Origin of the sequence: Nocardia nepalensis (assembly GCF_048910785.1) — a bacterium.
Taxonomy (GTDB): Bacteria; Actinomycetota; Actinomycetes; order Mycobacteriales; family Mycobacteriaceae; genus Nocardia; species Nocardia nepalensis.
The window spans coordinates 57402-110228 of sequence record NZ_JBKBET010000009.1 but is presented as its reverse complement, the minus strand read 5'-3'; the positions used below and the strand labels follow the sequence as shown (position 1 = coordinate 110228).

39 protein-coding genes, 9 pseudogenes and 1 CRISPR repeat array (1 of these 49 cut by a window edge) are annotated in these 52827 nt (G+C 63.7%); of the genes and pseudogenes, 15 read left to right on the top strand and 33 right to left on the bottom strand.

Features of this window, described 5'->3' with window-relative positions; all coding sequences use genetic code 11:
- The 15 genes and pseudogenes from cas1e to ACHQ4I_RS08835 all read right to left on the bottom strand — a co-directional run.
- Window positions 1–827 (bottom strand): type I-E CRISPR-associated endonuclease Cas1e (cas1e, locus tag ACHQ4I_RS08905; RefSeq protein WP_420771211.1); only part of this gene is annotated, 827 nt, incomplete at its 3' end.
- Between the two features lie 2 nt (window positions 828–829).
- On the bottom strand, window positions 830–1513 hold the full coding sequence (gene cas6e, locus ACHQ4I_RS08900; RefSeq protein ID WP_420770344.1) for a type I-E CRISPR-associated protein Cas6/Cse3/CasE: 684 nt from the start codon (window positions 1511–1513) through the stop codon (window positions 830–832).
- A 1-nt stretch (window position 1514) separates the two neighbouring features.
- The gene (cas5e, locus tag ACHQ4I_RS08895; protein WP_420770345.1) at window positions 1515–2240 is read right to left on the bottom strand and encodes a type I-E CRISPR-associated protein Cas5/CasD; all 726 of its coding nucleotides are present in this window, start codon (window positions 2238–2240) and stop codon (window positions 1515–1517) included.
- Window positions 2237–3358 carry a type I-E CRISPR-associated protein Cas7/Cse4/CasC gene (gene cas7e, locus ACHQ4I_RS08890; protein WP_420771210.1) on the bottom strand — a complete coding sequence of 374 codons (1122 nt, stop codon included), beginning with the start codon at window positions 3356–3358 and terminating at the stop codon, window positions 2237–2239. The genes cas5e and cas7e overlap by 4 nt, the downstream gene beginning before the upstream one ends.
- Window positions 3359–3380: 22 nt before the next feature.
- Window positions 3381–4022, bottom strand: coding sequence for a type I-E CRISPR-associated protein Cse2/CasB (gene casB / locus ACHQ4I_RS08885; RefSeq protein WP_420771209.1), 642 nt, complete (start codon window positions 4020–4022; stop codon window positions 3381–3383).
- On the bottom strand, window positions 4019–5677 hold the full coding sequence (gene casA / locus ACHQ4I_RS08880; RefSeq protein ID WP_420771208.1) for a type I-E CRISPR-associated protein Cse1/CasA: 1659 nt from the start codon (window positions 5675–5677) through the stop codon (window positions 4019–4021). Before casA ends, casB begins: the two co-directional genes overlap by 4 nt.
- 47 nt (window positions 5678–5724) lie before the next feature.
- A complete protein-coding gene (locus ACHQ4I_RS08875) occupies window positions 5725–5928 on the bottom strand; it encodes a hypothetical protein (RefSeq protein ID WP_420771207.1) in 204 nt (67 codons plus the stop codon).
- Between the two features lie 727 nt (window positions 5929–6655).
- The gene (gene cas3, locus ACHQ4I_RS08870) at window positions 6656–9547 is read right to left on the bottom strand and encodes a CRISPR-associated helicase Cas3' (RefSeq protein WP_420771206.1); all 2892 of its coding nucleotides are present in this window, start codon (window positions 9545–9547) and stop codon (window positions 6656–6658) included.
- A gap of 498 nt (window positions 9548–10045) precedes the next feature.
- Window positions 10046–10330: direct repeats of the CRISPR family, unit length 28 nt; unit sequence GGATCATCCCCGCGTGCGCGGGGAGCAC.
- Between the two features lie 494 nt (window positions 10331–10824).
- Window positions 10825–11871: pseudogene (locus ACHQ4I_RS08865) on the bottom strand (IS110 family RNA-guided transposase).
- A 2120-nt stretch (window positions 11872–13991) separates the two neighbouring features.
- Window positions 13992–14612 carry a nucleoside hydrolase gene (locus ACHQ4I_RS08860; protein ID WP_420771205.1) on the bottom strand — a complete coding sequence of 207 codons (621 nt, stop codon included), beginning with the start codon at window positions 14610–14612 and terminating at the stop codon, window positions 13992–13994.
- The gene (locus tag ACHQ4I_RS08855) at window positions 14519–15331 is read right to left on the bottom strand and encodes a hypothetical protein (RefSeq protein WP_420771204.1); all 813 of its coding nucleotides are present in this window, start codon (window positions 15329–15331) and stop codon (window positions 14519–14521) included. Before ACHQ4I_RS08855 ends, ACHQ4I_RS08860 begins: the two co-directional genes overlap by 94 nt.
- Window positions 15328–15693: a hypothetical protein gene (locus ACHQ4I_RS08850; RefSeq protein ID WP_420771203.1), complete on the bottom strand. Its 366-nt coding sequence runs from the start codon at window positions 15691–15693 to the stop codon at window positions 15328–15330. The genes ACHQ4I_RS08855 and ACHQ4I_RS08850 overlap by 4 nt, the downstream gene beginning before the upstream one ends.
- 176 nt (window positions 15694–15869) lie before the next feature.
- The gene (locus tag ACHQ4I_RS08845; RefSeq protein ID WP_420771202.1) at window positions 15870–16208 is read right to left on the bottom strand and encodes a hypothetical protein; all 339 of its coding nucleotides are present in this window, start codon (window positions 16206–16208) and stop codon (window positions 15870–15872) included.
- 155 nt (window positions 16209–16363) lie between these two features.
- Complete coding sequence (locus ACHQ4I_RS08840; protein WP_420771201.1) at window positions 16364–16813, bottom strand: hypothetical protein; 450 nt, start codon at window positions 16811–16813, stop codon at window positions 16364–16366.
- 181 nt (window positions 16814–16994) lie between these two features.
- Window positions 16995–17180, bottom strand: a complete 186-nt coding sequence (locus tag ACHQ4I_RS08835) for a hypothetical protein (protein WP_420771200.1) — start codon at window positions 17178–17180, stop codon at window positions 16995–16997.
- 276 nt (window positions 17181–17456) lie between these two features.
- On the opposite strand from ACHQ4I_RS08835, the gene ACHQ4I_RS08830 reads away from it, so the two are divergent.
- Both ACHQ4I_RS08830 and ACHQ4I_RS08825 read left to right on the top strand, forming a co-directional pair.
- Entirely contained in the window at window positions 17457–18830 is a 1374-nt protein-coding gene (locus tag ACHQ4I_RS08830) for a helix-turn-helix transcriptional regulator (protein WP_420771199.1), read from the top strand.
- Window positions 18827–19744, top strand: coding sequence for a phosphotransferase (locus ACHQ4I_RS08825; protein WP_420771198.1), 918 nt, complete (start codon window positions 18827–18829; stop codon window positions 19742–19744). The genes ACHQ4I_RS08830 and ACHQ4I_RS08825 overlap by 4 nt, the downstream gene beginning before the upstream one ends.
- 447 nt (window positions 19745–20191) lie before the next feature.
- On the opposite strand, the gene ACHQ4I_RS08820 is transcribed toward ACHQ4I_RS08825, so the two are convergent.
- Together ACHQ4I_RS08820 and ACHQ4I_RS08815 are read right to left on the bottom strand one after the other, a co-directional pair.
- Entirely contained in the window at window positions 20192–20572 is a 381-nt protein-coding gene (locus ACHQ4I_RS08820) for a hypothetical protein (RefSeq protein WP_420771197.1), read from the bottom strand.
- Window positions 20556–21935 carry an NsdA family TPR-like regulatory protein gene (locus tag ACHQ4I_RS08815; protein WP_420771196.1) on the bottom strand — a complete coding sequence of 460 codons (1380 nt, stop codon included), beginning with the start codon at window positions 21933–21935 and terminating at the stop codon, window positions 20556–20558. The genes ACHQ4I_RS08820 and ACHQ4I_RS08815 overlap by 17 nt, the downstream gene beginning before the upstream one ends.
- A gap of 257 nt (window positions 21936–22192) precedes the next feature.
- Here ACHQ4I_RS08815 and ACHQ4I_RS08810 point away from each other — a divergent pair, with 257 nt between their 5' ends.
- The 5 genes and pseudogenes from ACHQ4I_RS08810 to ACHQ4I_RS08790 form a co-directional block, all read left to right on the top strand.
- The gene (locus ACHQ4I_RS08810; protein WP_420771195.1) at window positions 22193–23548 is read left to right on the top strand and encodes a Gfo/Idh/MocA family oxidoreductase; all 1356 of its coding nucleotides are present in this window, start codon (window positions 22193–22195) and stop codon (window positions 23546–23548) included.
- 10 nt (window positions 23549–23558) lie between these two features.
- The gene (locus ACHQ4I_RS08805) at window positions 23559–24248 is read left to right on the top strand and encodes a class I SAM-dependent methyltransferase (protein ID WP_420771194.1); all 690 of its coding nucleotides are present in this window, start codon (window positions 23559–23561) and stop codon (window positions 24246–24248) included.
- Window positions 24245–25171: a glycosyltransferase family 2 protein gene (locus ACHQ4I_RS08800; RefSeq protein WP_420771193.1), complete on the top strand. Its 927-nt coding sequence runs from the start codon at window positions 24245–24247 to the stop codon at window positions 25169–25171. Before ACHQ4I_RS08805 ends, ACHQ4I_RS08800 begins: the two co-directional genes overlap by 4 nt.
- Window positions 25172–25245: 74 nt before the next feature.
- Window positions 25246–27852, top strand: a complete 2607-nt coding sequence (locus ACHQ4I_RS08795; RefSeq protein WP_420771192.1) for a valine--tRNA ligase — start codon at window positions 25246–25248, stop codon at window positions 27850–27852.
- A gap of 202 nt (window positions 27853–28054) precedes the next feature.
- Window positions 28055–28390 (top strand): annotated as a pseudogene (locus tag ACHQ4I_RS08790) (IS1634 family transposase); the annotation flags it as partial.
- Between the two features lie 188 nt (window positions 28391–28578).
- On the opposite strand, the gene ACHQ4I_RS08785 reads toward ACHQ4I_RS08790, so the two are convergent.
- Together ACHQ4I_RS08785 and ACHQ4I_RS08780 are read right to left on the bottom strand one after the other, a co-directional pair.
- The gene (locus tag ACHQ4I_RS08785; RefSeq protein ID WP_420771191.1) at window positions 28579–28833 is read right to left on the bottom strand and encodes a hypothetical protein; all 255 of its coding nucleotides are present in this window, start codon (window positions 28831–28833) and stop codon (window positions 28579–28581) included.
- 39 nt (window positions 28834–28872) lie between these two features.
- A complete protein-coding gene (locus tag ACHQ4I_RS08780; protein ID WP_420771216.1) occupies window positions 28873–29238 on the bottom strand; it encodes an NUDIX hydrolase in 366 nt (121 codons plus the stop codon).
- Between the two features lie 464 nt (window positions 29239–29702).
- On the opposite strand from ACHQ4I_RS08780, the gene ACHQ4I_RS08775 reads away from it, so the two are divergent.
- The 4 genes and pseudogenes from ACHQ4I_RS08775 to ACHQ4I_RS08760 all read left to right on the top strand — a co-directional run.
- Complete coding sequence (locus tag ACHQ4I_RS08775; protein ID WP_420771190.1) at window positions 29703–30392, top strand: DUF4352 domain-containing protein; 690 nt, start codon at window positions 29703–29705, stop codon at window positions 30390–30392.
- Between the two features lie 148 nt (window positions 30393–30540).
- Window positions 30541–30918 carry an MmyB family transcriptional regulator gene (locus ACHQ4I_RS08770; RefSeq protein WP_420771189.1) on the top strand — a complete coding sequence of 126 codons (378 nt, stop codon included), beginning with the start codon at window positions 30541–30543 and terminating at the stop codon, window positions 30916–30918.
- Between the two features lie 535 nt (window positions 30919–31453).
- Window positions 31454–32331 (top strand): annotated as a pseudogene (locus ACHQ4I_RS08765) (IS110 family RNA-guided transposase); the annotation flags it as partial.
- 367 nt (window positions 32332–32698) lie between these two features.
- Window positions 32699–32881 (top strand): annotated as a pseudogene (locus tag ACHQ4I_RS08760) (transposase); the annotation flags it as partial.
- Window positions 32882–33013: 132 nt separating this feature from the next.
- On the opposite strand, the gene ltrA reads toward ACHQ4I_RS08760, so the two are convergent.
- Window positions 33014–34576 carry a group II intron reverse transcriptase/maturase gene (ltrA, locus tag ACHQ4I_RS08755; RefSeq protein WP_476445387.1) on the bottom strand — a complete coding sequence of 521 codons (1563 nt, stop codon included), beginning with the start codon at window positions 34574–34576 and terminating at the stop codon, window positions 33014–33016.
- 928 nt (window positions 34577–35504) lie between these two features.
- Between ltrA and ACHQ4I_RS08750 the strand changes: the two genes are divergently transcribed.
- The 3 genes and pseudogenes from ACHQ4I_RS08750 to ACHQ4I_RS08740 all read left to right on the top strand — a co-directional run bounded on the left by ACHQ4I_RS08750 (window position 35505) and on the right by ACHQ4I_RS08740 (window position 39850).
- Window positions 35505–35969 carry a hypothetical protein gene (locus tag ACHQ4I_RS08750; protein ID WP_420771188.1) on the top strand — a complete coding sequence of 155 codons (465 nt, stop codon included), beginning with the start codon at window positions 35505–35507 and terminating at the stop codon, window positions 35967–35969.
- Entirely contained in the window at window positions 35966–37798 is a 1833-nt protein-coding gene (locus ACHQ4I_RS08745; protein WP_420771187.1) for an acyl-CoA dehydrogenase, read from the top strand. Before ACHQ4I_RS08750 ends, ACHQ4I_RS08745 begins: the two co-directional genes overlap by 4 nt.
- Window positions 37782–39850: pseudogene (locus tag ACHQ4I_RS08740) on the top strand (oxidoreductase). Before ACHQ4I_RS08745 ends, ACHQ4I_RS08740 begins: the two are co-directional and overlap by 17 nt.
- A 270-nt stretch (window positions 39851–40120) precedes the next feature.
- Here the strand turns inward: ACHQ4I_RS08740 and ACHQ4I_RS08735 are convergent.
- The 3 genes from ACHQ4I_RS08735 to ACHQ4I_RS08725 all read right to left on the bottom strand — a co-directional run bounded on the left by ACHQ4I_RS08735 (window position 40121) and on the right by ACHQ4I_RS08725 (window position 42638).
- Window positions 40121–40570 carry an O-methyltransferase gene (locus ACHQ4I_RS08735; RefSeq protein ID WP_420771214.1) on the bottom strand — a complete coding sequence of 150 codons (450 nt, stop codon included), beginning with the start codon at window positions 40568–40570 and terminating at the stop codon, window positions 40121–40123.
- A complete protein-coding gene (locus ACHQ4I_RS08730; protein WP_420771186.1) occupies window positions 40563–41462 on the bottom strand; it encodes an alpha/beta fold hydrolase in 900 nt (299 codons plus the stop codon). Before ACHQ4I_RS08730 ends, ACHQ4I_RS08735 begins: the two co-directional genes overlap by 8 nt.
- 441 nt (window positions 41463–41903) lie before the next feature.
- The gene (locus ACHQ4I_RS08725) at window positions 41904–42638 is read right to left on the bottom strand and encodes a thiamine pyrophosphate-binding protein (protein WP_420771185.1); all 735 of its coding nucleotides are present in this window, start codon (window positions 42636–42638) and stop codon (window positions 41904–41906) included.
- 343 nt (window positions 42639–42981) lie between these two features.
- On the opposite strand from ACHQ4I_RS08725, the pseudogene ACHQ4I_RS08720 reads away from it, so the two are divergent.
- Window positions 42982–43544: pseudogene (locus tag ACHQ4I_RS08720) on the top strand (PadR family transcriptional regulator).
- Between the two features lie 958 nt (window positions 43545–44502).
- On the opposite strand, the gene ACHQ4I_RS08715 reads toward ACHQ4I_RS08720, so the two are convergent.
- From ACHQ4I_RS08715 to ACHQ4I_RS08670, 10 genes and pseudogenes are all read right to left on the bottom strand, one after another.
- Window positions 44503–44826 (bottom strand): hypothetical protein, encoded by a 324-nt coding sequence (locus tag ACHQ4I_RS08715; RefSeq protein ID WP_420771184.1) that lies wholly within the window; start codon window positions 44824–44826, stop codon window positions 44503–44505.
- A 35-nt stretch (window positions 44827–44861) separates the two neighbouring features.
- Complete coding sequence (locus ACHQ4I_RS08710) at window positions 44862–45131, bottom strand: FAD-dependent oxidoreductase (RefSeq protein WP_420771183.1); 270 nt, start codon at window positions 45129–45131, stop codon at window positions 44862–44864.
- Window positions 45124–45540, bottom strand: a complete 417-nt coding sequence (locus tag ACHQ4I_RS08705; RefSeq protein ID WP_420771182.1) for a nuclear transport factor 2 family protein — start codon at window positions 45538–45540, stop codon at window positions 45124–45126. The genes ACHQ4I_RS08710 and ACHQ4I_RS08705 overlap by 8 nt, the downstream gene beginning before the upstream one ends.
- Before the next feature lie 210 nt (window positions 45541–45750).
- Window positions 45751–46533, bottom strand: a pseudogene (locus ACHQ4I_RS08700) (AMP-binding protein); the annotation flags it as partial.
- 744 nt (window positions 46534–47277) lie between these two features.
- The gene (locus ACHQ4I_RS08695; RefSeq protein ID WP_420771181.1) at window positions 47278–47649 is read right to left on the bottom strand and encodes a hypothetical protein; all 372 of its coding nucleotides are present in this window, start codon (window positions 47647–47649) and stop codon (window positions 47278–47280) included.
- Between the two features lie 45 nt (window positions 47650–47694).
- Window positions 47695–48117 carry a hypothetical protein gene (locus tag ACHQ4I_RS08690; RefSeq protein ID WP_420771180.1) on the bottom strand — a complete coding sequence of 141 codons (423 nt, stop codon included), beginning with the start codon at window positions 48115–48117 and terminating at the stop codon, window positions 47695–47697.
- A 538-nt stretch (window positions 48118–48655) separates the two neighbouring features.
- Window positions 48656–49058 (bottom strand): annotated as a pseudogene (locus tag ACHQ4I_RS08685) (nitroreductase/quinone reductase family protein); the annotation flags it as partial.
- A gap of 46 nt (window positions 49059–49104) precedes the next feature.
- Window positions 49105–49932, bottom strand: coding sequence for an alpha/beta fold hydrolase (locus ACHQ4I_RS08680; protein WP_420771179.1), 828 nt, complete (start codon window positions 49930–49932; stop codon window positions 49105–49107).
- A gap of 119 nt (window positions 49933–50051) precedes the next feature.
- A pseudogene (locus ACHQ4I_RS08675) lies at window positions 50052–51757 on the bottom strand (aldehyde dehydrogenase family protein).
- A 796-nt stretch (window positions 51758–52553) separates the two neighbouring features.
- On the bottom strand, window positions 52554–52827 hold the end of the coding sequence (locus tag ACHQ4I_RS08670; protein WP_420771178.1) for an aldehyde dehydrogenase family protein. It continues 1109 nt past the right edge of the window; the window shows 274 of its 1383 coding nt (coding positions 1110–1383); its start codon lies off the right edge, out of view — the gene reads right to left on this strand; it ends in the stop codon at window positions 52554–52556.

Here is a 52827-nt window from a genome sequence, read left to right as displayed (position 1 = left end):
AGATGCTGGATGTCGCGGGCGCATCGTTCGAGGATCTTCCCGTCGTGCAGGGCATCTCGGACTCGTCTTCGGGTAACGGCTCCGATGTCTTCGACGTCTTCGGTTGCGATATCGAATGCGATCGGTATGGTCACCTCGGCTTTGTACAGGTCGGCGATGTCGTAGACGAACGATCGGTGATGGCCTGTGTGCACGAAACCGAGGGCGGGCGAGCATCCCAGCGCGACTATGACCGAGTGCACAACGCCGTACAGTGCCGAATTCGCTGCTGAGAGAGCCTGATTGACCGGCTCACCGGCATCCCAGTCCTCGACGTCGTAAGTGCGCCGGTTCCATTCGACTCCGGTCCGCTGCGAGTGCTCGCGGTAGACCGCGCGCACGCGGGCGCCCTCGCGCCCGCGTAACTGTTGCATCGATAGTTCTGAGATATTTTCGCCCGGAAAGCGCATGGCATACATCGCCCGCGCGACCCGCAACCGCGACCGCGTGTTGGTCACGGCCTCTGCTTGTGCCTCCAGCAGACGGGAGGATCGCGATAGCCCCACGCCGTGGGCGTAATACCGGACGCCGCGTTCTCCTACCCACACCACCGTTGATCCACTGTCGGACATCAGTGAAATCGCTTGATGGGTGATCGTGGTTCCCGGGCCGAGCAGCAGCACGCCGATTGAGGCGGCCGGTACGTGAACGGTGCCGCGCTCATCGGTCGCGGTGATGGCGTTGCTGTCGCGGTTGACGACGCATCGATCCAGGTACAGGAACGAGACGCGGTCCGATATGCGTACCAGCTCTTTGGATTCCGAGGGTCTGCGCCCGATCGTGCCCACAGCTATTTGTCCGTCTGCGTTGGGTAGGCCAGTGTCAGCAGGCCGCATCCATATGATTTCGCTCGTCCGATTCCGAAGCTGAGTGAATGTCGTAGTGCGGCAACGTCGGTTACCTCGAGGATGCCTTCGAAGGTGGCGGTGGAGATGGTGACGCGTGTGTTGCCGCGAGTGAACCGTCGTACTGAGCGGTCGGTGATGGCGAGTTCGAATTCATTGTCGGTCGCGTCGGGTGCCTGTCGTGGCAGTATTCGGATTCCGATGCGGTCGGCTCGGTCGAGTAGCCATTGTTCTTGTTGGCGGGCGGTGACGTGGGCCAGGGGTTTGGTATCGGCCCAGCCGTCGCGTCTGCCGGAGTGGACGGGGTTGGCGGTGAGGCGGAATTGCCAAAGCTGGCCGACCGTGAGCCGGTCCAGGAGACGGTCGTAGGGTTTGGTGTCCCATGCTTGGGTGGTTGGCCATCCGGCTTGTTCGACGATGTGGGTGAGATCGGGTTTGTCCGGGCTGGCGATGTAGAGCAGGACGCGGTGGGGTCCGTAGTTGTCGAGGCGCCACAGGATTCGTCCCTCCTCGGTTGCCGCGGCCTCGGCGAATCCGCTGCACACCGCGGCGTGTAGTGCTTGTGGGGAGGACAGCAGTATTCGGGCGCCGCGGCGGCGGGGGTTGATCGGCATTCTGGTCAAAAACATCTCACACCTCCAGCACCGACATGGCGTCATGTTCGTCGCCGGGTTCGGTTGTGCCATGGGGATTGGGCACGGTGACGTTGCCGCGCACGACCGAGCGCCATTCGTACTGGCGGTGGTTGGGGTCGAAACTCACCGGTGTGTCTCGGATCATTTCGCCGTCGTCTTCGCCTTCGGCGGCGTCGCGGACGGTTGCCAACCGGACCATAAGGTCGCGGGTGCGGCGCTGGGTCCCGGTGCTGGCAAGCCAGGGGCGTTGTGCCAGCGCGGTCTGCAGGTCCTCGTCGAAGACTCCGAGCGCGATGGGTCCGGCGGGTGGGCAGGATCGGCGTCCGAGGTAGAGCGGGAACTCGGGACTTCGCACGGCGGCGTCGATCGCGCTGATGAGTCCGTGCTCGCCTTCGAGGACTGCGAGATAGACCGCGTCGGAGATGTAGTAGCGATACGACAACGGTAGCGAGGTCCAGGTGGTGGATCCGTCGCGTTCGCGTTTGGGCCGCTGCGCGGTCTGGAAGTCTCGAACCAGCTGCCCGGGTTGGTCGATGCGGACACCGAATCGCAAGCCCAGCAACGTTTCCAAGGGGTCGGTGCGGCGCAGGCCCTTCGCTGCCGCGATGAGCCCGAGCACCCCACTTTTGGTTGGCGCGATCTCGGTGCCTCGTCGCACGAATCGGCTACTGGCTCCCCACGATTGCAGCGGCCCGGCCAAGCGCAGGGCCACCACGGTCATTGATGGTCCCCGAGCCTGGTCCCGACCAGCGCACCTACTTCGGCGACGAGGTCGGCGAATGCGACGTTGGCGCCCAGATCGTCCAAACCGGCGGTATCCGAACCGAGTCGGGTCACCCAGCTCGCGACCGGTGTTTCGGAGTAGGCGCGTTGCACCTCGTGTGCCTCCTCACGCAACAGGTCCGCGGCCCTTTTGACTCGACCACCGGTATTCGATTCCCGCACCGGGCTTTCGAACGCGCCCACGAGGTTGATGGGTTGGGTGTCGCGCACCAGAACCACCACGGCCTCGGGCAGGGTGCGGTTGGCGAAGGTGTTCTGTTTGCCGGTGGGCATGGATCGCACGAAGGACATCAGGAACGCTTCGACCGCGCGGCGGGTCGCTTCCTCGTCGCCGAGGTTGTCGTTGAGCCGATTCACGTCGATGGTCGCGTACCGGTACAGGGTGGAGGAATTGAACTCGATGGTGCCGATCATCCCGGCCCCGGTCTCGTGGTCATCGATATGATCGTCGACGGCGGTGAAGTAATCGAACTCGGTCTCCACCGGATGCACACTGATGGCGTGGGCGACCTGGACAGCGGCGTCGACATTCAGGTCGGCTTGGTCGGCGACCATGCGACCGAACAAGGCGATATCCACCGAATGGTCACGATCGGCCAAGTCCTTGACCTTGGCTTCCCGCAATGCTTTTGCCACGTCCTCGGCCTCGGCCGCGGCGACCGCCGCCTCGGCCAAGGCCCGGATTTGATGGCGGCTGAGGAAGACCAGATATCCGGCTTCGTCGATGGCGTCTTTTTTCGGTGGTTTGACCGTGATTCCGATCGCCTTCATCACCTCCGACGCCAACGCAAGGCTGCGATCCGCCAAATCCTGTGACTGCGTAGTGATCTCAGCTGCCAGCAGGTCGACGACTCGTCGGGTGCGCACGCCGAGTTCGGAGCGATCCAGGTGCTCGTCGAAGGCGGCGCGGGTGGCGCGTTTCCACGCTTGGCTCGACACTCGCGCACGCCGCACACCGCCGTAGATAGCGGTCTTGGGGCTGCCGGTGTCGTCGCGGTTGAGGTTGCTCGGCGGCACGGTCTGCAGGATGTGGAGGTCGATCAGGGTACGGGTCATCGGAGGTTGCCTTCCGTGGGTGTCATTCGGCGGGTTCGGGATCGGTGCTGTTCGGGGTGCGATAGAAATCGCGGCCCCAGACCAGCCGCACGCGTTGGGCGCGGCCGGGAGTGAGTAGAGCGCTCACGTCGTCGGCCAACCGTGCGTAGTCGAATCCCTTCTTGGCGGTGCGTAATTGGGTGACCAGTCCGCGGATATGCACGAGCACCTCATCGATCGACTGCGCGGTGGCCACCGCCATGAACCTGCGCGCCACCGCGTCGGCGCTGCGGCCCTCGGTCTGTGCGAGCAACCCGATCGCCCGGCCGAAAGACACCTCGGGTACATGCGCGCGGCCGCTCATCGACTGCTGGTGCAGGGCGAACAAAGTGAGCACCGAGTGCGCGGCTTCCTCAGCGGCACTGGGCTTCCCGTCGTCGAATCGGTCATCGGCATACAGGGACGCGGGCACCGCGGCGATGGTGAGATCCCAGATCTCAGGGACACTGCCCGCGGGTTTGCCCAGCCCGCGACGTAGTTTCGCCAGTTCCGCACGCGCCGACGACGATCCCCGCAGGTACTCGTCCTGCAGCCGGTTCAACCGCCATTCCAGGGCAGCTCCCAGACGCCCCAAACGCCGCATCGGCGCGGCCGCAACGGTCGGTTGCTCCTCGACGGTGCTCACGCCACCACCTCCTTCGATATCGAGCTATCCGATCGTGGGTAGGCCAGCGGCAGCGACTTACGCAGGGCGGCATTCAGCCACATTTCCGCTCGCGGGACGTTGAGTAGCTGACCGCGAACCTCTCTGCCCACCCACGCCGACGGCGGTGCCGCCGAAATCAGTTCCGCGGTAACCGGATATGTCGCATCCCGAACGTGACACTGCCACTGCCTGCGGGCCTGGTCGAGGTCACATCCAGGCGCCAGCGAGGTCAGCCATTCCCGGTAAGGGGCGTCCAATGCCGCGTACAGGCGCTCGCGGGCCCGGTCACCGGCACCGGATTTCGGCTCGGCGCCACCGGCCGCAGCGAGGTTCTCCGCGAAGCTCCACACCGAGAACGCGGTGCGCTCGGCGTCGTCCACCGCATTGGTCGCGGTCTGCCCGGCGGCGGGGCGATCCTCCCTCAGCAAAGTCACCGACATCGGCAACACGTCATCGACAATTTCGGCGAATGTCGCACTCTGCGAACCATATTCGGCACCGATGATTCGAATCCGAGGCGTATAGCGTGGCGGCAGCACACCGGCCGAACCCAACTCGCCGATCCACTGCAATATCCCCGGCGCCAACCGCGGTTGCGGGTCCCCGCCGCTGTGGTTTGCGCGGCGACCGGAAGTCGCTGGCAGCATCGCGCTGATCCCCCGCCACACCGAACGCTCCGGATCATGGACCAACGGCATATAGACATCGGTCTTGTGCTTTTTCGTCTGTGGCTCGCTGTAGCGCCAACAGGTGTGCGGGTCCATCCCGTGGCGATTCTGCGGCACGATCCTGTCCCCGTTGGCCAGCACCACCCCGCTCACCCCGCCGCGACCCCCCACCAACCGGATCCGTCGGGTCTGCCACGTATACAGGTCGATGGCCCCGTTCGGTGGGCGCTCAGTCCACACCGCGGTGTCAGGATCGCGCTCCCATGGCGGAATATCAGCGACGCCGCCGATACGCACGTACGGGTTGTCCTCGTAGGCGACGAGATTCAATAGCAGCGTCTCCCGCAGGTCCTTGCCCTGCGGCAGCACTCCCCCGATCTGCCCCGACCACCCCGTACCGATCGGATACCCCTTGCCGCTCTTGACCGTCGCATCGCCCACGGCACCAGACTTGATCCCGGACGGATCAAACGCGTGCGCATGCACCAACCACCGCGCTGCCTCCGCAGCATCGATGCGGCGCAGATCAACTGCGGAACGAGTAGTGAACAGAGGTTGCCCGTTGGGCACGTCGGCGACGAGCTTCTCCAGCCCCGACACCTCGTCCTTCGCTGTCCGCAAATCCACGACCTGGAAGAATGGCGCCTGGGCGTCGAAGAGATCGAACCGGTGCCGCAGCGGCCTGACATACGCTCGAATACGATCCACCGGCAGCTGACCAGCGGCCCACAACTGCTCCCAGGCATCCACATCGGTCGGACCGTCGATCGCCCGATGCAGCACCGCCAGCAACATCCGCGTGATCGCGAAACCCTGCGTGGGGACCTCCCCACCAATCTTCGTCAAATCCTTTGCCTGCTCGAACAATTCAAGAATCGACAACTCGCGTTCGCGGCCGTCGACGCCGAGCGCGATGATCCATGGTTGGTCGAGCAGGTTGAAGCCGTGTTCGTTTCGAGCACTCATAGGCGAGTCTCAATTCTGTGTGTCGATGCCTCGAAGTGGCAGCTGGATCAGTCGACTAAGCGGTCGAGGCCGCCGGCGAATACAGGTGTGGCCAGTAGCTTTGCGACGATTCCAGTACTGATGGTTGCCAGAATCGCGGGCGTTGTGTGTGGTGCCGGTTGCACGGTCCATGTCCGAAGTCCGGCGGCCACAGCGGCGCCGATACCTGTGGTCTCGGCGAGCGCGAAGATCAACAATGTGCGCGCGGTCATCAGTCGAGGTTTCGCCCCGCAGTCCTGCCTTGGGCGCAATATCGGTAAGGTCATGGTGTTCTTCCCTGTCGCTACGATTCGATCGTGTGGGAAGAAGGTCGGCTCCCGTTGCAGCGGGAGCCGACCACTTTCTGTGGTCGGCGGGCCGTCCTTCTCCTGGCCCACCTGTTCTTACGTCGGCGTGCCATCCCCTCATGCCGAGGGGACCACCTGTTACCTGACCTCGATCGGTTCTGACGACCTGGATCATCCCGACAACCTCGGGAGGTCTGTGGCTTCGGCAACACCGAGGTACGGTACTCGCCCCCGCCTGCGATGCGCAAGGGTCGACAGAACCGATCTGGGCCGAAACCCGGTGTGTTGCAAACTGTTCGGTCGCATCGCTTGCGGGCGGCGTCCCAGTGATGTCGCCGACTGCGCCTCTGTGGCAGAGTGGCGATGGCTTCTTCTGCCCACACGAAAGTGTCGGCGACAGTTAGCGTTTGACTTCCCCGCAGCTGATCTCGGACAGGTGCAACCCAATCGGACAGACCGTCGATCGACCGGTACAGCACAGCCGCAGCCGTTGGCGTCGTCACGAACATCTCCCAGCCGCGGCTTATCGTCGTGAAAACCTTTGCCTGCTCAAGTAATTCAAGGATCGATAGCCGGCATCGACGCCCCTCGATGTCGGACCGCATCCTCTCGGGTTCGACGAGACGGTCGAGCCCGTGTTCGTTTGTTGCACTCATGAGCGAGTTCTCACTTCTGTTGCCCGATCGCCAGTTTCGGGCGGCATCTGCTCGCTGGTCGGCAACACCTCAAGTCCTCGGTCCGAGGTGTAGCGGATTGCGCGTCCAGCGATTTCGCCGTGACCTTCGCTGTCGATGACCAACACGGGCAGGCGATAAATGAGTGGGGAGAACTCCCAAGCCTCTGGAGTACCGGCCCACAACGCGCTCTCGGCGTCCTCGTTGCTGAATTCCAGCGGTAGCCGCAATGAACAAGCTGCGACGATCTCGGCCACATCGTTCGACGGGGTCACATCCCTCGGCACGGTGCGGCCGCCATCTCCGTCCGCCAGCCACGCCGGGGTGAACCACTCGCCGGTCGCCGATTGCTGGACCACCACGACCTCCAGACTGGGGGCGCCATCACGGACCTGCCCCTGACCGTGCGAATCATCCTCGGTGTCACCGACATTCGCCGCGACCCAGCCGAGGATCGCCTTACCTGGCCGTGACGGCTGCTTGAGCTGGAACGTCTCGGCTTTCGCGATCCGGGTGGCGGACTTGTCCAGCCAACGTTGCCGCGCGTGCTCCATAGCCTGCTGCCACTGCGCGGGCCCCAGCTCCCCCGCCCCGTAGGCATCCTGCACCAACGGGGCGATGTCACCCGGCAGGTTGATCGTGGCGCCCAGCTTCGGTAACAACACCGCCGCCGCCCGCAGCAATACGTGCTCACCGTAGATGTAGCGCGCCGCAGCGGATTCCAGCTCGGGCACACCGTCGGTGAACTCGACACCACTGATAAACGCCTGAGCCGTACGCACTTTCCGCGGCCGGTCGACCTGTTCCTCGCCTCGTTGATGGCGATGCAGCCTGCCCATGCGTTGCAGAAGCAGATCGATCGGCGCCAGATCGGTGATCAACAGATCGAAGTCGACATCCAGGCACTGCTCGACCACCTGCGAGGCGACAACGATATGCCGCCCAGGCCGCGCGAGCGCGCGGGTCGGGGATCCGAATCGGTCGAGCAGATCGATGTCCTTGCGCATCCGGTCAGCCGCGATGAACCGCGAGTGCGCGATGCTCACCTCACCGGGGAAGTGTCGCTCGAGGTCGGCGGCTGTTTCCAGCACCCGGCGCACGGTGTTACGGACAATCAGCGCGCACCCACCCTCGGATAGTTTGTCCAGCAAAAGAGTCGACAGTGCTTCTCGATCGTCATCGACTTCGCCGCCGAGCGCCCCGACGTGCACGCTCGTGCACCGAGCTGATGGTTCGACCGCTCGCGTGCGCACATCGTTGCCGCTGGTCCACGACACCATCGGATAGCCCACCGCGTCGACGGCTTCGCCGACCCCGTCACGATCGAAACCCTGCTGATAGGCCTCGAGCAGCGCTTGCCGACGATCGGCCGGCAGAGTCGCCGACAACGCGATCACCGGAACCTGGTATGCGCCAAGCCACGTCAGAACCATCGTGAGGTAGGAATTCATGTAGGCGTCATAGGCGTGGACCTCATCGAGCAACACGACCTTTCCGGCGAGCCCGAGATGCCGCAACATCAGATGCCGCGATTTGAGGCCCGCGAACAACAGCTGATCAATGGTGCCGATCGAGAAGTTCGCCAGCTGAGCCTTCTTACGACCGGACAACCACGAATGGGCCACGACCGCGTGAGACGCGGACGCCGCGACGCCCGCCGCTCGATGGCCGTGGGATTCATCGCAGCCGATCTCGGCGTCCCGCATCCGACCCGCGCGCACCAAACCCTGGAACAACCGATTGAACCGGGCCTTGCCATGACCGAGCACGATCGAACCACCGACTTGTTGACCATCGGCGCCCAAAGCGTCGAGCCACTCGACTACCCGATGAAACATCGCATCGCTGGTCGCCTGCGTCGGAAGCGCCACCATCAAACCACCAGCGCCCCAACGCTCGGCCAAGATCTCCGCCGCCGCCAACGCAGCCTCGGTCTTGCCCTCCCCCATCGGTGCTTCGATGATCAACAATCCGGGGGTGGCCATCGACCGCGCAACCTCGCACGCCGCGATCTGAACCGGCCGCGGCTGCGCTCCCGCTTGCAACGAAAACCTCGATGCGAACAACTCCGGCACAGCGATAGGAATCCGCGACGGCGACCACGGACGCGGCAACGACAACGCGGCCAGCGCCCGAACAGACCGCGCGGAATCGACAACCTCCTCTGGCAATCGAGCAGTGTGAAACGGGAAAAGCTCCTCGTTGCTGGCGATCCAGTCCGAAACGACCACGATCCCCGTCACCAGCACCTGGAACCGCGCGGTCAACTTCAGCTCACGCCAACCACCCAGATACCTCAACACACCGGTGCGTTCCGCAATGCGGCTCAATAACTCTCGCTGCACCTGAACCCACACGCCCGCGCCGAACAGATCCGGATACTTATCCGGAAACAACGGGTCATCCTCATCCGGCGGCGCCCCATGATGACCGCCTAACACAACACCCCACGGCGCTGCCCACCGACGAGTCCACCCCTGATCCACCAGCCACCGAATCAGCAGATGATGCCCCGCGACCGTGTGGTGCGCCAAGTGCCGGTCCACCAATTCCTGCCGCACCATCGGCATATACAGGCCATGCTCACGCATCCGCTGAGCAAGACCCACATCCTGAATCGCGAACGCCGGCGTCGCTTTCCCGAGATCATGCACACCGGCCAAGAACCGCACCGCACACCGGGCCGCCTCACGATCACCACCGAACTCCGCCGCCAGCAACCCCACAACATTCGGCGCGAGCCACTCATCGAACAAGTACCCGGCAACATCAGCCGAATCGTCCATGTGCTGCCACAACGGAAGCCATCCCCCCGAACCGTTGGGCGACTTCGCCCACACCGCACGCGAAGCCTCGCTCAGCTCCAACATCCACCCCTAAACGATGGTCATAAACTCTCGCCACGGGAGATGCAACCCAGCCTTACACCCCCCACCGACAAGCTCTCCGGCCACAAATCCAATACCGTGACCGCCGAGGAACTTTCGGCCACGCTACGCGTGACCCCAAGCCCACACACGCATTTCGACCAATTGATCTCAACAACCCTGGCGTGCCTGAACCTGAACCCCGTACACCGATCGTCGCCCATATCTCGGAAGGACAATCCGCCGAGCCCGCTATGTTGTTGGCTTAGCTGTAGATTCATCCCCCCGTACGCGGGGAGCACGTATCCGGCCATGTCTCGCGCGCTGCCACACGGATCATCCCCGCCTGCGCGGGGCGCACGCCGATTCACAGTCCATCGGTGTACATCCCCGCGTACGCGGGGAGCACCTGATCGGCTTGGTTGCGTTGCGATTCGTGTTCGGATCACCCCGCGTGCGCGGGGAGCACGCGGCAGAGTATGGCCGATGCGCGCTACCTCCCGGATCATCCCCGCATGCGCGGTGAGCACCCAGCCTGCACTACGACCTGGGTTGCATCGTGCGCGAACTCAAACGGATCATCCCCGCGTGCGCGGGGAGCACGTCCTACCGCTGCTCCAGAGCGACGACCGCGAAGGATCATCCCCGCGTGCGCGGGGAGCACTGGGTAGATGCCTGGCCGTGGCGAGCCAACGGCGGATCATCCCCGCGTGCGCGGGGAGCACGTCCTGATCGCCCTCGCCCCATGGGTTGGCCACGGATCATCCCCGCGTGCGCGGGGAGCACACTTCTTGACCTGGCTTTTCCTCGCACGATTCGAAGAATTTCAATCGGTTTGTCCACGTTGTCATTGCATCGGTTAGCTCCTCCAACGAGGCAGGGACAGCCGGGCACTCCAACGACGATACGTTGCTCGATGCGCACATGTCCGATCTCTCGGCTTATCGTCGGCTCGACGGCCCACATCCGAAAGCTGTCAGGATGGCATTCGGACTCTGGTGACTGTGCAGGCCATCCGTATTCGCACTCTCAGAGTTACAACGTGTCACTCCGCCCGAGCACTGAGTCGATCGCACCGGAACCGACAGTCAGTATCCACTCGATGCGAAAGCTCACGGAGTGCTGGAGTCCCTCCGTCTGCGTGCGCCTGCGGGCATCGCAAGAATATGATCATCCGGCGGACACGAGACAGTATTCCTGGACTGGGAATTGGCCGTCTACGGCGACCCGGCTGCGATGTCGCGATCCACCTCCACAAAATGACTCTTCTATGCCCGGTGTCAAGCCGGAGCGGCGCTGGCTTGGAGTTGTCGGAACACGACGCGACAGACGTAGCGTTTGAGGATCCGGCGGATTTCCCGGGGTGATTTGCCGCGGGCGCGGTTTCGGTCGGCATAGGCGCGGGTTTCGGGGTCGCGGCTGAGCCGGGTGCGGACGATGACGTCGAAGGCGCGGTTGAGTTGGCGATCTCCGGACCGGTTGAGTCGGTGACGAACGGTGTTGCCGGAAGATGCTGACAGCGGTACGACTCCGGCGAGTGCGGCGAACGCGGCTTCTGAACGGATGCGCCCGTGGTGGGAGTAGGCGCAGACGATGATCGCGGCGGTGACAGGACCGATCCCAGGTGTAGCTTGCAGCCCCGGCGCAAGGTGTTCGGCCAACTGCGCGAGCTGAGTGTGGTTGTGCCTCAACAAGGTTGTGAATTCCGTGACTGCATGGGCGAGTCGCCGTGCTTCGGTGCGGGCGATCGTGATGGCCGGGTCGTGACCAGTTGCGGTGCGCCAGGCCGCGACCGAGGCAACTTGCGCGTCCGGGACAGGTTTGCGGACATCGATCCCAACATCGATGGTGCGCAACAACGCGGTCAAGGCGTTGCGGCTGGCGGTGCGCTGCTGGTCGAGAAGACGGCGCTGGGCCAGAAGGATCCGAAGAGCGGTGCGGTCTCCCCCGATCGTGGTGTGGCAAAGCGGGTTTCGTCTCGCCCGAGCACCGTTCGGGCCGCGGCTTCAGCGTCGATCGCATCGGATTTCCCGTCGCCCGCGGCGGGCTGATCGCGCCGGCGGGCGGACCTCACCCACACGGATCCCAGCGTCGGTCAGGGCCGCAGTGAGCCGAGCTCCGTAGGATGACGTGCCTTCCACCGCTGCGAACACCGAGCCGTGGGTGCGTCGGTGGATCCATGCCAGCGCGCGGTCCATGGCGGCGCGGGTCGCGGGAACTCGCGTGAATTCACGACGCCGCCGGTGCGGCTTTTGATGATCGCGAAGGTATGGGGCGTGGGTGTCGACCCCGACCACGTAGTCGAATCGGGAAGCGATGAGCGCCATAGAGTTTGGGATTCCTTTCGCTGGGCTGCGGGTGGGCGGCGCCGGATTGGTTCACCCGGAGGCAGCTCTGTAATGGGTCACGCCGGAGCGGAAAATCTTCTGATCAAGCCATTCGGGTGGGCAAACCGACGTCCGGCCAGTCCTGTGGACAAGTCATTTCAGGACACCCATCGAGAGGTCGGATTTACCCTGAGTCACACCTAACGAGCCGAAACGTCAGCCTGCCAGCCGATCTCGGATCAGCCACCCTCATTACAGAGTTACCTCTCCGATGAGCAGCAGCGATTCATCACCGCCTGGATAGCAGCCGAACCGGAAGCCGCCGAAGGAGACTGGGAAAACGACCTGCGTATCTACGTGGTTCACGAGCAGATAAAGTCCGCGGCCCTCGACGCTGTTCGCTACGCCAAGGTCATCGCCGAAGGTAGTCGCATACCCGAGAACGAGCCGGTCCTGGTGACAAGCCTGACGAAAAAGCCTCAAGACACGGCGCCACTGTGGAACTTGGACGCACCGCAGATCGAAGCCCCCCTCCGTCATGAGCGCTGAAATCTGCCCACCGGTGACGCCTTCCCACACTTGCGGATCCGCTGGAAACGTTGACGGCGATCACCGCAGACTCTCTGCAACCGGAGCCACGACAAAGTGCATCACTTTCCAAATTGATAGCGGAACAACATGTTTCAGCTCACGATCGAAGATGTAGAAATAGTTGTGGGTGAATCGAATTCATCGGAAAAGCGACCGAGCGAGCCACGTCCGTCGGCGTATCCACGGACGAAACCATCGAATGAGGTCCCTGCGCTGGTACCCGTCGAACGTGTCCTCGTACGTACCGATGACATCGCTGCCTCGCTAATCGCGGCCCGTGCCTACAGCTCAGGCGTGGAAAGGACGATCCACGTTCACGTCAGGCAAGGGTGCAACCGTTCCGCCATCTGCCCTTTCGGTGGAGGCTATCCCGGCGGCACAAAGGACCAGGTTGTCGTCGGTGTCGAGTTCGCCTGTGGCGAACCCGTTTGCCAAGCCGCGCTTCAAATCACCGCTGAGGGCGGAATATGCCCAGTCCCGTCGCACCGGGGCATACCCCCCCCACCACCGACTCGTCTGCCCAGCTCGGGTGCGAACTCCCGGCGGACGTCAGCGGTGCCCCCGTCCGGCCAGGCCGCCCCTCAGATCGCAGCGGATTGCTGCGCATGCCAAGCCTGCCACACCAAGTGGGCACCTACCTACTACTGACTTGTCGCGGCCGCACTCGCTTGCGAGCTCCCCGCACGTGTACTCGAATAACGCAGCAAGGCAACGGGTTAGCACGGCAAGTCCGACCGCGGCCGCGCAGCTAAGGTCTACCCATCCATCATCTCGTCGGTCATCTTTCGACGTACGGGCCGCGATCGGTTGCGGCGCCGAAATGAGCCGCTGCACCATCGATCTCGATGAATGCTGAAGATCGTCGTCGGGCAATTATTTTGTCTCCTCAACGCGCACTTGGAGCCGGTGTAGTTCCTGGAGTCGGTCGGCAAGACGGTGATCCAGCTCGCTGAATTCCTCCGACCGCGTAGGTTGGGTCGTCAATTGATGTCCAGGTTCGGCGGCGCTGGACTGGCGATTCGGCCCGGCGATCAAACGTGTATTCCGTACTGAGGGTGTCTAGTGCCCGGCCGAGAACGAGGCACTGGGGTGGGCAGCTGTGGTGAATGCTCATGGCGCGGATCGCGTCATTCTCGGTGAGCATGCCTGGGTCTGCGAGGCAATCCTGGAGGTGCTCACTGTCATCGGGATCGACGGCCGTTGCGGTGTTCATGAGATCGCCTGTGCCGCAGGGTCGGTGTCGTTGATGATCAGCGCTCCGCCCCACTGGCATGGTCGAGCGTCCCATGTGTGGTGTGTGCCGATCCGATTGTCGGACAGGGGGACTGGGCCGCAGAGCACGGCGGGGCACGCCACGCTGATCAAGCGGTTGTCGCTGTCGAATTTCGCGCGCCCGCAATCGGCATACAGCCGAACATGGCCTTCGCCCGCCGTAGCGTGCCTGCGTGCGGGCGAAGGGTAGTGCGAGGTTGGGCGGCCCGAGATGGAGAGCGTCTGTGGTGGATGCGATTGGATCCAACGTCGCCAGTTCACGCGCACACCCCCTTGTGCAGCCAGTCGAGGAAGCCGTCATAGTCGACTGCACACGCGACTTCCATTGCGTGGCCGTCGGGGTCGCGGTAGATGCGGGCGTCGCGTTCGATCCGGATCCGCTCGGGAGTGAAGGTGACGAACGGCAATTCGAGTGCGGCGGAGAGGGTGAGCGGGTCGTGCATCCAGCTGCCGCGCCGCCGCCCCTTGGTGCTCTGGTGCTGAAACCATGCGTCGAAATTCGCCGCCAGCAACGTCGCCCACTTCGGTGCGGTCGCTGATCGCAGTCGCGCCAGTAGTTCCGAGTCGGCGGTGACGTCGATCGCGGAGCAATTCGTGAAATCCGACAGGACCAGCTGGGGTGTGCGGACCAGGCGAAGCGCTACGCCTGCTGCGACGGGGTCGGTGTGGAAGTTGTGCGAGGCACGCGTCTTGTCGCGGTATCGATCCAGCCAGCCCCCCATCTGGGTGACCACGATCCGCTCGGCGAGATCGGGGACCAGACTCAACACGGCAGATAGATTGGTCATCGGGCCCATGCCGACCCAGCGGATCGGGCCGTCGGTCGTCGCACACAGTCGCGTGAGGTTCTCGACGAGCCCGTCGGCGGTGTCGAGCACCGCGTCGTTGGGGTCGGAGGTGGCGTCGGTTCGGTGGGGCGGTCGATGAATTCGTCCATCACGAACCGGTGTTCGCCGCCGATATCTATTCCCGGGATAACGGCGACGTCGGACCGGTCCATCAGATCCAGAACGTGACGTGCCAACTCGGCGCGCCGCCCACGGGTCTCGTCAGCGGTGACCACAGCAAGATTCGCCACCGACTGTGCTGCGATGATCAGGGTGACGAAATCGTCTGGGTCGTAACCGATATCGGTGTCGAGAATGATCAGCGGATCCTCCTTGACTTGCGGCGAATCGGTTGTGGCGCAACCCGGCTCGGGGATGAGCGGATGGATCGGTTCGGTGGCGACCTGGACCGACACGCGGTTCGGCGGTATCAGCGCCGAACCGTCGTCGCTGTCGGCGGTGACGACGCGGACCCAACTGTGGCCGGTGAAGATCTTGCGTGTCGGGGTTGGCAAGTGTTCGTCGGTGGGCACCACGATCAGCCACACGTGCGGGTTCGCAGCGGCCCGACGGGTCAGCGCGGCAACGGTCTGGCCCGTGGTGTCTTCATCAACATAGACGCCACCCCACGTGTAGCCCCACCGTTCGGCGCGGGCGCGCATCGGCAACCCGACTTGCTCGGGCGTATGCTCGCAGGACAGGCGTGCGGCGTTAATGTAGCCGAGCACAACTGGTGGTTTCGGTTTGCGTTGCGGCAGAAACGGACTCACAGATCCACTCCCATTTGCCCAGGCGCAGGCAGCTCGTTCAAGCGCGCGTTCAATGCACGGGCGGCCCGACTGACGGCAGCCAGGCCAGTGTCGGACTTCGGACAGCGAACATGAGTGATCCACCGCCATGCCAGCGCCGAGACCAGTACCCCGACCTCGGCGTTGTCGCGGTCAACACCCACAAGTTCGGCCACCAGAAAATCAATGATGTCGACCAGCCGGTCGACATCGGTTGCGCCGGACTCGGCCGCGTCCTTGAGCGGATCAGCAACACTGGACACCGCGAGACCCTCAGCCCACGCCTGATGGCGATCCAAAATCGCCAGGGCCAGCGCACTGATCAACTCCGGCGCCTCGGCCATCGCCCGCAAGCACCGATGCCGGTCGGACTGACCGATGATGCGCCGCGCCGCCCGTCGCAACCTCGACCCACGCTCCGGCACAGGCAGTACTACCGCGAACTGCGCGATAAGGTTCTCCGCGTTCGGCAATTCGAGCGCGATCGGAATGTTGCGACCCAATCTCGTTGTTCCCCATATCATCTCGATGGACTCCGAACCCCTTGCCAGCCCAACGGCAGCTGCCTGTGGCCGTTCTGGATCTCCGCGAGCAACGCGGTGTATCCCTCCCTTGCTTCGGCCAGCCGTGACCACGCCTGATGGCCCACATCCACGTCGGCGCAGTGCAAAACCATCCACCACGCCTGGACATAGGTTTCGGCGATATGGCTGATCACCTGTCCCAGCGAATGGGTATGCATCGGCGCGCTGCGCTCCCGCGCGACGTGTGTGGCGACCCATCCGTCTATGGCATCCACCACAGCGGTGATCTCCGCATCGGCATCGATATTGCGGTGGGTGCCAAATGGTCGCGTCATATGCTCGACACGGGACTGCTGCCGCGCGCCGGCGTGCAGTTCCGCTAACTCTCGCGCCCATCCGGTCAACGGAGACCCGCCGCTGATTACATGTCCCGAAATCGCCGCGAGCAACTGCTCGGCGTCAAGCAACCGCGCCATAAGTACTCGCGCCATCAACACCCGCCGCCTTCGATGACATCAAGGGCTGCGTGCAGCACACGCGTGCGTGGCGGTATGGCGTCTTCGCCAGCCAAGAGCGGTGAGTGCCAATGCCATCCGACCGAATAGTCGCTCATGGGCAACCACACTCGGACCCCAGAAGCCAGCATGCGGGCGTCGTGGCGCGCCAGCGCGGGCAGGGCACGGTTGCGCAGATGTCCGCGGTTGGGACCAACTACGAAGAGCCACTGCCCACCACGCTCGGAGTGCCGGATGATCGGCAGCGGAAACTGGTCACCAACCGTCTTCCGGACTCGCTGCCCCAGCTGTTGCGGCATCGCGACCGCACCCAAGGTCAGGCTGGTGAGGAAGAACAAACGGCGATCGAACAGCCGGACCGGCACACCAAATCGCTGGGCATAAACCAACGCGACTTCCCCAGGGCTATGGCAACTTTCGAACATCGCTGCCCCTCCGATGGTGATCCCCGCCCGGCTTGCTACTCGCCTGCACGGCCGCCGTGCCGTATCCGTACCGACGGCAGGACACCGCCTTCGCACGCCCCCGACTCGCCCCAGCGGAGAAGGCTGCGACTACAGCCATCCCCGCCACCCGTTGCCGACGAACCTGTTGCGAGTCCACTACTCAGTCCTCGTCCGGACGAGCGGACAATGCCGCACCCGCCGCCAGCAGCGCTTTGCAGTTCGGAGCGTGACTACTGTGGATCCCCCACAGCGTCCGGGCCGTCTCCCAATCCAAGCGCTCGGGCTCCCAGCCGCAGTCGTCCAGGGGACGCGACTGCGATTCATTGAGTTTCGTCCTATCCACCATCACTCCACCCCTTTCGGCGATCGGTGAAAGTGAGCCAGAACGAGGGAGGAACAGCGACAGCATCAATCCCGATACGTTTCTCATCACCGCCCTTTCTGCGGGTATGTGTTGTGACACAAGAATTGGCGCATGCCCGGGACCGGCGTAAGCCCATCAACCGGTTAGATTGCCTAGCTATTTCGATGACTAGTTGGGCTAGTCCTCCCAATCGATTTGGTTGACGGCTAGCCTGGATTCCAACAGCTTGGCTCGGTGATGCCGACAGATGGAGTCGCAGTGAACTTTGAGCAGGACCAGCCAGCGCGGATTAGTCCGGCCGCGTGGGAATCCCAAGAGATGCGGCACGCGCTCGCATCCCGAGACCTGAAAAGGGTGTACGAACTCCTACGACGCGTCGGCATTTCACAACGGAGTATTGCTCGATTTACCGGCCAAAGCGCCTCGGAGGTGTATGAGGTCCTCTATAAGGGCCGCCGAATCATGGCCTACGACTTGTTGGTGCGTATCGCCGACGGACTCGGCATCCCGCGCGGATATATGGGCCTAGCCTACGATGATACGACCGAGACCGCCCTCGACCTAGCGGCCGCGACGTGTTCGACCAACGCTTCGGAACGCGACGAGGTCCGTAACCTGTTGTCGCACGCAGCAAATGTCACGATGGGTACCGGCGTCAGCGAGATCGCCCACTGGTGGCAGCCCATTGACCGCGAAAGCATGCCGGCGCCAACACATGTCGGCACGTTCGACGTGGAGAACATCAATTCGATCACCGCAGCAATGCGCGCGGTCGACTATCGACACGGAGGCGGCGCTTGCCGAGACGCCGTGGCAGCCCAAGTGCGCTGGGCGCAGCAACTGCTAGGCGCCGAATGCGCCGACACAACCCGGAGGCAGCTGCTGTTGGCGCTCGCCGATCTACACAATCTCGCGGGATGGACCTCATTCGATGTCGGCATGTACAGCGTTGCTCGCCGACACTTCGCCCGAGCGCTAGAGCTGGCCCGAGAAGGCAACGACCATTCCCTGGCGGCCAACGTCTTGTATCGCATGGGGCGGCTGCACCTTCACCGACAGATGCCCTTGGAGGCACTCAGGTTCTTCCAGCTCGGTCAGATCACAGCCCAGGACTCCGGCAGCACCCTCACAGTTGCGATGCTCTGCGCCAACGAGGGTGTCGCCTATGCCCATCTCGACGATCGCCAACAGATGCGCCGATCACTCAGTCGAGCGCAGGACGAGTTCGCGCGGTCCGAGCCAGACGACGCACAGGCGTGGGTCCGTTTCTTCGGCGATGCCGATCTCAACGCCTCTATCGGTGTGGCGTTGACTGCGATGCGGAGCGCCACTCAGGCGGAGCTTGACGACGCAGTACGGAACATCCAGAGTGCAATATCCATGAGAGGTCCGGACATGACGCGTAGCCGAACGTTCGAGCTGATCAGTCTTGCCACAGCACATCTACGCGCGGGTGACAACGAATCGGGCGTCCAGGCCGGATACGAAGCTTTGTCGACCGCCTCAGCCGTACGATCGATACGGACAGTCGACCGCTTGGCACCGTTACACGAGATCGCCAGCCACGAGAAGAGCGACACCGAGCTGCAAGATCTCGCGAGTGCCATAGATTCGCTACGGACGCTTACATGACGAAGGCTACTTCACCCACTGATCCAGACATTGAGACCGAATGGGCCGCAAAGATTCTGAGCGACGCCTGCGCAACGCTGGGACTCGATTGCTCTGGTGCGAAGCTGATCAAATTCACCAACAATGCCGTGTGGTCACTGGCCTCCGCGTCCGTCGTTGTCCGCATACCTGGATCCGCGGCCGTTCGAGATCGAGTGCCCAAGGTCGTCGCTGTGGCGCGTTGGCTTGCTGATTACAACATGCCCTCTGCTCGGCTGATCGAGGAGTTTCCACAGCCACTGCGTCTCGATCAGCACGAAGTCACCTTCTGGCACAAGGTAAGTCCCTCAGCGACGGCCGCGCCGCCGAATGGGCACGACCTCGGCAGGATTCTTCGGCGATACCACGCACTGCCAGACCCGGCCTTCGAGCTGCCCCCCTGGCAGCCGCTTTCCGGTATCCGCCAAAGAATCGCCGAACAGGACGTGCTTGAACCCCGTGACCAGCACTTCCTCGAGAACAAGTGCGATGAGACCGAGGAACTGCTCGCTCGTATCGACTTTCAGCTGCCTTCCGGTCCGATTCATGGAGATGGATTCGCAGGCAACCTCATACCTGGACCACTCGGCCCAGTAATCTGCGACTTCGACTCTGCAGCCTATGGGCCTCGCGAATGGGACCTCGCGCCAGTTGCGTTGGGGAATATTCGATTTCAGTACGCAACGAACTATCATCAACAATTGGTTGAAGAATACGGCTTCGACATCACTCGGTGGCGGCATTTTCCCGTGCTACGGCAGCTCCGAGAGCTCCAGCTCGTCACCAGCGTACTCCCCGTACTCAGGACGAATCCCACGTTGACAGAAGAATGGCAAAATCGATTCAGAAGTTTCCGAGACGGTGATACACAGACGAAGTGGTCTCCATATCGATAGCAATGAGAATGCAAGATCGTCACATGAAGGCTTCAACTCGCACTCAGGCAGTTGTACTGCGCACCAAGCGATACGATTCGGCTGACGCTGCCACCATGATCACCAAAGCACACGCCGTTAACGAGAAACTCTGCGCCATCCGGACCAGATACCAGTCTCACCACGGCTGCGGCTGCTACTGACGCCACTCATGTGATCCAACCGGTCAAACCATCGAGATCAAACGCATGCACGTCGAGCCTCACGTATGCCGACGCGGCATCGCTCAAAAACTGTTGGCCCGCCTGGAAGCCGATGCCCGGAACGGCCGGCTATCGAGCAGTCATTCTCGACACGGGCACCAAACGGCCTGCAGCACACGCGCTTTACGACACGTGCAGTTACAAGAGAGCAGCCGGGTTTTCTATTTACAAGGATAGGCCCGGGAACCGGGCCTATCTGAAGGACCTACTGAGTGATTGCCCCGATCGACGCTTCGATGGATTCGAAGATGTGTGAATCGGTCTGCCGCTGCCAATCCGGCAGATCGTTCCAATCGGCGATGTAGGACGGCTTCGGGTCGGGAAAGTGCTTGTGGATCTGTCCGATCCAGCACAGGGCCACCCATCGGCCCTTCTGCTCAGGCGTGAGTTTGTTTGCGGCGCCGTCGGTGGCGGTCAGGAACTGGGCCACCTGGTCGTATACCGCGATCGCGGCGGCTTGTTCCCAGCCCGGCATGTCTTCCCACCCTGCGACGTAACCGGGTTTGGGCTCACCCGAGTAGTAGGTGCGGACGCCTTCGATCCAGGCGTTGCGGAAGATCCGGCCGCGGTCAGTGTCGTTGAGCAACGTCTCTCCTCGGGGTGGTCGTTGGCGACAGTAAGTATGCGATCTGCTCGTCGAGATTGCGGACGTGGACGTCGGCGAGCAAGGGGTGGAGGTGCTCGCGCAGGTCGTCCAGTCGGCGACCAAGGTATCCGGAATGTGTTCGGTGCGCCGTGTCGAGGGCGGCGTTGCCGAAGGCGACCAATTGCACCGGATCTCGCCGCAGTGCGGAACTCGCGGCCAGGTCGATGAGGACACCCGCCCGTCGGCGCGTAGATAGCGGCCGATCCAGCAGGGTCACCAGCGTGGTTTCGGCGCGCTCGTGCTGTCCGAGTTGGACCAGGCAATGGCCGCGTTCCTCGTCCAGCCGTGTGCCGTCGAAGCGTAACCAGCCGGTCAGCGTTTCGCGGCCCAACTCTTGCACACCTTGCGCGGACTCGGCGGCGCGTGCCCATCCGGCGGCGTCGCCAAGGCCGGCGAGGGCTTGCGCGTGTACAGCGTCGACCCAGTAGCGAGTGGCCAGTTGGGAATCACCTTGCTGCGCAAGATAACTGGCGGATTCCAGGAGCGGGATCGCGGCGGCGTACTGGTGGTTGTAGATGCCCAAGTAGGCGTGTCTGGTCAGCGCGCATGCCCACAGGTCGTGCGCGGCGGCTTCTTTTCCGAACGATGCGGCGAGGGTGTAGCAGGACGCTGCAGCGTGGTAGTCGTCGCTGTCGAACAGGATCTCGCCGAGCAGTTGCAGCGCCTCGCTGCTCAGTTCGTATAGGTGTGTGCGGACGTCGTTGTTGCGCGCGTGTCGCACACCGTCGATCAGCTTGTCGAGATGACCGCGAACCGCCGCGAACATCTCAGCTTTTGTTTCTACGGCGGAGTAATCCTGCCAAAGCGCTCGGTTGATGACTGTGTAGTGCTCGGCGGCGGTTGCGTCGACCGAACCTGTCCTCGTGGCCGCGACGATCCGACCCCAGTCGACCGGTGTCGCAAGCACAGCGCTGCCGACACCCAGCATGCTGAGAAGCGAACGGCGGTTCATGTCGTTGATCTCCATGAGGTACTGCGATTTATGCGGTGCGGGTGACCGCTTGGGACATTCACCAATGAGCTTAGGCGTCGGATTCGATGCCTCGGACAGGTTGTGCTCCCGGCGCAGCTCAGCGCAGCGCAGTTCGAAACGCGTGCGTTGGTCGACGGTCGTCCGAGCGAGGGTAGTGTCCATGATCGCGGCGTTCACCGCGCGCAGCGTCAGCGTCGGCCCCCGACGCTCCCACTTTCGAAGGGCATCGAAGCGCACACCGGTGAGTTCGCAGAAGCCGGTCCGGGTTTCCCGCAGTGCGTCGCGCAGAGCGCGCACCTCCAAGCCGGTCCATAAGAGTTGCACAGGCATCTGCACTCACCCCCGTACCAGTTCGTGTGAGAAGCGTACCCCCAAAGTGCCACCGCAGTGCCCCTATCGTTGCTTCCCGCATCGTCGCAAAACTGCGACCGTAGGAACACCGCATCACTGGCCAGGTCGATGGAATACCTAGCACAGCAGTGGTTTTCGTGCATTCATCTCGGCCTGATCGCTGGGTGACGCGCGTGCCCAGCGATGCGGCACCGGCGGCGAACCGACCGTTTCGTCGCCCCGCAACGGAGGTACCGGTGAGCATCCATCAACTGGTCGTGATCGGCTTCGACGAGATCGTCCGAAACAAGTACATGCCGTGCATCAAAGCGGCGATCGCCGACGGATACCTGGATTCATGGTCGATCGTCGATCTGGAATCTGAGCGAGAAGTCATCGAGGCGCGGCTCGTAGGCGCCGATCCACAACCGCGCATGAAATTGTTTGTCCCTGCGGACCGGGGAAATCCGACGCGGGCGCGTGAGACGGCTCGCTCGGCGCTCGGGTGCATCCGTCTGCCCGGTCTTCCCATGAAGGCATACATCGCCACCGAGGTGGGCTCGCACGAACAGTACCTTCGCCAATGCGTCGAAGACGGAATCGATTCCCTGGTCGAGAAGCCGGTGCTGGCACCGATGATCGGCGACCGCTTCGACCCGACCCTGATCTCGACCACCATGGCCGAGCTCATCGCAACCGCCCAGCGGCGCAAGGCTCACCACTCGGTGATGACGCTGAGTCGCTACCACCGCATCTATAACGATCGCGTCATCACGTCACTGCGCGAACGAATGCTGCGGTGGAAGTCGCCGCTGACCTCGTTCCACCTTCGGGCGGCCGGCGGTGTCTGGAACTTGGAACACGAGTTCGTCACCCGCGACGATCACCCGTACCGCAATGGCTACGGGATGCTGATGCACGGCAGCTACCACTACATCGACCTTGCAGTGCAGGTTCTCTCGCTGAACAGGCTGCTATTCCCCACTCGGCCGCTCCGACTACAGGTGTGCTCCTTCGGCGCCTACCCCGCCGATCAATGGCAGCGTCTGTCCCGCCCTGCCACCATGATGCTCGGCGGCGACTCCCGCTGCGCGGTTCTGGCGCGGGAGCCGCGCCGCTACGGCGAAACCGACATCACCTCCACCTTCCGGCTCGTGGAAGCCGAGACCGACACCACCATCACCCTGGGCACCTTGTCGTTCGAGCAGACAACACCCTCGATCCGGCATTGGACGACCTTCCCGGACGGGGTCTACAACAAAAACGGCCGCACCTCCAGCGTCGATCTGGAAGCGCAACTGTCGACCCTGTACTCGATGCATGTCACCTGCTACGACGTTCCCCGCGGGCCGGACGCCGACAAGATCGGCGCGGTCGCGGAGATCCTGACCCGCGCCAACGCTTCGTTGCTCACCGATGACGAATACGTCTCCCGGGAGACCCACGATGGGTTGTTCCACAGCGACAGCAACCGTGCACTCATGCAGAACTGGTTGCGCGGCACCGAAACTCGCAGCCGCCTCAACGGGCACTTCCTGCCAATGCGCGTTACCGAGGCGCTAGCCCTCTCACTACGCATTCCCGGCCAAACAGTCGAAATCGATGGATTCTAGGAGCCGCCGCATGTGCGTCGTTCGTTCCCAACATGAGCTCAGCGAGTTCTATCTCAACGTCCTCGCCGACGGCGCACAGACCGCTGAACGGCTCTGCGCGCCGGTCTCGGACCGGTTCGCGGGATTCCTCAATTCCATCGGCACCCGCACACCGCGCACCGCGTTGGAGCTGGGATATGGGATGGGCACCTACACCGTGGCATTGGCTCGCACCGGATTCGATGTCGTCACCGTAGACCAGGTGCCCGCTCGGATCCTGCGCTCACGGCTGGCGGGCTGTCCGGACTGGGCGCAGCGCATCGAGATCGTTGAGAAGCGGATCGAAAACTATTCCGTGACACAGCAATTCGGGGTGGTTGTCGCCAAGGACGTGCTGCATTACCTGCGTCAAGACCAGGTCCGGGCAGTGCTGACACGCTGCATCCAAACAGCACCCGACGGGGCCGCGCACTTCCTCGAGGTGTTCACCGACATCGGTCGAACTGACCGCCAAGGCCGCAGCGTCTTCATCGAAGACGAGGCCGCCTACACCGCCGGGATTTTCCGAGCGACCATCGAACACCTCTATATCGGCTGGAGCGTGCACATGGTGTTGACACCACACGCTGAACGCAACACCGACTCCCCACGAAACTACTTCGAGGCCAACCGAATAACCGTCTGCGCACGTCGCAACGCCGCCGATCAGGCGGAGAGATGAGCCAACTGTCCGGCCATGGAGTCAGCGTCATTCTGCCCTGCCACAACGGCGGAGATTTTTTGGCTGACGCCATCGAATCCATTGTCCAGCAATCGCTTTCCATCCCGCATGAGATCATCATCGTCGATGACGGCAGCGACGATCCTGCCGCAATTAGTGCGATCGAAGCCTCGACCGAGCGGGCCGGTGTGAGGGTTGTGCGGCTGCCGAGCAATCGTGGCGCCCAGGCAGCCCGTAACGCCGGGCTGGACGCTGCCCGCTTCGACTATGTCCTGCCCTTGGACTGCGATGACCGCCTCGCCACCGATCCCGCGCTGCTGGCTCACGGCAGTTTTCCCGAACGGGCGGTGCGGATTCTGGACTCGGCACCGCAAGTCGCGTTCGTGCACAGTTATTCGCGAATGTTCGGCGACTTCGACGGGCTGACGATCTCGGCGTACCCCTGCCATGAGCAGCAGCTGGTCCGCAAGCATCATGCGCCGATGTCTATCCTCTACCGACGCGCCGACGGCCTCGCCGCAGGCGGCTACGACCCCCGGATCCGCAAGTGGCAGGACTGGGCCTTCGCCATCGACCTGCTCGCCGCCCGGCACCGACGCGGCATCGCCAACGAGATCGACTGTGTGTCGGGGCCGTTCCACGAATACCGCATCCATCGGCGGTTCCCGCGCCTGTCCACCACACAGGTCAGCGAGCTGGCGATGACACAGATCGTGGTGGAGAAGAACCTGGACTACTTCCGAGCCGTGCTCGGTGACAACCGCCCCGCCGCCGAGCTCACCGCGTTCGTGTGCGCAAGCAAACCGGACCGGTTGACCGATCTGCTCCACATGGCAGCCGTCGATCTCGATCAAGCCCTCGTCGTGGCCCAACAGCGCCGAGCAGCCTGGTCCAGCCAGACCGATTCGCTGGGCATCCCATGACCGGACCGACCGGACCGCGGTCATCTCCCGGTCCCGGTCCGACCGGTGATGCGCAGGCAATATGCTGGGCGACTGTGACCGAAACCCACCCCCGCAACAGCATCGACCCCACAACCCTGCCGACGACGTTCGTACCGGTAGAGCTGGAAGGCGAGCTGTACGTACGGTGGGTAGACCGCGGTTACTTCAAGGCCGACGAGACCAGCGACAAGCCCGCGTACGCGATCGTCATCCCGCCGCCGAATGTCACCGGCCGCCTGCATATGGGCCACGCCTACGAACACACCCAGATCGACGCCATCACCCGCCGTAAACGAATGCAGGGCTTCGAAACCCTGTGGCAGCCGGGAATGGACCACGCGGGCATCGCCACACAGAACGTGGTCGAACGTGAGTTGGCGAAAGAGGGCCTGTCCCGTCACGACCTCGGCCGCGAGGCATTCGAGCAACGCGTATGGCAGTGGAAGGCCGAGTCCGGCGGCGCGATCTCCGACCAGATGCGTCGCCTCGGTGACGGCGTCGACTGGGACCGTGAACGGTTCACCATGGACGAGGGCCTGTCCCGCGCGGTGCAGACGATCTTCAAACGTCTCTACGACGACGAGCTGATCTACCGGGCCGAACGCATTATCAACTGGTGCCCGCGCTGCACCACCGCGATCTCCGATATCGAGGTCGACCACAAGGAGCTCGACGGCGAGCTGGTGTCGATCCGCTACGGCGACGGCGAGGACTCGATCGTGGTCGCTACCACCCGCGCGGAAACCATGCTCGGTGACACCGCGGTCGCGGTGCATCCCGACGATGACCGCTACCGCCATCTGATCGGCCGCGAGATTGTTCTGCCGCTGACCGGCCGCCGCATCCCGGTCGTCGCCGACGATCACGTCGACCCCGAATTCGGCACCGGCGCAGTGAAAGTCACCCCCGCACACGACCCGAACGACTTCGAAATCGGGCAACGACACAACCTGCCCTCGCTGACCGTGATGGATGACCGCGCGATCATCACCGCGGGCGGCCCGTTCCAAGGGCTCGATCGGCTCGAAGCCCGCAGCGCCGTCGTCGCCGCACTGCGCGCCGACGGCCGGATCATCGCTGAGAAGCGCCCCTACCAACATGCGGTCGGGCACTGCTCGCGCTGCGGGGCGGTCATCGAACCTCGACTGTCGATGCAATGGTGGGTCAAGGTCGAGCCACTGGCCAAGGCCGCGGGCGACGCCGTGCGCGATGGCCACGTGTCCATCCATCCACCCGAGTTGGCCAGCCGCTACTTCGACTGGGTCGACAACCTGCGTGACTGGAACATCTCCCGCCAGCTGTGGTGGGGACACCGCATCCCCATCTGGTACGGCCCCGCCGGCGAGGTGATGTGCGTCGGACCCGACGAGACCGCCCCCGAAGGCTGGGTGCAGGACCCCGACGTACTCGACACCTGGTTCTCCTCGGCGCTGTGGCCGTTCTCCACCATGGGATGGCCCGACAAGACCGACAGCCTCACCAAGTTCTACCCGAACTCGGTGCTGTTCACCGGCTACGACCTGCTGTTCTTCTGGATCGCCCGGATGATGATGTTCGGGCTCTACGCCACCGGCCAGCCGCCCTTCGCGACGATCGCCTTGCACGGCATGGTGCGCGACAAGTACGGCAAGAAGATGTCGAAATCCTTCGGCAACGTCGTCGACCCGATCACCTGGATGGACGCCTACGGCACCGACGCCCTGCGCTTTGCGCTCACCCGCGCGGCCAACCCCGGCACCGACGCCCCGATCAGCGAAGAATCTGTCGAGGGAGCCCGCAACTTCACCACCAAGATCTGGAACGCCACACGTTTCGCCCTGCTCAACGGTGCCACGACGACCGGCCCCATCCCGAGCCCGGAGACACTCTCGGCGGTCGACCGCTGGATTCTCTCGCGCCTCAACACCGTCATCGCCGAAGCAGACGCACTGTTCGATGACTACCAGTTCGCCAAGCTCGCCGAGTTGCTGTATCACTTCGCGTGGGACGAAGTGTTCGACTGGTACCTCGAACTGTCCAAGACGACCTACTCCGCGGGTGGCGCAGCAGCCGACGCCTCACGTCGGGTTCTCGGACATGTTCTGGACAGCCTTCTCCGCCTGCTGCATCCAATCGTTCCGTTCGTCACCGACAAGCTCTGGACCACCCTCACCGGGCAGGAATCCGTCGTCATCGCTTCCTGGCCAACAGATCCCGGCTATCGCGACCGCGACGCAGAATCCGAAATCGCCGAGTTGCAAGAGCTCGTCACCGAAGTCCGTCGTTTCCGCTCCGACCAAGGAGTACGCACCAGTCAGCGTGTACCTGCCGAGCTCGAGCTCACACCCGCATTGGCGGCACACGAGTCCGCGATCCGGCAACTACTGCGCCTCGAACCTGCCACGGCGAGGTTCAGCGCGACCGCGACGTTGCCAATCGGCCACGCACGAGTGAGTCTCGACCTTTCACAGGCTATCGATGTCGAAGCCGAACGACGTCGCTTGCAGAAGGCACTCGTGGCCGCCGAGAAGGAACTGGATACTGCGGCAAAGAAACTTGGCAACGAAGGGTTCCTGGCGAAGGCACCCGCTGATGTTGTTGAAGGAATCCGCGCTCGCCAGCAGACCGCGCAACAGGATGCCCAGCGGATCCGACGCCAACTCGAGCTCCTGCCGCAGTAGCCACCACCCGGTCGCGGATGGTCGCGATCCCCAGATAGCGGACCTTGCCGCCCGCCTTGGGAATCGCGCGCTGCCGGACCGGAAGACCTGATTTAGGACACAGTTTGATCTTGTGGCGGGCGGTAGGGCGGTGACCTGCGTTTTTGCTGCCGGGTTGGTGAAAATGTGTGTACTAAGTCGATCTCGTTCGTAGGGTTTCGGGGTGGCCTACGTGCGCACGGTGAAGACGGCTTCGGGGGCGACGGCGGTGCAGATCGTGTGGTGGTCGTCGCGGCGGGGATCACGTGATATCGAGCATGTCGGGTCTGCCCACGACGAGTCGGAACTCGAAGCTTTGCACGCTGCGGCATGCCAGCGCTTGGCGAACGGTCAGGGTGAGTTCGACCTCGGTCTCGGTTCAGCCGAAATACCCAGTGCGACATTGGAAATCGTTTCGTCCCGGGCGGGACATACGTGGGACGGTTTGTGCCGGGCATACCAGGTGCTGGGCTTGGATGACGCTGCCGGTGGTGACGAGGTGTTTCGGGATGTGGTGCTGCCGTGTCGACCAGCAGGGCGCTCGATCCCCGTGTCGACACCCCGATCCCGCTAGTTCGGCGACCCCGCAACGTCACCGCGCTGGGACCACCGTCTGCGACGCAACGGAGTCGCTGTCGCCGAAAGTGTCGATATCGCTGGTCTCACCGGCATGGACGGGCGAGCCGCTGGTGTGCAGACCTGTCCCGTTCAGGGCTGCCCGGCGGTCAGAGGTTCCCCGCCGTGCAGCTCCACCACCAACCGACGTCCGCCGAACAGCTGCGGCAACCGCGCTATGTCCTGCACACCGATGCGGGCGCCGCCCGGGGATTCCTTGCGTTTCTCGTAGCAGTAGAGACAGTCGATGTCGCAGGTCTCTCCGCGCAGCTTGAGGATGACCGACACCGCTGTCTCGGTTCCGGTTTGCATCATCGTCAAGTACGGGCTGTCGTTGTCCCCGTTCACAGGGCTCACTCCCAACCAGAATCGGTAGCTTGGTCTGGCTCAGTCGACGAGACGGCCGAGCAGAGCGCCCTGTCCCGATTGCAGGACGTGGGCGGCTTCGAGCGGAATCCAGAAGCATTCGAACCGTGTCGGCTCCTCCTCGCCGTCGTGGTCTTCCTGGCTTGCCCACCGGTCCGTCGCGTCCTGGCACAGCTCCAGCTCGAAGAAGTGCCGGTGCTGGATCTCGAACCGGTAGGGGCTGATGTCGTACTCGGCTTCTCCGAGCTTGCGTACGATCTTGAACTCCGACAGCCCGGTCTCCTCCCGCGCCTCGCGCAGCGCCGCATCCTCGGGCGTCTCCCCGGCGCGAATGCTGCCGGCGGGCACCTGGATCCCGACTTCCTCCCAGGAGAACCTCGGAAAGATACATCGATGGACAACCTCGGCGCAGAATAAAAACGCAGCTCAGACACCAGTTTCCAGGGGGCGAAGTACTCCAGCGCCCATCGTATAGCTCACTTGACGCGAAACCAGCTCGGCGGATGCAGACAGGTTGAGGTGGCGGTTCATCGCCATCGCCGCGTCGGCCAACTCGCCCCGGGCGAGCTCCGGGGCAGGCACTGCGTCAACGGCACTGAGCGCCTGGCCCGTCCGCGCTTCGTCTCGCTGCCCTGCCACCCGTATCCGTCCGTCCGAGTTTTCGCTCATGTCGATCGCTACCTGTGCGCGTCATGTGGTCCGCTGATCGCCGCCGCGCCACACGACACACCGTGGGGCAAGTAACAAAATCTGCCAGATCCGCTATTTGACCGGCATCGGCGCGGCAAACCCATCCGAGCCGGCCACCGCAGGGGGGCAATCCCTTCTGCCTCAACCAGATGAGGACAGATATGACGACACCACCGCCACCCGGGCATATGCCTCCTGGGTACCCACAACCCGGCCAGCAACCGTACAGAGCGCCTTACCCACAGACCGCGAAGAAGACGCCCGTCTGGCCGTGGATATTGATCGGCGCGATGGTCCTGTTGTGCGGCGGATGCTTCGGCATCGCCGGGATCGCCGCCAACAACTCATCCAAGAACGCAAACACCTCGGTTGCCGCCCCGGCTCCCGTCAATGCTCCTGCCCCGGTGAATGGTCAAACGTCAGCACCGGCAAAGGCGCCGGACAAGACGAAACCGCAGGCGGCCCCACTGGGTTCGGAAGTCCGCGACGGCAAGTTCGTCGTCACCAAGGTCGAAACCGGCCTCCCCACCGTCGGCACCAACCCCTACTTGAAGAAGGACGCCCAAGGTCAGTACGTGCTCGTGCACGTCACGGTCTCCAACACCTCGAACAAACCTCAGTCCTACTTCGGAAGCAACCAGAAATTGTTCGACATCCAGGGACGCCAGTTCACCAACGACACAGTCGCGGAATTGAATGTCAACGACGCCAACGTCATCGGCGCCGATATCAACCCCGGCAACAAGATCGACGTGGTCATCGTTTTCGACGTGGCTGCTGATGCTGTACCGGCCGAGATCGAGTTCCACGACTCGATGTTCTCCGGCGGCGTGCACGCTGGGTTGAAGTAGCCTCACCGCCGAAGGCCCGGTCCGAGCCTCCAGAGGATCGGCCCACAGACTCCCGGACGACGAAACTCCTTGTGATCAAGCTGGTTTCATTTCGCCGTTCGGGAACAGGCGCTAACGCGCGCAGGTTCCCCTGGCATAACTCTCGGAATTGCGCTCGCTGCCTCGAATTCGGGCAACTACGGTTGGTGCCGACGGTGAACGCGGAGGGGGCGGGAGTGGCCCTCTCGGTGCGCCCACGGAGGGTGTCGGCGAATTATCCACCCGCAGTGAGGAATTCCGCACCCGCTGGGCCGCCCACAATGTCCGCTTCCACCGCACCGGGCACAAGAAAATCCACCACCCGGTCGTCGGCCACCTCGGCCTCGAATTCGAGGCCATGGAATTCCCGGGCCACCCTGGCCTCACCCTACTCGTCTACACCGCGCCCCCGAACACCCCCAGCGCCGACGCCCTCAAACTCCTCGCCACCTGGTCGGCCACCGCCGACGCAACCACAGATCGTTCCCCGCAGACCCCCGTCGACTGAATCCAGCATCGCTCCCGTCGGTAGCACGCTGTTCCGCCGAGCCATCGAGCTCAGTACTACGTTCTGGGGCACCGTCAACGTCTGCGGCCTTGGCATGCTCAAACTCAGGCGCGACCTCTGGCCAGTCAGCACTTCGGCCGCCTCCAACCAGCGCCCGACATCGACTTCACGCCTTGCGACATTTGGCTTGCCCTGGTCGGCTGATCCGCACCACGCCGCCACGAGGCAATTTGAGCATCCAACCGCGACGCTGACCACATCCACCAGTTACGAATGCGCGGAGCCTGCCCTGCTGGTCCGCCACCGGCAGGACGATCAGTGGAGTGTGATGGCACTCTCGCCGCTGGCGAGGTCATCGAGGTCGACCGGACCGTGGACGTCAACGGTGTATCTGCCAAACGACGGCTCGAGATCGGAACCGTGAAGTGGCGCTATATCCTCGCTCCAGACACTGGAAAGCCAAATCCACGCCCCCGAATCTCATTCGCAAGTCTGGGAAAGTGATGCTGCGATGGCCGGTGGTCTCCTTGGTCTCTCCCATGGTTCCTTTGGAAATACCGACGCGAAGGACGCCGCGATCATCGCCGACCAAGCCCGGATGCGCCGGGACCTGCAGCCCTTGCGGGTCGGCGACGAAACCGCTGCCGAGCTGCGGATCCTCACCTCGCGTCGCACCGATCTGGGCTGTGACCGGACACGGGCGATCAACCGGTTGCGGGCCCAGCTGCTCGAATACTTCCCCGCTCTGGAACGAGCGTTCGACCTGCGTGCCAGCAAATCGGCGTTGATCCTGCTCACCGGCTACCAAACCCCCGACGGCATCCGCCGCCTCGGCGAGACCCGGCTGGCGGCCTGGCTGAAAAAGCACGGTGCCCGCACCAGCGCCCGCGTCGCCGCGACCGCGATCGCCGCGGCAAAAGCCCAGCGCACGACCGTTGTCGGTGAGCAGCTCGCCGCCGCGATGGCCGCGCGGCTGGCGAAGAGGTGATGGAACTCGACATCGAGATCGGCGAGATCGACGCGATGATCGAGGCCCGATTTCGCCGCCACCGCCACGCCGAAACGATCCTGAGCATGCCCGGATTCGGTGTTCTGCTGGGCGCGGAGTTCTTGGCCGCGACCGGCGGAGACATGACCGCGTTCGACAGCGTCGACCGCCTGGCCGGCGTCGCAGGCCTTGCCCCGGTCCCTCGCGATTCCGGGCGCGTCAGCGGCAATCTGAAACGGCCACGCCGTTACGGCAGGCGCCTGCTGCGAGCGTGCTACCTCGCCGCCCAGGTCGCGCTTGTTCACGACCCGGTCTCGCGAACCTTCTACCAGCGCAAGAAAGCCGAGGGAAAGAACCACACCCAAGCGGTCATCGCGCTGGCCCGCCGACGACTCAACGTGCTGTGGGCGAAAACGGCACCCCACACCGACCCGAAATCAGGGTCGTCGCGGCTTGACAACATCATTGAGAATCCCCCTCAGATCACCGCCCGCGGCTACCGAGGACAACCGAACCTCGTTCGCACCGATCTACATCCCTTTCCGCGCTGCCGCGCACATGCCGGCTCTGCCACCGACCCCGCCGGCAGTCTGCCGGGTCACGGGCTGGATCATGACCGATCCCGCCCACCTCGACCCGAGCGACCAGCGCAGCCCCGACGCGATCCTGGCCGCCAGTCCTGAGCTCGACTCTCTCGCCGGTCACGTCCGTACTTTCGCCACGATCATGGACGAGTTGCGCGGTCGAGAACTCGAAGGATGAATGACCGCTGTCGATGCCGATGACCAGCCAGCCCTGCACTCCTTCGCCCGCGGCCTGCGCCGCGACCAGGACGCGGTCACCGCCGGTCTCACCCTGCGTTGGAACAACGGAACCGTCGAAGGCCACGTCAACCGCATCAAGATGCTCAAACGGCAGATGTTCGGCCGCGCCAAACCCGATCTACTGAGGAAGCGAATCCTGCTCAGCAACTGAACAATACGAGTCAGCGTTCGCTGAGTAGGCCCGGGGCGCGGTGTCGGGATTGCTCCCGGTCCGTTTCCCCGGACCTCTCGCCGAACCCGCCGTGCGCCTCTCGAAGCAACGGGCTCTCCACGGTTTCTGCCGTCAGGCTGGTTGAAGGGTCGCCCATCGGTTGGGGATCGTGTGGCCGCGCCATCTGTAGCGGCTCACTGTCACGTTGCCCATATCGAACAACTCGGTCCCGTCCGCCGCCGTGATAGGTAGCCATCGCTCGGTGGCGGTGGTGTAGCGGCGGCGAATGTCCTTCCAACCCCAGCGATGCCGGGTTTGCAGCATCCGGATCACCCGTTGCCAGACAAAGTGCGCCAGCGCGGTGAACCGGTCCTTGGCCACGGCATGCTTGAAATAGTTGGACCAACCGCGCAGAATCTGGTTGAGCCGCGTGATCACGTAATCCAGACTCTGTTGCGACAGCCGATGGGTCAGGGCACGAACTTTCGTCTTCAGCGACCGGATGGGCCGGTCACCGATGAAGGTGTAGACGAACCACTTGTCCGAGCCACGCTTGCGACGCCACTGGATGCGGAATCCCAAGAAATCGACCCCGTCCGACAGGTGCCGCACTTGGGTCTTCTCTGCAGACAGCCGAAGACCCAGCGGTGCAAGCACTTTCCCGATCTGTTCGCGCATCGCCTCGGCATCGTGTTCGGTCCCGTGGACCAGCACGAGGAAGTCGTCGGCATAGCGGACCAGCCGCCACGTCGGCGCGCCTTTGCGGCGACGGTATGCCCGCTTGGCCTCACTGGCCATCGTTCCGCCCGGCTTCCACGGCGCCATCACCTGCTCATCGAGCACGCTCAACGCGATGTTGGCCAAAAGCGGTGACAGGATGCCACCCTGCGGAGTGCCGGTCATTGTGTCCTGATGCTCGCCGAGTTCGGTGAGAATCCCGGCTTTCAGGAACGCCTTGACCAGCGCCAGCACGCGTTTGTCCTTGACCCGCAACCGAACCCGGTCCATCAGGGCCGTGTGATCGATCCGGTCGAAGCATGCCTCGATATCCGCATCCAGCACCCACTGGTAGCCGCGGGTGGCGTAGTAGTGGATCTCGGCGATCGCGTCCTGGGCCCGCCGGTTGGGCCGGAACCCGTAGGAGACCGGCTCGAAATCGGCCTCGAAAATCGGTTCCAGTACCAGCTTCAGCGCGGCCTGAACGACCCGGTCGGTCACCGTCGGAATCCCGAGACGGCGCACCTTCCCCGACCCTCCCGGTTTGGGGATCTTGCGTTCCCGCACCGGCAGCGGCCGAACAGACCCGTCTTTCAACGAGGCTCGTAGATCGTCCAGAAACCCCGGAACCCCGATCAATTCCTCGACATCGGCGACGGTCATCCCGTCGACGCCGGGAGTGCGGGCTCCGTGATTGCCTGCGACCCGGTCGAACGCCACGATCAGCGTCGCCGGGTCGTGCACGAAGTTGAACAGATCGTCGAACCGGCGGCCGGGATCGGCCGACGCCCAACGGTGAAGCTTGGCCTGCATCTCCGATACCCGCCGGCGCGGCCCCGCAGGGTCCACCGGCGTGGCGTCACCGTTCGGTGGCGCATCTTTCGGCATTACAGTCTCCGTCCTTCTCGAAACCGCTGCCGCCCTTGGCCATGTGACCGGCTTTCCCGGCCTCGGACTACTACGGCGGCTCCGCCCCACCCGACCCGTTCAACGGTCGGTGCGTCTATCCCCGAGCGGCGCAACCGGATCGCCGCGCCGTCGAGGAGCCTGACCGGGTGGTTCCCGTGTTCACTGTGATTCGCTCGACGAAGGAGGAGCCCAACTGTGTCCCTGCGGCATCGCCACGAGTACGCCGTAGACCTTCCTCGTGGCCTCCCGACCGGCTTCAGTAAACCGACCCAGAAGTTCCCAGCCGGAATCGACTGGTGCGCACCGCTTCCTGCCCAGATCCGCCAGGTTCGAGCAGGTGGCCCATGGAGGGACGTAACAACGCTGGTTCCTCGCGTACTCCTCTTCATCCCGCTTGCCGGACCCGCACCATCTGGCAGTACTGGCCACGTCCCGGCGTTGTCAGGGCTGCTCCCACCCTCCCCGGCACCACCCGGATCAGGCTGCCCTCAACTCCACCGACCTGCTACGACAGGACGGCGATGAAGGTCTCTCACCTCCATTCGAATCACAGCGCCTCACGGCGCAAACGAAATATGGGCCAGATCCGGTTTCCGAAGAGCGCTGACAATAGCCAGCTTCCATGCGGCACCATCCCCGCGTACGCGGAGAGCACACTTCTTGACCTGGCTTTTCCTCTGACAGCGCATCCAGGTGTTTAGACACCACTCGCCCTCTGGCCCCGCGGCCATGTTGGGATCATCCATCTCGGACCTTCGACGGTTCTGTTCCCGCGCCTCGCGGGGCCTTCGGATCGATAGCTTTCAACCGGTCGGTCAGGTCGTTCGCGCCGCGACCCAGTGTCCGTGATGAGCCGCATGAGCCACGGTTGATCGCGACGGCTGATTGAACTCGTCTGGCTGACGCCTGGACGTATCCGCGACCAGCAGCCTGACCGCACCGCCTAGCGCCGGCCGTGCTGCTAGGCAATCTAGCGATTAGACAAGCAGTTGATTATATGACCGAGAGTCACTATGGTTCGAGGCAATATTCAACAAATTTAGTATTGGAGGTAGGTGTGCATCCCTTCTGCACGGCGGTTGGAGTTCGCGGCCCGGCGCCGGTAGACCTGCTGGCCGATCGCGCCGTGGCACACAGCCAGCTGGCGACCCTGTCGCGCCCGAATGAAGCGATCACCACAGCGATTGAGCGCGGCACACCACAGGCCGCGGTCTCGGGCGAGAAGATCCCGGCCCGGGTTTTCCACTCCTACGACGACGGCAAGATCGACGACCTCATGGTGATGGCACCCTCGTTGCTGGCGGCCAACGCGCTCCGCGAAGCGAAGGGCGCGCAGATTCCACGCATCGAGGCACAGGCGGGCCCGCTCGGTGCCGCAATAGGCCGCCAGCGCGTAAGGGACATCAACGCGATCGTCACCTCGCTACCGGTGGTTGGGCGTGCAGCGGTGGTGTCGCGATGACGCACTACCGCAGCAACGTGCGCGACCTCGAATTCAATCTGTTCGAGGTGCTGCGCCTGGACCGGGTCCTCGGCAGGGACACCTGGAGTGACCTCGATCCCGAGACAATCACCGCCATGCTCGACCATATGCGTTTGGTCGCGGAAGGTCCGCTGGCCGCGTCGTTCGCTGCCGCAGACCGCAATCCGCCGGTCTTCCAGCCCGACACGCACAGCGTGACACTTCCGGACTCGTTCAAAAAGAGCTATCTGGCGTTGCGCAACAGCGGATGGGAGCGGATCGGCCTTCCGGACGACCTCGGCGGTACACCTGTGCCGCGGGCAGTCTACTGGGCGCTGGGCGAGCTGATCCTCGGCGCCAACCCCGCAGCCTTCATCTACGCACTGGGACCGTCCATCGCCTCTCTGTTCTGCGACGGCGGTGACCAGGAGAACGCTATGGCCCGTGTTGCCGCGCGGGAAGTCTGGGGCGGCACCATGGTGCTGACAGAAGCCGACGCCGGCTCGGACGTGGGTGCCGCGCGCACCAAAGCCATTGCGCAAGAGGATGGTTCGTGGCATATCGAGGGCGTCAAGCGGTTCATCACCTCTGGCGATTCCGATGACCTGTTTCCCAATATCGTCCATCTGGTGCTGGCCCGCGCCGAAGGCTCAGGCCCGGGCACCAAGGGGCTATCGCTGTTCTTGGTGCCGAAATACCTGTTCGCCCCGGACACCGGCGAGGTCGCTGACCGCAACGGAGTGTTCGTGACAGGTGTCGAGCACAAGATGGGTCTGAAGGTCTCGGCTACCTGTGAACTGACCTTCGGCGGCCACAGCATCCCGGCCAAGGGCTGGCTGATCGGCGAGCGGGATGACGGCATCGCGCAGATGTTCAAGATCATCGAGCAGGCGCGCATGATGGTGGGCACCAAGGCAATAGCGACTCTGTCGACCGGCTACCTCAACGCGCTGGACTACGCCAAGAATCGCGTGCAGGGCTCCGATCTCACCCGTTTCGCGGACAAGGCGGCGCCGCGGGTGACGATCATCAACCACCCGGATGTGCGGCGCTCGCTGATGATGCAGAAGGCCTACGCCGAAGGCTTGCGCGCGGTGTACCTCTACACCGCCGCCCACCAGGACGCCGTGGTGGCCGAGCAGGTTTCCGGTGCCAATGCCGACACCGCCGCGCGCGTCAACGACCTGCTGCTGCCAATCGTCAAGGGCGTCGGTTCCGAGCGGGCCTACCAGTACCTGACCGAATCGCTGCAGACCTTCGGTGGCTCCGGCTTCCTGCAGGACTACCCGATCGAGCAGTACATCCGCGACGCGAAGATCGACTCGCTCTACGAGGGCACCACCGCCATCCAGGCGCAGGACTTCTTCTTCCGCAAAATCGCCCGCGACCGCGGCGTCGCACTGGCCCACGTTTCCGGCCAGATCCAGAAGTTCATCGAGTCCGAGGCCGGCAACGGCCGCCTCAAGGCCGAGCGCAAGCTGCTGGCCACCGCGCTCGAGGATGTGCAAGCCATGACCGCCACCCTGACCGGGCACCTGATGGGCGCTCAACAGGAGCCGAGCGAGCTGTACAAGGTCGGCCTGGGTTCGGTCCGCTTCCTGATGGCGGTGGGCGACCTGCTGATCGGCTGGCGCTTACTTGAAGCAGCCGACATCGCTGCCGCACAGCTCGATTCGCCGCAGACACCATTGGATGAGGCGTTCTACACGGGCAAGGTCGCGGTCGCACAATTCTTCGCCCGCAACCAGCTACCCGAGCTGACCGCGGTGCGGACCGTCTTGTCCGACCTCGACAACGACCTCATGGCCTTGAATGAAGCGGCGCTGTAGACATCGGCCGAGGAATCGAACATTGAGCAAATCACAGTACCCACACCTGCTACAGCCACTCGATCTGGGCTTCACCACCTTGCGTAACCGCGTTCTCATGGGATCGATGCACGTCGGTCTGGAAGAGGCGCCCAACGGATTCCAGCGAATGGCCGCGTTCTACGCCGAACGAGCCCGCGGTGGCGCAGGTCTGATCGTCACCGGCGGTATCGCACCCAACGAGGCCGGTCGACCATACCCAGGCGGAGCGATGCTGACCAACACAGACGAGGTCGCCCAGCACCGAATCGTCACCGACGCCGTCCACACCGCCGGCGGCAAGATCGCCCTGCAGATCTTGCACTTCGGCCGCTACGCCTACCACTCCGATCTGGTCGCCCCCAGCGCGCTGCAGGCACCCATCAGCCCACACCGGCCCCACGAACTCACCGATGCCGAGATCGTGCAGACTGTTGATGACTTTGCCCGCTGCGCCGTCCTCGCCAAACAGGCCGGGTACGACGGCGTGGAGATAATGGGCTCGGAGGGCTACCTCATCAACGAGTTCATCGCCCGCCGGACCAACCAACGCACCGACCGCTGGGGTGGCGCTTACGTCAACCGGATTCGCTTTCCGATCGAGATCGTGACCCGGGTGCGCGAAGCGGTAGGCGAGGACTTCATCATCATCTACCGGCTATCCATGCTAGACCTCGTACCCGACGGGTCGACTTTCGACGAGGTCGTCGCCCTGGCCAAGCCCATCCAGACGGCTGGTGCGACGATCATCAACACCGGCATCGGCTGGCACGAGGCACGGATCGCCACCATCGCGACCTCGGTTCCGCGCGGTGCATACGCGTGGGTCACCAAGAAACTGATGGGCACAGTCGGAGTGCCGCTGGTCACCAGCAACCGCATCAGCACTCCGGACAAAGCCGAGGAACTGCTCGCCAACGGATACGCCGATATGGTTTCGCTGGCCCGCCCGTTCCTGGCCGATCCCGACTTCGTGGTCAAGGCCGCTGCCGGAACGCCCGAGGTGATCAATACGTGCATCGGCTGCAACCAGGCTTGCCTCGATCACACCTTTTCCCTGAAGATCACCTCCTGCCTGGTGAACCCATGCGCGTGCCACGAAACCGAACTGGTCCTCGAGCCCACCATGCGGGTGAAGAAGATCGCGACCGTCGGAGCGGGGCCGGCCGGCCTCGCGTTTGCCGTAGCCGCGGCCGAACGCGGCCACGACGTCACCTTGTTCGACGCTGCCGGCGACATCGGCGGCCAACTCAACGTGGCCCGCCAGGTACCGGGCAAGCTGGAATTCACCGAGACCCTGCGCTACTTTCCGGCACCGGCTCGACGCGACCGGTGTGGACGTACGTCTCGGCATCACAGTCTCCGCCGACGATCTGATCGTGGGTGGATACGACAAGATCGTTCTCGCCACCGGAGTCACTCCGCGCATCCCCGACCTGCCCGGTAACAACCACCCGATGGTGCTCGGCTACCTCGACGTGCTGCGCGACAAGGCGCAGGTAGGCAGACGAGTCGCGATCCTGGGTGCTGGAGGCATCGGATTCGATGTGGCCGAGTACCTCACCGCCCCGGGAGACGATGCGAGCCACGACATCGCCGCATTTCTGGCTGGCTGGGGCGTCGATGCCGAACACCGCACCGTCGGTGGCCTCACCTCACCGCGCCCTCGTCAGTCCCCGCGCACGGTGACGTTGCTGCAACGCAAGACCAGCAAGGTCGGCGGCGGCCTTGGCAAGACCACCGGCTGGATCCACCGCACTGAACTCAAGCATCGAGGCGTGGCGATGATCGCAGGCGCGTCCTACGACCGCATCGACGACGACGGCCTCCACTACCAGGTCGACGGCCAAAAAGCCGTGCTCGACGTCGACAACGTGATCTTGTGCACCGGACAGGAGCCCAACCGCCGCCTGCACGACCAGCTCGCCGCACGCGGCCACACCGCACATCTCATCGGCGGAGCCGACATCGCCACCGAACTGGACGCCAAAACGGGCCATCGACCAGGGCACACGGCTGGCGACAGTGCTGTGACCACTTCCTTCTTCAAGGAACAAAACAGCACAGACTCGGAGGGGTCGTAATCGAAATGCTCGCCCTGCGGTGTGGGGTTTGATCACAACAGATCACGGCGCGAGCGTTGGCTACATTGCGGAACGCGGCCAGCGCTCGCGTCGTCCGTCCTGCACCCCAGCAGGCTCGCGGCCTCAACCTTGGTTTCCCACCAGAGAACTGGGGTAAATCGCCTTGATAACGCCGGCACCTCACAGCAGCCGGAGATTCCCCTGCCGACCTCTCGCAGTGTCATCCGAGATATTCGGATTCGAGGACGAGATCCTTCAGCAGAGACTGATATTCGACACGCGTGGCGTGCTCGCGCGTGCGCCAGCTGCGCCCATCCTGCGCCCGCATGTACGCCAGATAGTCGGGCGCAAGGGACACCTTCACATTATCGGCGACCACGATCGGCCCCGGATGTAGCCAGCCAGCAGCCAGAATCGCCCGCAGATCCGCCAGGTACGCGGACTTGTGGTGATCGATAAAGACGAAATCTACTGCACCCGAATTGAATCCAGGGTCGGCGGCGAGCCGGGCGAGTGTCGCGCCGCCATCGCCGATCATCCCGACCACCACGCTCACCCGCTCAGCCAGCCCGGTATGGGCGATCACCGCGCGGGCGATCTCCGCATTGGCGGCGCTGAACTCCACCGACACCAGCCGTGCGCCTGCAGGATCACCACAATGCTCAGTCAGCCGCTGCGCGCGATTGCCCGGACGCGCAACCGAAGCCCCTCGCCTCAGCGGCGTGTTCGATTTCGGCGATGACGGTGGCCGGGTCTTCGAGGGTGCTGCAGTGGCCTGTGCGTGGCAGTTCGACGAACCGTGGCTGGTTGCCCACCGCCCGAAGCAGGTCGACGATCTGACGTGAAGCGCTGGGCGGAGTGAGGCGGTCGGCGAGGCCGACGATAACCGTGGTGGGCACTGAAAGGTGCTGTAGGCCCGACTTCACATCCAGTTCCGCCAGCAGGCTCAAAGCGCGGGTGCGTAATGGATTCGCACAGTTTCCGACCATGGCGGCCATAAAGGCCGTCTCGGCGCGCGGCGTCGACCACGTAAGGACCATCACCCGGAACAGCGGAAGGTACCACTGTGGGCGGGGCATTGGGAATTTGCCGAGCCAATATCTGAGCAGGCGTTCACGGATGACGCGGTGGTATCCCGGCAGCGGCAGAACTTTGGTGTGGGCCGCCAAACGCTCGGCCACGGTATCGATCAGCAACACCGACCGGGCGTAACGCCCGACCTCGCCGGAATGCCTGGCCGCCCAGGACATGACGGCGACGCCGCCTAGACTATGCCCGGCTACTACTAGTCGCTCCCCCGCTGGAACCAGCGCGGCGAGCACCTCCGACAGGTCGTCACCGAGGGCAGCGACACTCAAGGGACGCCGCCCCTGGGTGCTGCGGCCGAACCCGCGCTGGTCATACACCATCACCCGGAAACGCTGGGCGAGTACGTTGATCTGCGGATTCCAGTACTCGATCTGGCCGGCATAACCGTGGATCAGGAGCACGCGCAGCGCGGAACGCGGACCGTATTCGCGGACGTGGATACGCGCGCCATCAGCGGTCTCCACGGTGGTCACATCGAACGGAATACGCGGATTCTGCAGCAACCCGGGTGCTGTCTCACCGTAGGCGAAGATTTCAGTATCAGTTGGGAGCGACAACCGGTAGGCCCGGATTAAACGGGCCAGTCGACCATCAACGCCCAGTTGAGTGCCAACCCGACTCCAGATCATGGGAATACGCTCCTTTGTGCACTGCCGCGATCAGCGCGGCGAAAATCAGGATTAATCGCGTCGACGCGGTCGACGTATCCGCCACGACGGATACGCACTTCACCTTGGTTATCGGCGACGGCAGCTCGTCCTGCCTTGCTTCTCGGCAACGGCATCGGCTATTGCGGGTGTTCGTCGGCGTACGTACTCCGCTGGTCCTCTTCTGCCCAGAGATCGGGCCTGCCGCGAGAGAGCGCGGTGAGCCGGGCCGGGATACCGACAACAGCGTGGGTGTCCCGGCCCGACTCACTTGCTGCGCTGAGCCGCGCAGCACGCAGGCGAAGATGCCGGGCGGGGTGGCGAACCCGAGCTTCTTCGCGAAGATTGTGAGCCACATAGGTGTAGCCGTCGAAGCGGTGCGGCGGGCCACTGCGGCGTCCTGCATGCGAAATAGTCTGCGGACACGATGTTCTCGAGTAGGTAGTTCGCGTCATCGACGAGGCTGACGACGTCCGCGGTGGAGACACTCATAATCAGTCCATCCATTCCGGCTTGATCGAGTGCGATTGTGATGGCGCGACGGAGCTGCTCGGCGATGTCGCCGGTCAGCTTGGCGCAATACCGGGATACAGAAGCGAAGATCTGCTCCGCATCCAATCGGGCGCCGCCGCTCATATCCTGGAATACGCCACACCCTTCGCCAGCAATCGGAGGTTGCCCGACCAGGGCCAGCACCGGAATCCTGGAATCGAACGACTCCCCCAGCACTGCAATCAGATTCAGGGCACCACCACCGGAGGTTGCAGCGACGACGCCCAGTCGATTAGTCGCCCGGGTGTACTCGTCGGCCATAGTGGCGGCACCGAATTCATGCTTGGCGACGATCCCGGTCAGCGGCTCCGGGCTCCGGTGCACCGCGTCATAGAGGTCCACGATATTTGCGCCACCGACCGCGAACAGATGATCGGTGTACTCGGCAATCGTCGAAACGATGTAATCGACAACGGTGACCGGAGCCGACCGAGCCGTCGAAGAGATCACGGAATCAGCAAAAGGATTTGTCCGGGATCCAAAATTCTCCCGACATACATTGTTGTCCACGGTATTTGAACCAATCCGTGAAGGAATCGAAACCTGGCGACGCCGCTGTCAACCCACACTGAAAATGGGCAGCGCCCGAAGGCATGCCGCCGGACCGCCACACAGCCGCACCATTAGTTGGCCAGTAACGCCTCGATCGCGGCCTCATCGCGCGTATCGACCTTACTACCAAACAGACGCACCCCAGCGGCGTCAACTTATTGAATACATGACTTGTAGACTAATCGACAAGATTAAGCTAGTCAACAAGTTCAGTAATCGCTTTGCCTGCTAACGTGTAGCAATGCCGTTACATAACGCAGTGCTGGCCGCACTGCTGGAGGGTGAGTCGTCGGGATACGACCTGGGCAAGGGGTTCGATGCATCGGTGGCCAACTTCTGGATGGCAACACCGCAGCAGCTGTACCGCGAACTGGATCGCATGGCCGACGAGGGCTGATCCAGGCGCGGCTGATCCAACAGGATCGCCGCCTTAACAAGCGTCTGTACTCGCTGACCAGCAAGGGACGCGAAGCATTGCGTTCCTTCGTGGCTCAACGGCCCAAGCCGGGCGCGATCCGTGACGAGATGATGGTCCAGGTCCAAGCCATGGACGCCGGCGACCTCGACGCAGTCCGTAATGATCGCTGAACGCTTGGATTGGTCGAAACCAAACTGGCCCGCCACCAGCGGCTGCAAGCCCGGCTGCTGGACGGTCGTGACGAGGATGCCTACCTCGCCGAGGTCGACCGTGTCGGCCCGTACCTGACCTTGCTGCGGGGAATTTCATTCGAGCAGGAGAACATTGGTTGGGGTGAGCGCGTCCTCGCGGTCATCGACAGACGCTCGGCGCACACCAACCACTGAAACCGACCCACTCGACGTTCGGATCGATGACGATCCCGGCCAAGCATGCCCTTCAGATCGTTGTTCGCGAATTCGATTGCGATAGTGAGATATTTGCCGCCGCGGCCGGGAAAGGTGCGAATGCCGACACCGGCGAAGGCCTCGGTAATCGGGCTTCGAGGGTGGGCTGGAAGCCGCCGATTCCGGCCCAGGAACTGCAGCCCGGGAACGTGCGTTTCGCCTTCGCTGTTGCGGAACAGCCAGCCTTCGGTTGCGTCCTGGTCGTAGCCGTAGATCGCGCCGCCAGGGTGGCCTAGGTAGCGCATCATCGTCAACGGCGTGGCGACATCGACTTCTTCGATGGCGTCGCGGATGCCCGGAGTGACGTGGGTGACCAGATCGAGCAACGTCTGCGCGTAGGCGAACTTTGTGCGCGCGCACTCGGCGGGAGCGACGGTCTTCCAGATGTCGGCGTACTGCAGCGTCATCAGGCTGACGTGGGTCGCGCCCGACGGTGCGAACCCGATCGGAGCGACATCGTATGACGACACACAGATACCGCCGGCGGGCTCCAACGACCGCCAAGAGGCAAAGGTGCGCTCGACGTCGACGTCGACGTTGACAAAGGTTGTGCTGGTAGTGAATCCGAGCCCTGCAGGCGTGGCGTTCAGGCCCATGTGCAGCACGAATCCGGACACTCCGATGCGGCGGGTGGACCGATCATCGCGCCCAGCGGTTGGGACCCCGACGCCCGCGAGCATGCCGTAGGTGACCGGGAGCGACGCGTTGGACACCACATCGGTGGCGGTGATCTCCGTGCCGTCGCCCAGCCGCACGCCGAGGACACGGCCCTGCTCGGTGAGAATCGCTCCGATCGCGGTGTTGAACTGACATCACCGCCCGCGGCTAGGAACGCGTCGAGGATCGCGGTCGACATCGCCTGCGAGCCGCCGCGCACGTGCCATGGCTTGTACTCGAGCTAGGCGAACAGGGGCAGGGCCAGATCCTGGAACCGCAGCTTCCACGGCGGCTGACCGAGGTAGCTCCAATACAGTGCAAGTACGCCCTCAAGTCGGACATCGTCGAAGAATTCGTCGAGCACGGGCTTCACCGACCGCAGGCCGTCGGTGAACAGCACAGGATCGATCTGCTCCGCGGGCATGCCTCGCATGGCCGCGACCTGCCAGAACGCTACCTGCTTGACGAAATCGAAGAACTTCGCGACCCGATCGCGGTTGCCCGGAAAGGCGGTCTCGAGTGCCTCGATCGCGCCGCCCCAGTCCGCAGGAAGAACAAGATCCACCGCGCCAGAATGACCGCCCGGTACAGATCGTGTTCCTACACGAACTCGAGCTTGTCGGCAATGCCGAGCTGTTGGGACAACCCCTCACGCAACGACATCAGCTGTCCGTCCATTCCAACGCCGGACAGTTGGTACAGAGCCACCTCGACTTCGAAACGGCCACGCCGGAAGGAGTGGCCGCACCCGCCGGGCACGTTGTGCCGCTCCACCAGCAGGGTGCGGGCCCCGGCCCGCTGCAGAGTCGCCGCGGCAGTGAGCCCGGCATTGCCCGCGCCGATCACGATCACGCTCGCCCGCTCACGCACCCGCCGCCTCACGCAGCAACTGCTCGGTTGCTTCGGCCTTGATGCGCTGAAACTGCGCTCCCATCGCCTCGGCCAGCGTGGCCGCCCCCGACAACGGCCGCACCATCACCATGAAGTCATCGATCTTGCCCTCGGCGTCGACGTGCAGGAAATCGCAGCCGGTGATCTTCTTGCCCACCACCGTCGCCTCGAACACCAACGCATGATCGCGCCCGCCGACGTCAGCGATCTCGCGCACATACCGGAAGTCCTCGAACACGCGCATCAGCCCGCGCAGGATCGCCGAGGTGATCGCCTTCCCGGAGTAAGGCTTGAATACCAACGGGCTGGTCAAGACGACACTCTCGGCCAATAACGCATCGATCGCGGCCTCGTCACGAGCCTCCACAGCCTGACGGAAGGGATGCACACACACCTCCACTAATAAATTTATTGAATATGTATTTAAAGAGGCCGAGCGCGAGGGCCGTACACCGTTCGATGCGGGAATCCCACTCGAACAGAAGAACATCGGCTGGGGCGTACACGTCCTCACCGCCATCGAAGACACTCGGCATACGCCGACCACAGGCGCCCGGACCGCCCCCTCGTGCAGTTCGCCGAACACACCGCTGGCTGCTCAGGCAGGAGTATGGCGGACCGTTTCGCGGGCACGCAGATCCTTGCGCAGGATCTTGCCGGTGACCGATTTCGGAATCGCCTCGCGGAATTCCACGCGGCGAATCTTCTTGTGCGGCGCATCCCGAGTGGCAACGAAGGCCATCACCGCCTGCTCGTCCAGGTCCGCGCCCGGCTGACGTACGACGAACGCCTTCGGGATCTCCTCGCCGTCGGCATCGGTCACCCCGATCACCGCGGCGTCGGCGATCTGCGGATGCGTCAACAGCAGCGCTTCCAGCTCCGCCGGCGGGACCTGATAACCCTTGTGCTTGATCAGCTCCTTGACCCGGTCGACGATGTAAACCACGCGGTCGCCGTCCACGACAGCGATATCGCCGGTGCGCAGGAACCCCTGCTCGTCGAGCACCTCGTCCGTGGCCGCCTTGTTGCCGAGATAGCCGACCATGACGTTCGGGCCCTTACAGCACAACTCCCCCGGCGCGCTCAATCCTTCTGTCGGGACAGGGATTTCGTCACCTGAGGCAGGATCGATCAGCTTGCACTCTATATTCGGGAGGGCCAAGCCGACCGAGCCGAGCGGGATGTCGTCGCGATCTTCGGGGATACCGTGGCTGGCCGGGCTCATCTCGGTCATGCCATACCCCTGCCGCACCAGGCATCCGAGCCGCTCGGACACCATCCGACCCAGCTGCTCATCCAATGCCGCCGCCCCCGACAACACCAGCCGGACACTGGACAGGTCGTACTCGTCGATCAGTGGGCTCTTGGCCAGAGCCACCGCGCGTGAAGCTCATCGCTTCTCCTCATTGCGTTTGATCGCTTGCATTCCGTACGCGACTCAGTCAACGGTGGCTCAAGTCAAGGTTGACTCTATAGACAACTGCACTATTAATCAACTATTTGTATATAACGTCACTCTTCGAATTGCTTGCCAGTATGAGAAGTCCCGGCCGCCTAGGGCGAGATAGCGGTCCACCACAACCGTGACCCGCGTTTAGGGGCTCATAACAGCCCGATCGAAAACCGGCTGCATCACTGGCCGACTCGCCACTCGTCCTGGGTCGCCCAGAGCGGGCTGTTGCCAGCGGTCGAAGGCGCCGTGATCAGACTGGATGTCGACCGGCTGCCCGCCAGCGCGATCCGGCATGGCTATGGATCCGGTCGTCGACTTGATACAGCTGAGGTCGACCTATTGTGGCAGGCGTTCCTGCGCCGGTTCAAAATCGAGCACACCATCCGCATGCTCAAGCAAACCCTGGGCTGGACCTGCCCGAACCCCAGCAATCCGGCCGCCGCCGACCGGTGGAGCTGGCCGCCTACACCCAGCTCCGCCTATCCCACGCGGCCTCGCCGCCGATCCGCGGCGCCATTCGAAGAGATTCCCTGCCCCGCAACGACTTACGATCGATCACGTCCGGCACGGGTTTCGGCACCTGCGCGAGGACAAGAACCATCGGATTCCACGCGTGATGCCGAGACGAGTATGCCCGATGTTCCGGCATCTCGATCGGGACGTGCAAACGGGCTAGAGACCGCCGCGGTGGGAAAGCGCTTCGAAAGCGAGATCGAGGCCGCGCCAGAGGATGTCGATCTCGGCACTGGCTGTGGGAGCCAGGACCTGGTCACTCAAAGCGAGACCGTTACCGAAGATGGCGACATTGGCACCCCCATCGGCGAAACGAAGCAGTGGACCGGTCGCGATGCCTTGTCCGACTAGTGCGTCGCCGACGAAGTAGAAGTGCCACAGTGGTCCGAGATCGGCGCCGTATGCCGCCTTGGTTGAGTCGACGATCAGTGCGCCTTGCTGGGCGATCGCGTCGACGATGCGGAAATAGTCGGCGGCGTTGGCCGGTGTGGTGCCGACCGCCGCGAGGGAGTAGGACAGGTCGACGGTCATATGTGCGTTGTATCCGGCCATCGCGATGCGTGCGGGGGACAGCTCTCAGTGGCGGGCCAGGTCGAAGTAGTGCGCCCAGTGTGGTTCCGTAGGTACGCCGGTGAATTCGGCATGCAGATTGCGCAGGAGGCGGGACAGCAGGTCGAGGCTGAGCCGGTGCGCCAACTCCGGGTCGGCGAACGATGCGGGCTCGCGCTGCAATGGCAGCACCGCGGCGTGTTCGACGGCGTCGAGCCCAAGCGCGAACAGTCCGCGCCAGTCGCGGTGGCGGACCAGGATTTCGGTGATCCGCTGATGATTGTCGATCGCTTGTTCCAGTTGCCGAAGCGACCAGCCGGTCAGCGTTGTGGTGTCGGAGAGCTTTGCGATGGTCGCAGTTTCGGCGGGTGTCAACGGGGTGCCGCAGGCTGTGTCGATCGGTGCGGCGGAAGCCGTGGCGCCACCGAACACTCCAGTGCAGAGAAACACCGCGAGAAGCGTGATCATCGAGAAGAACGGGCGCAGAGTCGATCTGCGGTTGCGGGCGTATCTCGTCGTGGCTCCGGATGTCGTGAATCGCGTGGTGGCATCGGGAAGCCCGAAGCGACTGTGCTCGGCGACGCGCCGCCGAATTCTAGCCCGTCGTATGTTCGGCATTACCTTCGCTTCGGGTGTGTCACAAATCCGAACCGCGTGGCTCCGAGGCAGATCGGCTCGAAATTCGGATGTACGAAAGTTGTCATGTTTTGGTGCGGATCCATTGGAACGCTCCCAGGTTCATCGAGCCCGGGGACCGCCCGGCTTACCACGGCCGCACCATTAGTCCTTCAGCAAAGATGCTCGGTGCGACACCGCGCTGGCGAGCAGGACCGGGGTATGTGCGGCGCTGACTCCCCGGCCCGGCTCGTTGCTGCGCGTTCGGCCGCGCAGCGCGGACGCGAAAATTCCCGGCAGGGCGGCGAGGCCGGGATTCTTCGCGAAGTCGATCATCCGCCGCAGTGTGGTGGCGCTGGTGCGGTTGGTGATGAACCACGCGGATACCCTTCGCCTTCTCCTCGTATCCGGCGAAATCGGGATACCATCGCGCCTGCTCGGCGTAGAGGCGGTCGCGTACGTCGCCGGTCACTTCGGTGACGGTGACCGGGAAGGTCTCGGTGCCGACTTCGGCGTCGGCCGCGCCCGCCGAGGTGAGGTTGTAGTACCAGTCGGGATTGGTGGGGGCACCGGCTTTGGACGCGAAGACGTACATGAGCTTCGGGTCGTTCTCGTCGGCCAAGTGCATCATCGGCGACACCAGTCGCCGGTCGGTGCGCCGCCCTCGGTGATGCACCAGCACCATCGGTGCACCCTCGAAGAGCCCGCCGACGCGCCCCTTCGTTGACTCGGAATTCGGTGATGATCTTGCTGTTCCAGTCCTGCGATTCGCTCATGCCACGCATCTTCTCCCCCGCCCCGCGCGTGCGCGAGCAACCACACTCACGGCTCGTCGAGCACTTCTCGCAGGCGGGCGGCGAAGGTAACGCCGTCTTTGGCGAATCCGAAGTGGCCGCCGGGGAACAGGACCGGGTCGACGCCGAGTTGCGATGCCAGTGCCCGCGAGGTGCGGTCGCAGACCTGACCGGTGGACTCGGCACCGACCCCGACGATCACCCGGGTAGAGATCGAACGCAGCAACGGCGGATCCGGTACCCAGGAGGTAGTCAGGCGCAGTTCATGGCCGAACCAGAAACGTTCGCTGGCGACCTGTCGGGGATCGCGGTCGGCGCCGAAGATCTGTTCGAGCTGCGGTTCCGGGATATGAATATCGGTTTGGGCGAGAAACTTTCGCCAGGCGCCGATCGCATCGCCGGTGGCGTAGGTCGCGACGATGTCCTCGATGCGTAGGCGATGGGCTTCGGCGTCGGGGAGCAGTTCGTGCAGCGGCGGTTCGTGGGCGACGACGGTGGTGACCAGGTTGGGGCTGGTCTGGGCCAGTGCCAGTGCGCTGACCGCGCCACCACTGCATCCGAACACCACGGCCGGGCCCGCGTCGAGATGGGTGATGAGCTGGGCGAGGTCCCCGGCGCGGGCGAGCGCCGTCGAGTCCTGGTTCGGGTCGTCAAGGAGGCTGCCGAAGTGCCCCCGCGGGTCGGTGGTGAGGACGGTATTGGTAGTGGCGAGTTGTTCGGCGGCCGCGGCGAACGAGGCGGCGTTCATCGGGGCACCGACGAGGACGAGCAGCGGTCCCGCACCACGGACCTCGTAGTACAGGCGGGCGTCCGACACCACGAGGGTGCCGGTGGTGACGGCGGAACTTGGGGTCATGAGGCTCTCCCGGATCTCGAATGATGCGACGAAATGGGTGCTCGGTGCGATATCGAGCTGGCGAGCCGGACCGGGGTACCTGCGGCGCTGGCTCCCCGGCCCGGCTCGTTGTTGCGCGGTCAGCCGCGCAGCGCGGACGCGACGATCCCCGGCAAGGCGGTGACGCCGGGTTTCTTCCCGAAGTCGGTCATCCGCCGCAGTGTGGCGGTGCTGGTGCGGTTGGTGACGAACCACGGGGGCTTCGGCGATAGGCTGGGCTCGCCGTGCAGCAGTGATCGCGGGGCCGGGCGGAACGGGCCACGCAGCACCGTTCGCTCTGGTTCGTCGATGAGCAAAGCGTTGTGCACCACGCCGATACCGCTTTGAATGTCGGCCAGCGTGTGTCCGGGGAATGCACCCCAGGTCGCGCGTGGGGTCAGGAAGCCCAATCCGGTCCAAGCGTTGATCGCGATGGTGCCGTAACGCAGTCGTTCGACCGCCGTCTCGAACTCAGGGCCCAGAGTCCGGATTGTCCGAGGCGCGGCCACGATACTCACGCCGAGGGTGCCCTCGAACTCGTCGTTGCACAGCCGCACCGCACGGGCCAGGAATTCGCTCGCGTCGCCCGGCAATTCGACCACACCGAAGACCGGAGCGAAATACTCTGTGCGCAACATGCTTTCATCATCCGGCGCAATGCCGGTTACCAGGGTGCGTTCACCCTGCGGGCCGAGCCGCTCGGAGTTGGGGTAATGGCGCCGGGCAGCCGCAACTCGGTCCGGCGAACCCGGATAGTAGTCGGCGCGAGCCGGCGCACGGTCGAACGCCAACCGCAATTCGGCCAAGAACTGGCCTTTCTGCGGCCAGTCGGCACTGATAGCTGCGACCTGGGAGGCGATGCAGTTGTAGCCGTTGTTGTGTAGCCGCTGGGTGGCCAAGTGTTCGGCTTGGAACCGTAGGTCCTTCGTTGACCAGCGGCCTGGGATCACGATCGTGGGCGAGACACCGCCGAGCTCGCTGGTGATCGACTTGCGCAGCACAGGGTCGTTCTCCGCTTTGCGTTTGGCGCCGTCCGATCCAGAACCGAACACGATGGCGTCGTGGGTCAGCGAGCTACCGGTCATGTGGACGGCGTTGACCTCGGGATGGTTCACCAACGCGCCACCCACCTCGGCGCCGCCGGTGACTATCCGCACGAATCCAGCGTCGATCGCAGGAGCAAAGATCCGCTCCAACACCGGCAGCAACGGATCTGTGATCGGATTGAGTTTGAGTACCACCATTCGGTTGTCGGCGAACAGCTGGTAGAGCACATCCAGCGGGCGATGGAGAAGATGTTCCCCGCGCCGAGCACGACCCCGACTCCACCGGTTCTATTGGGCGTGCGTTGCCCGAGTCCAGCATTGGCCCGCACTGTCGCGGCGTCCACGCCGGGCTTCGTCCACACCTGCGCGCGAAACCCGTTGAGCAGCAAGGTGTCGAAGATCCCATGAGGAAGCACCTCGATAGCGGTGCGCCCGCCTGGCGCCGCGTGGAGTTCGAATCCGTCGACGGGGCTTCGCCCCTCCTCGAGCGCCCTGACGGATTCGGCCAGCGCGGCCGTTCCGGTGAGAAGCGCGTAGGGCCCGGAGGACCATTCCTCACCCAGCAGAGGCGAATTCGATGGCAACTGTTTGATGCCAGCGGCCACTTTGACCCATTCCGAGGCATACGCGGCGGTGTTTGCATGGATCTGCTCAAGCAATCGCCGCCGCTGGGTCAGGGACGTTCTCGCCCAAGCGATCTCCCCTTGCCGCAGCGCGCCAAGGGCACTGTCGATCACACCGGTGACGGTCGCGTTCACCATTGGATTCCTTCCGAGACGGAGCCTTCACCAAACCGACCGCTGCTTTCCCCGGTGCACGATCGCGACGCGCACTACTCGGCGCCGGTGATCGAAGTGCACCGCAGCCTAGGTCCTACGCAACAAATTTTCTATACAAATAAGATTCTACTCCACATGGGCCCCATATTGACACTGCGAATATAGACAAATTTTTGATTATTTCATTGTGATCACCACTGGTGAGTACGCTCGCTCACCGGGGTGAGCGAGGCCGTGGTCGTCGTGGTGCGGGTTCGGTCGTCGTGGTGACCGCTGGTCAGTCGCCGATCTCGGTGACCGCGAGGCGGGCGGATTTCTCGTCTACGATGGCGTGACCGCGCGGGGAGCCCGAGAGGCGTTGTGCGGGGCAACCGGAAAACGCCTGGTCATCGCAACTTCGTACTCGATCTGACGAAGCCGGACCTTTGGTACAGGGTGTTCCTGGTCCCATCTTGGATGCGCCCTCGGCGGGGCACATCCAAACGGGGACGAGGACGACCTGCGGCTTTCGCCCGCTAGGTTGAGGATTGAAGCCGACTACCGACTGTCGACGTCCCCGACATGAGATTCCCGAACTGCGGGATGGGTCAGGTGTTCGATTCCCCCTAGCTCCACAGAAATAGCAGGTTAGGCCCGGTCTCGGACCGGGCCTAACCTGTTCTCTTTGCACGGGCCCGCGTCTACTCCGCGCTTTTGATCTTGCTTCTCGTCGATTCGTCCATCGGCTCCGGTCGAAACTCGTCGAATCGTTCCGCCTCGCTGTTCGACCTGCGGGAGGCTACATAGTCGACATGGCGACGCCTTTGTTCCACATGAGGAAGTCGCCGAGGAACCCGTCGTGAGGGACCCCAGACGCCATCCAGTGGGTGTGTCGGTCGCCGAGGTAGACATTGCGGATCGTCGGCTCGTCCACCAGCCGGCCCACCAGCTCGCCGTCCCGAGTCAGCACGGTGAGCACCAGCGTGTCGCACAATGGGGCGACACCGGCGGTGCGTGTCCAGGGGGCCACCCAGACGCAGGGGAACGGCAGCTCGACGCCGATCTGCGGGGCA

Excerpts from the sequence above, each read along its gene's own strand:
- ACHQ4I_RS08805 (WP_420771194.1), top strand. The coding sequence starts at position 23,559 with ATGTGCGTCGTTCGTTCCCAACATGAGCTCAGCGAGTTCTATCTCAAC.
- ACHQ4I_RS08835 (WP_420771200.1), bottom strand. The coding sequence starts at position 17,180 with ATGGTGGATAGGACGAAACTCAATGAATCGCAGTCGCGTCCCCTGGAC.
- ACHQ4I_RS08845 (WP_420771202.1), bottom strand. The coding sequence starts at position 16,208 with ATGACGCGACCATTTGGCACCCACCGCAATATCGATGCCGATGCGGAG.
- ACHQ4I_RS08875 (WP_420771207.1), bottom strand. The coding sequence starts at position 5,928 with ATGACCGCGCGCACATTGTTGATCTTCGCGCTCGCCGAGACCACAGGT.
- ACHQ4I_RS08745 (WP_420771187.1), top strand. The coding sequence starts at position 35,966 with ATGACGCACTACCGCAGCAACGTGCGCGACCTCGAATTCAATCTGTTC.
- cas6e (WP_420770344.1), bottom strand. The coding sequence starts at position 1,513 with ATGTTTTTGACCAGAATGCCGATCAACCCCCGCCGCCGCGGCGCCCGA.
- ACHQ4I_RS08850 (WP_420771203.1), bottom strand. The coding sequence starts at position 15,693 with ATGGCCGAGGCGCCGGAGTTGATCAGTGCGCTGGCCCTGGCGATTTTG.
- ACHQ4I_RS08840 (WP_420771201.1), bottom strand. The coding sequence starts at position 16,813 with ATGTTCGAAAGTTGCCATAGCCCTGGGGAAGTCGCGTTGGTTTATGCC.
- ACHQ4I_RS08750 (WP_420771188.1), top strand. The coding sequence starts at position 35,505 with ATGACCGAGAGTCACTATGGTTCGAGGCAATATTCAACAAATTTAGTA.
- ACHQ4I_RS08775 (WP_420771190.1), top strand. The coding sequence starts at position 29,703 with ATGACGACACCACCGCCACCCGGGCATATGCCTCCTGGGTACCCACAA.
- cas3 (WP_420771206.1), bottom strand. The coding sequence starts at position 9,547 with ATGTTGGAGCTGAGCGAGGCTTCGCGTGCGGTGTGGGCGAAGTCGCCC.
- ACHQ4I_RS08680 (WP_420771179.1), bottom strand. The coding sequence starts at position 49,932 with ATGACCCCAAGTTCCGCCGTCACCACCGGCACCCTCGTGGTGTCGGAC.
- cas7e (WP_420771210.1), bottom strand. The coding sequence starts at position 3,358 with ATGACCCGTACCCTGATCGACCTCCACATCCTGCAGACCGTGCCGCCG.
- ACHQ4I_RS08800 (WP_420771193.1), top strand. The coding sequence starts at position 24,245 with ATGAGCCAACTGTCCGGCCATGGAGTCAGCGTCATTCTGCCCTGCCAC.
- ACHQ4I_RS08825 (WP_420771198.1), top strand. The coding sequence starts at position 18,827 with ATGACGAAGGCTACTTCACCCACTGATCCAGACATTGAGACCGAATGG.
- ACHQ4I_RS08815 (WP_420771196.1), bottom strand. The coding sequence starts at position 21,935 with ATGCCTGTGCAACTCTTATGGACCGGCTTGGAGGTGCGCGCTCTGCGC.
- cas5e (WP_420770345.1), bottom strand. The coding sequence starts at position 2,240 with ATGACCGTGGTGGCCCTGCGCTTGGCCGGGCCGCTGCAATCGTGGGGA.
- ACHQ4I_RS08695 (WP_420771181.1), bottom strand. The coding sequence starts at position 47,649 with ATGACCGTCGACCTGTCCTACTCCCTCGCGGCGGTCGGCACCACACCG.
- casA (WP_420771208.1), bottom strand. The coding sequence starts at position 5,677 with ATGAGTGCTCGAAACGAACACGGCTTCAACCTGCTCGACCAACCATGG.